The sequence below is a fragment of the Actinomadura rupiterrae genome (genome assembly GCF_024172125.1).
GTDB lineage: Bacteria > Actinomycetota > Actinomycetes > Streptosporangiales > Streptosporangiaceae > Spirillospora > Spirillospora rupiterrae.
Genome location: NZ_JAMZEA010000005.1, coordinates 799,517 through 856,807, shown reverse-complemented (window position 1 = coordinate 856,807; position 57,291 = coordinate 799,517). Strand labels below are relative to the sequence as shown.

Here is a 57,291-nt window from a genome sequence, read left to right as displayed (position 1 = left end):
GGATGATGCTCGCGGGCGGCGTGGGCCTGCTGATCACCGCCGCCGGGAATCCCGTCTGCTTCGTCGCCGGCGCGGCGCTGACCGTCGCGGGCGGCTGGGGATGGACGGGACTCCTGTTCGCGGCCGTGCTGCGCGTGCTGCCCGGCGAGGGCGCCCGAGCGGGCGGTCAGGTGCAGCTCGGCCTGTTCACCGGCGCGGCGGTCGCGCCGTTCGCGTTCGGTGCGGTGTCCGGAACCCTCGGCCTGCGGGCCACGCTGCTGATCGCGGCGCTCGTCGCCGGGCTCGGAGCGGTGGCGATGACGGCCGGGACGAACCTGCTGCGCCGCGCCGAGAACCCTCGTCCGGCGACGGCCCCGGCTCCGCTCCAGGCGGCGGACCAGGTCTGACGGTCAGCGTTCCGGTTGGCAGCGCGGACACCAGAAGGTGACGCGCTCGCCGACGGCCGAGTCCTGGTCGGCGCGGCGGATCCGGGTGCCGCAGCGCAGGCAGGGGCGTCCGGCCCGTCCGTAGACCCAGTTGCGGCGTCCGGGACGCAGGTCGCCGGTGGTGACGTGGCCGTGCCGGAGCTTGTTGGCCTCCAGCAGCCGCTTGGCCAGGACGACCATCCCGTCCAGGTCGGTGACGTCGCCGACCCGCGTCCACGGGTGGACGCCGCGAAGGAAGAGGATCTCCGACTTGTAGACGTTGCCGATCCCCGCGAGCCGCGTCTGGTCGAGCAGCGCTACGCCGATCTCGCGGTCCGGGTCGGCGGCAAGGCGCCGGACGGCCTCCGCCGCGTCCCAGTCGGGACCGAGCAGATCCGGGCCGAGGCCGCCGACGGCCTGGTCCTCGTCGCCGGTGGGCAGCACCTCGACCGTGCCGAGCGAGTACCCGGCGGCCATCCACTCGGCGTTCGCCAGGACGAGCCGGACCCGGTGGTCGCGCGGCGGCGCCCCGGCCGGGCGGATCCGCCACTCGCCCTCCATCTTCAGGTGGGTGTGCACGGTCAGCCCGCCCTCGACCCGGGCCAGCAGGTGCTTGCCGCGCGGCACGACGTCGTCCACGACGCGCCCGCGCAGGTCGAGCGTGGCGTACCGGGGGACGCGGAAGTCCGAGAGCGTGAGCGGCCGCCCGGCGAGCGCGTCGCGCAGTCGCCGGGCGGCCAGGAAGATCGTGTCGCCCTCGGGCATCGGCTCAGATGAGGGAGGGGCTCTCCCAGGCGGCCGGGTCCTCGGTGAGCTTCTGCACCTGCTCGGGCAGCTTGCCCGCGGCGATGTGCGCGAGCGTCACCTGCTCCAGGATGGCGCGCTCGCTGGCGCGCAGCGCGATCCACACCTCCTGGAGGGACGCCGCCGGGCCCTCGTACCCGACGTGCTCGGGACGCTCGCCCCGGACGCCGAGCAGCGGCCCGTCGATGGCGCGGATGAGGTCGGCCAGCGAGATCTGGTCGGCCGGCCGGGCCAGCCAGTAGCCGCCCTCCGGCCCGCGCTGGCTGCGCACCAGCCCCGACCGGCGCAGCTGGCCGAGGATGTTCTCCAGGAACTTGGGAGGGATCTGCTGCGCCTCCGCGAGCTGGACGGCGGTGACCGGGTGACTCCCGGCCACCGACAGCTCCGCGGCGGCGCGCAACGCGTAGTCGACCCGGGCGGACAATCGCATGAACGTATTATCCCTTGCCGATCGGACTGGTTGGGCTTTGGCCCCGCAACAGGCCGTGAAACCCCGGTTCTGCCCCGGGAAACAAGGCCCTGGCTCGGGCGCGAGGCTCTGGCCGGGGGCGAGGTTCTGCCCCGGGGAACGGGAGAGGGCGGACGCCGGTGGCCGGCGTCCGCCCTTGAGGGCTCCGCGGGTCAGTTGGTGAGGCCGAGGACCTCGGCGGCGGCGCGGGCGTTGGCCTGGGCCGCGCCGTAGGTCGCGACGTGCACCGCGCCCTCCGGCCGCCAGACCGGCAGGCCCATGTCGACCAGCACCGCGTCCGGACGCGCCGCCAGGAGCGCCGAGGCCAGCGCGCGCTGCCCGGCGTGCCGGTGCGCGTCCCGCAGCACCACGACCAGACCGCGCCCGGTGGCACGTTCCAGCACGTGGCCCGCCTCGTCCGGGGTCCCCTCCGCCCGGACGGCGTCGGCCGCCCAGGGCGACAGCCCCCACGGCGTCGGGCCGACCGCGATGTTGCCGTTCGCGGCCAGCTCCACCACGAGCGGCGCGCCGGGGAAGGCGGGCAGCGCGCCCGTGATCCGCACGGCGCGGCGCGCGGCGTCCAGGCCGACGGCCCGGTCCACCGGGGCGGGAGCGCTCCCGGCCAGCCAGTCCTTCAGCGCGCCGGTGCGGGCCGCGGCGTCCGCGAGCCGCTCGATCGGCAGCCGCCCGGACGCGACCGCGCCCTCGACCGCGGCGAGCACCGCCAGCAGCGTCTCGTGGTGCTCGCGCGGCCCGAGGCACAGCAGGTCCGCGCCCGCGATCAGCGCCCGGACGGCCGCCTCGGGGATGCCGATCGCGCCGCTCGCGCCCTTCATGTCCAGCGCGTCCGTCACGATCACGCCCTGGTAGCCCAGGTGCTCGCGGAGCAGCCCGGTGATCACGGCGGGGGACAGGGTGGCCGGGACCCCGGCGGTGATGCCGGGCAGGTCGAGGTGCGCGGTCATCACCGCCCGGGTCCCGGCCGCGATCGCCGCCCGGAACGGGACCAGCTCGCGCCGGTCCAGCAGCTCCAGGTCGGCGTCGACGACGGGCACGCCCAGGTGCGAGTCCTCCACGGTGGCCCCGTGACCGGGGAAGTGCTTGGCGCAGGCCGCGACCCCCGCCTCCTGGGTGCCCGCGACGGCGGCCGCCGCGTGCCGCGCCACCAGCTCCGGGTCGGCCCCGAACGAGCGGGTGCCGATCACCGGGTTGTCGGCGGCGGTGTTGACGTCCACCGACGGCGCGAAGTTCAGGTTCACGCCGACCGCGCCCAGCTCCGCGCCGAGCGACCGGTAGACGCGCCGGGTCAGCGCGACGTCGTCGACCGCGCCGAGCGCGGCGTTCCCCGGGTACGGGCTGCCCTCCTTGTGCCCGCCGAGCCGGGTGACGTCGCCGCCCTCCTCGTCGATGGTCACCAGCGGCGCGCCCGCGGAGCGCAGCTCGGCGGTCAGCGCCGCCAGCTCCCGCGTCCCCGGCACGTTGCCGTTCAGCGCGAACAGCGTGACGCCGCCGAGGCCGCGCTCCAGCTCGTCCAGCACCCAGCGCGGCGCGGTGGCGCCGTCGAAGGAGGGCAGCAGGGCCGCTCGCGCGAGCCGTCCGACCTCGTCGTTCGCGATCCGCTCGCTCATCCCTTGACCGCCCCCGCTACCAGGCCGGACACCATCCGGCGTTGCACGATCAGGAAGAAGACCATCACCGGGATGGTGAACAGGGTGGAGGACGCCATGATCGAGCCCCACTCCACCTGCGTCCGGCCGAAGCTGTAGGACAGCGTCAGCGGGAGCATGTACTTGTCCTGGTCCTTCAGGAACGCGAACGCGATCACGAACTCGTTCCACGCGTTCACGAAGGAGAAGATGCTGGTGGCGACCAGGCCCGGCGCGACCAGCGGGAAGGTGATCCGCCAGAAGGTGGTGAACCGGGACGCCCCGTCGATGGACGCGGCCTCCTCCAGGTCCTTCGGGACGGCCGCGACGAACCCGCGCAGCATCAGCGTCGAGAACGCCAGCATCGACCCGACGTACACGACGATCACGCCGGACAGGCTGTTCAGCAGGTGCATCCGCTGCGCGTTCAGCATCAGCGGCAGCATCAGCGCCTCCAGCGGCACCATCTGCACGATCAGCAGCATCAGCAGGAACGCGACGCGCCCGCGGAACCGGGTGCGCGCCACCGCGTACGCGGCCAGCACCGAGATCACGCACGACACGGCGACGGTGGCGAGCGCGACGATCGCGCTGTTCAGGAAGAAGTGGAACAGGCCGTAGTCCAGGCCCTGCCCGTCGATGACCGCCTTGAAGTGCTTCAGCGTCCAGTGGACGGGCACCGGCAGCGGCGTCTCGGAGTTGATGTCCTCGTCGGTCTTGAACGCCGACGACACCATCCAGAAGACGGGGAAGACGGCGAACAGGAAGACCAGGATCCCTGCGGCGTTGAGGGCGACGCGGGTGCCGCGCCGTCCCGTACCGGACGTGCTCACGCGACCTCCCCCTGCCGGACCAGGACCCGCACGTAGAAGCCGGTGAACACCAGCAGGATGGCGGTGAGGACCAGGGCGATCGCGCCGCCCAGCCCGTACTTGGCCGGGAACGCCACGGCCTCGGAGTAGGCGTACATCGCCAGGTTGAACGAGTCCCGGTTGGCGGTGCCGCCGGCCAGGAACCACAGCTGGGTGAACACCTTGAAGTCCCAGATGATCGACAGCACGGTGAGCACCATGAACACCGGCTTCAGCAGCGGGAAGGTGATCTGCCAGAAGGTCGTCCAGGCGGACGCGCCGTCCACCCGCGCGGCCTCGTACAGCTCGCTAGGCACGCTCTTCAGCCCGGCGAGGACGGAGACGGCGATGAACGGGAACGACTGCCAGACCACGCACAGCACCAGCACCACGTAGGTGCTGAGCGGCTCGGAGAACCAGTTGTAGTCCTCCCAGCCGCCGCCGACGAGCCAGTTGGGCAGCAGGTCCAGGAACCACGGGACCAGGCCGCCGCCGGGCGTGAACAGCCACTTGTAGACGATCGCGGACGAGATCGCCGGGGTCGCCCACGCGAGCAGCGCGCCGGACGACACCAGCAGCGACATCTTCTTGCCCAGCCGGTTCAGCAGCAGCCCGACCAGGGTGCCGATGATCAGCGTGAGCACCACCATCGCGGCGGCGGACAGCACGGTGTTGAGGAAGACCTTCCAGAAGAAGTCGTCCTCCAGGACCGTGCTGAAGTTCTTGAACCCGACGTTCTGCGCCGGGTCCAGGCCGCGGACCTCGCGGGTGCCGATCTTGTGGAACGACATCCAGACGAGCTGGCCCATCGGGTAGAGGATGAGCGCCGCGATGATCGCGACGGTCGGCGCGATCAGCAGGTACGGGCCCGGACGGAACCGGACCGGGCGGCGGCGCTGCGGGCGCGGCGCGCCCTCGCGGTCGCCGCGCGCGCCGGGCGGCGCGGCCCGGCCGGGAGCGCGCGGGGCCGCCGTGTTCGCCGTGGAGGCGGTGTTCGCCATGGGGCTGGCCTATCCCTCGTGGACTCTGGAGGCCCCGGCCGGCGACGCGTGTGCGGACGCGGTCGCCGGCCGGGACGCTGGCGGCGGGCCGGGCAGCGGTCCCGGCCCGCCGGGCTGGCGGTGATCGGCGCGAGCCGGGTGATCAGCTCGGCGTGAGCCGGGTGATCAGCTCGGCGTGAGCTGGGTGATCAGCTCGGTGTGAGCCGGGTGATCAGCTCTGGTTGAGCGTGTCGGTCATGGCCTTGTTGGCCTTGGCGACCGCCGAGTCCACCGACGCCCCGTTCATGATCTCCTTGAGCATGGTGGGGATGATCTTCTTGTTCTGGTCCGCCTCGGTCCAGTTCGGGGTCTTCGGCGCGCCCTTGACGTTGGCCATCTGCAGCGACGCCGGGCCCTGGATCGGGTCCTTGGCGTAGGAGTCGTCCTTCAGCAGGTCGGTGAACTGCGGGAAGAACTTCAGCTGGTCGGCGAACGCCTTGGCGTTCTTCTTGCTCGCCACCGAGCTGAGGTAGTCGAACGCGACGCCCTTGCTCTTGCTGTCACGCCAGACCGCCAGGTGCGAGCCGCCCGAGAACGCCGGGCCGACCTGGCCGGACGGCGTCGGGATCGTGAACGCGCCCATCTGCTTGGTGTACTTGGCGCTGATCTTCTCGATCTGCGGCAGCGTCCAGGCGCCGTCGATGTACATGCCGAGCTTGCCGTTGGCGAAGTCCTTCTGCGGGCCCGCCAGCTCGTTCACGCCGATGTAGCGCTTGGGCGCGACGCCGTCCTTGACCAGGCCGGTGTAGAACTCGACGGCCTTCTTGGACTCGGGGGTGTCGAGCTTGCCGACCCACTTGCCGTTCTCCTTGGCGGCGATGTCGCCGCCCGCGCCGAACAGGAAGCTGGCGAAGCCGTTGGTGAAGTCGGACGGGGCGGCGATGCCGTCGACCTTGCCGCCCTCCTTGTCCTGGATGGTCTTGGCGGCGGCCTTCAGCTCGTCCCAGGTCTTGGGGACCTGCACGCCGTCCTTCTGGAACAGGTCCTTGCGGTACCAGACGACCCGGACACCGGCGTACCACGGCACGGCGTAGGTCTTGCCGTCCAGCTGGCCGAGGTCGAGCGAGCCCTTGACCAGGTCCTTGCCCTCGGACCAGCCGTTCACCTTGTCGGTGATGTCGGCGAGGGCGCTCTGCCCGGCCCAGGTGACGGCCTGGTCGTTGCCGATCTCGACGACGTCCGGGCCCTGGCCGGTGTTCAGGGCGTCCTGGAGCTTCTTGGTCGCGTCCGGCCACGGGACGTACACGACCTCGACCTGGGTCTTGGGGTGCTTCTGCTGGAAGTCGGCCTTGGCCTGGGCGAGGACGCCGTCCTCCTCCTTGTTGGCCGCGCCCATGAACCAGGCGGTCAGCTTCGCCGGCTCGGCGCCCGAGTCCTTGTCCTTCTTGTCACCGCCGCCGCCGCAGGCGGTCAGCCCGATCGCCAGGGCGGCGCTCACGGCCGCGATTTTCGCGATCTTCAAGGGGTTCTCCTTCTTCCGGCCGCCCCTCGCGGGCGGGACTTCTCGGCGCGATGCGGGAAACCGGGGCCGGACCGTTTAGGGTCCAGCCATGCCCGGTGCTTCCGCACACCGGCCGCGGGGGGTGCTCGCGAGTCGGGGTGTCACGCTCGCGTCCTGCTCCGTTCAGCTGGGACGGCTGGACGCTTGCGCGTAAACTAACAAGAAACTTTCCTAAACAAAACCGCCCGTTAGCGGATTGAGACTTCGAGGGGACGACAGAGCATGGAGAGCCGCCCCGGGACGCCGCGCCTGCTGCGCGAGCTGAACGACCGGGCCGCCCTGGACCTGCTGGTCGCGCGCGGTCCGCTGACCCGCGCCCAGATCGGCGTCCAGACCGGGTTGTCCAAGGTCACCGCCTCCCAGCTGCTGGCCCGGCTGGAGGAGCGCGGGCTGGTCGAGGTCGTGGGGGAGCAGGCGGGCGGGCGCGGCCCGAACGCCGCCCTCTACTCCGTCGTCCCGGACGCCGCCTACGTCGCGGGCCTGTCGGTGGGGCCGGAGGGGGTCACCGCGGGCGTCGCCGACATCACGGGCAGTGTCGCCGCCCAGGTTACCGTCGATCCGAACAATGGCGGCGATCCCGTCAAATCCGTCCACAACGCCGTGGTGAAGGCCGCCCGCTCGGCCAAGGTCGCGCTGCGGAAGCTAACCGTCCTGGTGATCGGGACGCCCGGTGTGGTCGATCCGGTGACCGGCGACGTCCAGTTCGCCTTCGACCTGCCGCACTGGCACGAGGGCGTGCTGTCGGCGCTGCGGCACGACCTGCGCCGCCCGGTGGTGATCGAGAACGACGTGAACCTCGCCGCCCTGGCCGAGCGCGCCTACGGCGCCGCCCGCGAGCACGAGGACTTCGCGCTCATGTGGCTCGACCGCGGCATCGGCCTGTCGGTCATGCTCGGCGGCCGGCTGATCCGCGGCCGGTTCGGCGGCGCGGGCGAGATCGGCTACCTGCCCGTCCCCGGCGCCCCGCTGCCCCTCGGCACCGCCCGCCGCGCCCCCATGGACGGCGAGGAGGGCGTCACCGAGTCGACGTCCTGGGGCATCCCGGCCCTCGCCGGCGGCTACGGCTCGCTCGTCGGCGCCGACGCCGTCCGCGACCTGGCCCACCGGCACGGCATCCCCGGCGCCACCGCCGTGGAATGCGTCCGCGCGGCCGCCGCCGACGAGTCACGCGGCGGCGACTTCCTGGACGAGCTGGCCGTCCGCATCTCCTACGGCGTGACCTCGGTCAACATCGTCCTGGACCCGGGGCTGGTGGTGCTGTCCGGCGAGCTGGGCCGCGCCGGGGGCCGTCCCCTGGCCGAGCGCATCGAGCGCGCCGTCGGGCGCCTCAGCCCGACCCGCCCGTCCGTCGCCGTGACCGAGATCGACGGCAACCCGGTGCTGCGCGGCGCGCTGCACGCGGCCCTCGAACAGGCCCGGGACGAGGTCTTCTCCACCTGACCGCGGGCCGGGGGCTCGGGGCGGGGGCCTGGGGTCTCGCGGGCAAAATGCAGGCGCCGCCGCGGAGGGGGTGCGACGGCGCCTGCTCTGGAGGATGGTCTTCGTTGCGGAATCGTGGTGGCGGGCGGCGGCCTTCTCGCCGCGTCCGCGGTGCGGCCCGCGGTTACTTGGCCGCGGCCTGCGGTTCGGCCTCTTCGTGGCGGCGCGGGTCGCGCAGCGCCCGGTCGATGATGACCTGGTTGATGACCTGCCGCCTGCGCCGCTGCGCGGCGGCCCACCGAGCCGTCGGTGTCATGCGAACCCCCGTTCCGCGGTGACGTCCTTCATCCCTGTGCCACCGCAACCCCATTACCGCAATGCTTTCACCGGAGCGGCCCATGGCGGATCCACCCACGGTATGAATCTCGGTCAGACCTTCAGCGGAGGACGCCGGGTGGATCATGATGGGATCGGACCCTGCGACGGGACCGCTGGGAGACACGTGACCGACCTCGGGGGGATGCCATGGCGCTGCGCGACCGGTTGAGAAGGCTGGTGCAGAAACCCGGAAGCGCCGACCTCGCGCCGCTGCGCGACCTGGTCGCGGACGCCGCCGGCCGGGAGGAGCGCGTCCGCGCCCTCTCCGACGCCGAGCTGACCGCCGCGGCCGAGGCCATGCGCCTGCCCCGGCCCGCCTCGGCCGCCGCCGAAACGGGAGGCAAGCCGTCCGGGAAGGGCTCGGACAAGGCGTCCGGGAAGGGCTCGGGCGGCGCGTCGGGCGGCGGCGCGGGCAAGTCGGGCGGCGCGTCCGGTGGCGGGACGGGGAAGAAGGGCGCGGCGGACATCGACCTCGCCGAGCTGTGCGCGCTCGGGCGGGAGGCGGCGCGGCGGACGCTGGGGGAGCGGCCGTACGACGTGCAGCTCACCGGGGTCCTCGCGCTGCTGCGCGGGCAGGTCGCCGAGATGGCGACCGGCGAGGGCAAGACGCTGTCCGGGGCGATCGCCGCCGCCGGGTACGCGCTGCGCGGGCGGCGCGTCCACGTGATGTCGGTGAACGACTACCTCGCCCGCCGCGACGCCGAGTGGATGGGCCCGCTGTACGGGCTGCTGGGCGTGACGGTGGCGTGGGTCGGGCAGACGTCCACGCCGGAGGAGCGCCGCGCCGCCTACGCCGCCGACGTCACCTACGCGCCGGTCAGCGAGATCGGCTTCGACCTGCTGCGGGACCGGCTCGCCACGTCCGCGGGCGACCGGGTGCTGCCCGCGCCCGAGGTCGCGCTGATCGACGAGGCCGACTCGGTGCTGGTGGACGAGGCGATGGTCCCGCTCGTCCTCGCCGGGGCGGCCGACTCGGCCGGGGCCGACCCGTCCTACGCCGACCTGGTGCGGCGGCTGCGGCCCGGCCGCGACTACGGCACCGACACCGAGGCCCGCAACGTCCAGCTCACCGCGGCGGGCGCGCGCGAGGTCGAGCGGTCGCTCGGCGGCATCGACCTGTACGCGCAGGACAACCTCGCCGTGCTCACCGCCGTGAACGTCGCGCTGCACGCCGAGGTGCTGCTCCAGCGGGACGTGGACTACATCGTCCGGGACGGCGCGGTGAAGCTGGTCAGCGAGTCGCGCGGCCGGGTCGCGCTGCTCCAGCGCTGGCCGGACGGCCTGCAGGCGGCCGTGGAGGCCAAGGAGGCCCTGGACGCGTCGCCGAGCGGCGAGATCCTCGACTCGGTCACCGTGCAGGAGCTGATCGGCCGGTACCCGGTGCGGTGCGGCATGACCGGCACCGCGCTGGCCGTCGCCGGGCAGCTCCGCGAGTTCTACGACCTGGACATCGCGGTCGTCCCGCCGAACCGGCCGTGCGTCCGCGACGACCGCCCGGACCGGCTGTACGCCACCTCCGCCGACAAGGAGGTCGCGGTCGTCGAGGAGATCGCGGCCGCGCACGAGGCCGGTCGGCCCGTCCTGGTCGGCACCGGCGACGTCGCCGAGTCCGAGCGGCTGGCCCGCCGCCTGACCCGCGCCGGGTTCGCGCCGATCGTGCTGAACGCCAAGAACGACGCCGAGGAGGCGGCGATCATCGCCGGGGCGGGCGCGCCCGGCGCGATCACCGTGTCCACGCAGATCGCCGGGCGCGGCACCGACATCCGCCTCGGCGGCCCCACCCCGGAGCCGGACGGCGCCGCGCCGGGCACCGCTCCGCTGGACGAGCCGTCCGCCGCGTCCCACCAGGCGGTCGTCGACGCGGGCGGGCTGCTGGTGATCGGCACCGGCCGCTACCACAGCAGCCGCCTGGACGACCAGCTCCGCGGCCGCGCCGGACGCCAGGGCGACCCCGGCGCATCGGTGTTCTTCACCAGCCTCCAGGACGACCTGGTCACCCGGTACGCCCCGGACGAGGAGTACAAGGGCCCGGCCCGCGACGACGGCCTCGTCGAGGCGAAGTCGGCGCACTGGATCGTCGGCCACGCCCAGCGCGTCGCCGAGGGCGTCGACCTGGAGCTGCACCGCAACACCTGGCACTACAACCACCTCATCGGCCTGCAGCGCGCCGAACTGCTGGCCGAGCGCGAGCGGGTGCTGAGCGGCGACGCCGCCGACCGCCTGATGGCCGCCGACGCCGCCGCCAAGCGCACCGAGCTGATCGAGCTCACCAGCGCGGACGAGGTCGCCCGCGCCGCCCGCCAGCTGCTCCTGTTCCACCTGGACCGCCGCTGGTCGGACCACCTGGCGTTCCTCACCGACGTCCGCGAGGGCATCCACCTGCGCTCCCTCGGCCGCGGCCTGGACCCGCTCATCGAGTTCAACAGCGAGGCCGTCCCGGCGGGCAAGCGCCTGCTGCCCGACGCGCGCGCCGCCGCCGTCAAGGCCTTCGAGAACCTCAAGGTCGCCGACGACGGCACGCTCGACCTCGCCGGCGCGGGCCTCCAGCGCCCGTCCGCCACCTGGACCTACCTCGTCCACGACAACCCGTTCGGCTCCATGGACGAGCGCGTCCTGAAGGGCCTCATCTCCATGTTCAAGGGCAAGAAGTAGCCCGAAGCCCCCCTGGAGCAGGGTCCCGCGCCCCCGGGGCCTCGGGCCTGGCGCGAAGCCCCGGGCCGAGGTAGGCGCGGAGCCGGAGGCCCGGTTGGTTCGGCTCAGGGGCGGAGCCGGAGGCCCTGGGTGGGGCTGGGCTCAGGAGCGGAGGCGGAGGCCGCGCGGGGTCGGGTGGAAGCCCGCCGCTTCGAGGGCGGCGGCGAGCGGGGAGTCGTTGATGGACTCGCCGTCCGCGCGCTCGACGGTCAGCTTGCCGAGCGCGCCCTCCCGCACGGCGAGGGCCAGCGCGTCCACCGCGGGCTGCAGGACGGCCGGGTCGTCGTCCCAGGTCAGCAGGGTCTTGCCGCCGCGTTCGACGTACAGGACGAGGCGGCCGCCGACCAGCACGACCAGCGCGCCCGCCTTCCGGCCGGGCTTGTGGCCGCTCGCCGCCTCGTCCGGACGGTCCGGCCAGGGCAGCGCCGCGCCGTAGGCGTTCGCCGGGTCGGCCGCCGCCAGCACGAGCGCGCGTTCGCCTGCATCGTTCTTGCGCGTGGCCGCGGCCGGAGCGACCGAGCCGCCTTGCCAAGCGGGTCGTTCGTGACGCGTGCCCGCCGATCCGTTCCCGTGCGCCGGTCGGCTTCCGTGCTCTGATCCGTCGCCGTGGGCCGGTTGGTCCCAGGGGTCTGGCGCTGGGGACTCCCACAGCGAAGGGGACGGCTCGGAGGCGGGAGGCGCGGACGGGCGGAGGGCGCGAAGCCGGTCCACCGCGCCGGGCAGGGCGAACTGGGCCGCGCCGAGGCCCTCCACGAAGTACCCCCGTCGGCAGCGCCCGGACTCCTCGAACGCGCGCAGCACGGGGTAGACCGCAGAGAACCCGCCGGGTGTGCGTTCGGCGGCGACCGCGCCGCGGATGACGATGCCGTAGCGGTCGAGCAGCGCCTCCGCCAGCGCGTGGGAGCGCAGCGTGGGCGCGGACTCGCGCTCAGGCAGCGGCCACCAGCGCCCGGCGACCGTAGGCGGACCCGTACGGGACGGCAGCACCGGACGCCCCCGCCGAGTGCCGCGAGACCGGTGCGCAGGACGGCCGGAACCGAGCGCCGCACGCAGCGGCGCGAGGGTGTCGTTGGTGAGCAGGCCCGCCCAGACCAGGTCCCAGATGGCGGTGACCAGGTCGGCGTCGTCGGTCGTGACCTGCTGGTTCACCCGGTCGGAGAGCATCCGGAAGAACAGCGCGCCGCCGCCGTCCAGCAGGTCGAGCACGGCCTGGTGGACGGGCGTGAGGGTGATCTCGGCGGGCTCGGGCATCAGCAGCGGCGCGGTCTCGGCGAGGTACAGCGAGACCCACCCGTCCCCGCCGGGGAGGCTGCCCTGACCCGCCCAGACCACCTCGCCGGACGAGGTCAGCTCGTCGAGCATCGCGGGCGTGTAGCCGGGCACGCGGGACGGCAGGATCAGCGACTCCAGCGCCGACGCCGGGACGGCCGAGCCCTGGAGCTGCTCGATCGCCTGGACCAGCGCGTCGATGCCGCGCAGCCGCGAGCCGCCGGTGATGCCGTGCCAGGCGGGCAGGAACCGGCCGAGCGCCTCCGGCGGCGACGGCTCGACCTCCGCGCGCAGGCGCGCGAGGGAACGGCGCCGCAGCGTGCGCAGCACACCGCTGTCACACCATTCGGACGTCAGCGGCCCGGTCACCGCCTCGACCGGGAGGAACTCGCCCTCGACCACGCGCCCGTCGGCGGCGAGCCTGCGCAGCGCCTCGGTCGCCACGGCCGCGCCGAGCCCGAAGCGGGCCGCCACGTCGTCGGCGCGGAACGGCCCGTGCGTGCGCGCGTACCGGGAGACCAGGTCGCCGAGCGGGTCGTCCACAGGTTCGAGGAACGCTTCGGGCACGCCGACCGGAAGCGGTACGCCGAGCGCGTCGCGGAGCCGTCCGGCGTCCTCGATCGCGGTCCAGCGCTCCTCTCCGGCGATGCGGACGCGGATGACCCGCCGTTCCTCTTCAAGCCGGGTCGCGTAGGGCGCGGCATCGTGCGGGGCGGTCAGCCGCAGCCCGATCTCGGACGTGGTGAGCGGCCCCAGCGTCCGCAGCAGGTCGGCGACGCCCTCCAGGTCGTGGGCGCGGCGGTCGGCCGCGAGCCGCTGCAGCTCGCGCTCGGTGTCGGCGACGACCTCCGGATCGAGCAGCTCGCGCAGATCGGCCTGGCCGAGCAGCTCCGACAGCAGCGCGGTGTCGAGCGCGAGCGCCTGGGCGCGGCGCTCGGCGAGCGGCGAATCGCCCTCGTACATGAACGCGCCCACGTAGTGGAACAGCAGCGAACGCGCGTACGGGGACGGCTCGTGCGTCTCGACCTCGACCATGCGCACCTTGCGTCCGGACAGGTCGCGCATGAGCTGGACCAGGCCGGGGACGTCGAACACGTCCTGCAGGCACTCGCGCATCGTCTCCAGGACGATCGGGAACGACGGGTACTTCCCGGCCACGGCCAGCAGCTGCGCCGCGCGTTGGCGCTGCTGCCACAGCGGCATGCGCTTGTCGGGACGGCGGCGCGGAAGCAGCAGGGAGCGGGCCGCGCACTCGCGGAACCGCGCGGCGAACAGGGCCGAACCGCCCAGCTCGTCCACCACGATGCGCTCGATCTCGTCGGCGTCGAAGGCGCACAGGTCCATGCTGGGCGGGTCGTCCATGTCCGGGATGCGGATGACGATGCCGTCGTCGGCGTGCATGGCCTGCGCGTCGACGCCGTAGCGCTCGCGCAGGCGGCCCGCCATGGCGAGCGCCCAGGGCGCGTGCACGCGCGCGCCGAGCGGCGAGTGCACGACCATGCGCCAGTCGCCCAGCTCGTCGCGGAACCGCTCGACCACGATCGTCCGGTCGTCCGGGACGTGCCGGGTCGCCTCGCGCTGCTCGCCCAGGTAGGACACCAGGTTCTCGGCGGCCCACTCGTCCAGCCCGGCGTCGTTCACGCGCGTGCGGGCGTTCTCGGCGGGCAGCGCGGCCAGCTCGCGGGTGAACGCGCCGAGGGCCCGGCCCAGCTCGGCCGGGCGGCCCGGCGAGTCGCCGTGCCAGAACGGCAGCTTGCCAGGCTGCCCGGGCGCGGGGGAGACCAGCACCCGGTCGGGCGTGATGTCCTCGATGCGCCAGGAGCTCGCGCCCAGCACGAACACGTCGCCGACGCGCGACTCGTAGACCATCTCCTCGTCCAGCTCGCCCACCCGGGACGACTTCTCGCCCACGAGGAACACGCCGAACAGGCCACGGTCGGGGATCGTGCCGCCGCTGGTGACCGCGAGCCGCTGCGCGCCCGGGCGGTCGCGCAGGACGCCGGTCACCCTGTCCCACACCAGGCGGGGGCGCAGCTCGCCGAACTCGTCGCTCGGGTAGCGCCCGGCGAGCATGTCGAGCGTCGCGTCCAGCGCGGAGCGGGGGAGCGTGGCGTAGGGCGCGGCGCGCCTCACGGCGGCCTCCAGCTCGTCGACCGTCCACTCGTCCATCGCGACCATGGCGACGATCTGCTGCGCGAGCACGTCGAGCGGGTTGCGCGGGTAGCGCAGCTCCTCGATCTCGCCGCCGCGCATCCGCTCGGCGACCACGGCCGTCTGCACCAGGTCGCCCCGGTACTTGGGGAAGATCACGCCCTTGGACACCGCGCCGACCTGGTGCCCCGCGCGGCCGACCCGCTGCAGGCCGCTGGCCACCGACGGCGGCGACTCCACCTGGACGACCAGGTCGACCGCGCCCATGTCGATGCCCAGCTCCAGGCTGGACGTCGCGACCACGGCGGGCAGCCGGCCCTCCTTCAGCGCGTTCTCGATGCCCGCCCGCTCCTCCTTGGACACCGACCCGTGGTGCGCCCGCGCGATCTCCGCCGGGACGCCCTTGGCGGCGCCCGCCTGCGCCATCATCTGCGCCGGCGTGCTCCCGCGCGTGGGCGCGGGCCGGACGCCGAGGTTCAGGGCGCGTTCTATGTCGTCCGGGCTGATGGGGCGCGGCTCGCCGGATTCCTCGGCCTCCTCGCGCGCGAGCGAGGCGCGCTCGAAGGCGAGTTCGTTGAGGCGGCCGCAGAGGCGCTCGGCGAGCCGCCGGGAGTTGGCGAACACCAGCGTGGAGCGGTGCGCCTCGATGAGGTCGAGCAGCCGGTCTTCGACGTGCGGCCAGATGCTGCGCTGGCGCGGGTCGGTCTCGCCCCCGGCGTCGACGAACTGCGCGATCTCGCCGAGATCCTCGACCGGGACGACGACGTCGAGGTCGAAGACCTTCTCGGACGGCGGCTGCACGACGGTCGCGGGCCGCGCGCCGCCCAGGAACGCCGCGACCTCCGCCGCAGGACGGACCGTCGCCGACAGCCCGATGCGCTGGGCGGGCCGGTCGAGCAGCGCGTCGAGTCGTTCGAGCGACAGCGCCAGGTGCGCGCCGCGCTTGGTGCCCGCGACCGCGTGCACCTCGTCGATGATCACCGTCTCGACACCGCGCAGCGCCTCGCGCGCCTGCGAGGTGAGCAGCAGGAACAGCGACTCGGGCGTGGTGATCAGGATGTCCGGCGGCTTGGTGGCGAGGCGGCGGCGCTCGTCGGCCGGGGTGTCGCCGGAGCGGATGCCGACCTTCACGTCCGGCTCGGGCAGGTCGAGGCGGCGCGCCGCCTGCCGGATGCCGGCCAGGGGCGCGCGCAGGTTGCGCTCGACGTCCACGGCCAGGGCCTTCAGCGGCGACACGTAGAGCACCCGGCAGCGGTGCTTCGGATCGTCCGGGAGCGGCTGGGACGCCAGCCGGTCGAGCGACCAGAGGAACGCCGCGAGGGTCTTGCCGGACCCGGTCGGCGCGACCACGAGCGTCGGGTCGCCCGCCGCGATGGACCGCCACGCCCCCGCCTGGGCGGCGGTGGGCGCGGCGAAGGCCCCGGCGAACCACGCGCGGGTCGCCGGGGAGAAGCGTTCCAGCACGTCAGCGGTGCTGTCGTGCGGCAGTCCGGTCATGCGTCCCATCCTGCCTCGCGGGTCCGACAAAACCGCGCCGGGGTGCTCTGGGTCACCTCCGCAGCGCTTGTAAGCAAGTGATTGCTTGCGGGAAGGTGGGGAGAGGCCACGACCCCGGGAGCCCCGATGCCCTACGTCCTGCTCGCGGTAGGCGCGGTGAGCCTGCTGCTGGCCGTGAACGCCCGCCGTCCCCGGCGCGAGCCGGTACTGCTCGTGCCCAGCTTCTTCGCCGGGTGGCTGACCATCGAGATGGCGCCTCACCTGCTCGTCCTGGAGATCGTCGGGCTGGTGTGGACGGCCGTCGCGGGCGGCCTGGACGGGTGGGCGGGCTGGATCGGCCTGGTTCTCGGCCTGGCCGGCGTCGCCCTGACGGCCGGGACGATCGCGGCGTCCCGGCGGACGCTGGTCACGCTCCGGGACAGTGGCGTCCCCCTCGACCTCGACCCGCAGAAGGCGCCGCGCTACCCGCTCAGCCACCTCGTCGTACCGCCGCTGTGCCTGATCCCTAGGCGAGGCGTCCGGGTGGACCGCAACGTCGTCTTCCGCCAGGAAGGACGCCTGCGCCTGAAACTGGACGTGTACCGGCCCAAGGAGGACGGACGGCTACGTCCCGGCCTTATGGAGATCCACGGCGGCGCCTGGGTCATCGGGGACAAGCGCGAGCAGGGGCTTCCGCTGCTGAACCACATGGCCGTCCAGGGATGGGTGGGCTTCAACGTCAACTACCGGCTGAGCCCGCGCGCGACGTGGCCCGAGCACCTTCTCGACCTGAAGCACTTCCTCCGCTGGTACCGCGAGCACGCCGAGGAGTACGGGGCAGACCCCGATTTCCTCTGCGTGACGGGCGGTTCCGCGGGCGGCCACCTGACGGCGATGGTCGCGCTAACGGCGAACGTCCCGGAGTTCCAGCCCGGCTTCGAGGATGTGGACACGTCCGTCCAGGGAGCCGTGCCCTTCTACGGCGTCTATGACTTCCTCGAACCCGGCCCATGGCCGATTCCCTTCGGGAAGACCGCGCTGCTACAGAAGCGGGTAGTGAAACGGTCCTTCGCCGAGGATCGGGAAGCCTTCGCCAAGGCGTCCCCTGTGACGTACCTGCGCCCGGACGCGCCGCCGTTCTTCGTCATCCACGGCAGCCACGACTCGCTGATCCCCGTCCTGGAGGCGCGTCGCTTCGTGGAGAAGCTCCGGGACGCCTCGGACGCACCCGTCCTCTATGCCGAGATGCAAGGCGGGCAGCACGCTTTCGACGTGTTCCCGTCCTACCGGACCGCCCGTGTAGTCGAAGGCGTCGAGCGCTACCTGACCGGCCTGCACAGGCAGTACGTCCAGGGCAAGGGCCCGAGCGTGCCGGACGAGTTGGACGAGTCCGTCGGATAGCGTGTCCGCGTGCGTCTCACAGTTTTCTGGCAGCGGATGAACGAGCAGTTCGGCGAGGGATACGCCGAGAGCGTCGCCAAGGACCACGTCCTGGCCGAGCTCGGCGGGCGCACGATCGACCAGGCCCTGGCCGACGGGGTGCCCGCCAAGACCGTCTGGCAGGCCGTCGTCGCCACCTTCGACGTCCCCTCGCGCCTGCGGTAGACGAGAAACCACGGCCGCGGACGGCGGACGATCGCGGCTGCGGCGGGTGGAACGGCACGGCCCGGTGACGGCACTCGCCGTCACCGGGCCGTTTCCGCGCCGGTCAGTAGACCGCGACGGCCGTCACGAACCCGATCATCAGGTTCGCCACCGCGAGCAGGACCGCGGCGGGTTCGAGCTGGTCCTCCGGGCCGTCCGCGAGCTCCCGGACGTTGATCCCGACGAGCCGGTTGAACGCCATCGTCGCGGCCGTCTGCGCGACGATCCCGACCAGGCCGAACACCAGCGTCCGGGTGAGGCCCTCGGCGAGGTCGCCGCCCGCCGCGAAGATCGACACGGCCACGATCAGGCCGACGCCGACGGTGGACGCGCAGGCCAGCAGCGTGGCGTTGGGGTTGCGGTCCCGGCGGATCACGTGGATCAGCCGGCCGGGCGTCGCCAGGTCGGTCATGTAGAAGCCGACGACGAACAGCACCAGGCCGACCGCCGCGTACGCGAGCAGCGCGCCGGAGCCGTGCAGCAGCACATGGCCGAGGCTTTCGTCGCCGGGGCCGGCGGCGAGCGTGGTCATGGTTCTCCTAGGGGTAACAGCGGGTGTGAAGGGTGGCGGCGAGGGGGCTACAGCGGGATGCGGTGCGGGACGAAGGACGAGGTGTCGTCGGTGATCAGGCCCGCGGTCTCGCGGATGCCGAGGCCCGCGGCCTCGTCCTCCACCATCCACGCGCCGAGGACGGGGTGCTCCCCGTCGAACTCGGGCAGCGGGCAGAACTCCTGGAACACGAACCCCTCGCGCCCGTACTCGCCCTCGGTGACGACCTCCGGCGCGTCCGGGGCCACGATGCGCATGCTCGCGCCCTCGCGCCCCAGCAGCGGCTTCTGCACGTAGGAGGTGAGGTTCCCGGGCGTGTTCAGGTAGGTCGGCAGCAGGTTCGGGTGGCCGGGGAACAGCTCCCAGAGCAGCACCAGCAGCGCCTTGTTCGACAGGATCATCTTCCAGATCGGCTCGATCCACCGCGTCGGCGTGCCCGGGATGTTCCGGCCGAACGGCTCGGCGACGATCCACTCCCACGGGTACAGCTTGCAGAGCGTCTCGATCTCGCGCGCCTCGATGTCGACGAACCGCCGCCGGACGGTGTCCCAGCCGATGTCCTCCATGGCGATCGCCTTGCCGCGCAGGCCCGCCTCGTCGGCGGTCTCCTGCAGGTACGCGATCGTCATGACCTCCTCGCCGGTCTCGTCCTCGCTCGTCCAGGCGAAGTGGGCCGGACCGTCCGGGAGCGTCGCCGCGATCTGCTTCCAGCGGTCCAGCAGCCGCTCGTGGATGGAGTTCCACTGGTCGTCGCCCGGATGCACGTCCCGCAGCCAGTACCACTGGACGATCGAGCTCTCCACCAGGGACGTGGGGGTGTCGGCGTTGTACTCCAGCAGCTTCGCCGGGCCCGTCCCGTCGTAGCGGAGGTCGAACCGCCCGTACAGGTGCGGGTCGCGCCGCCGCCAGGACGCCTCGATCAGCGGCGCCACCCAGTCCGGGATGCCCAGCACGTTGTAGCGGCCGGTGGTGACGACGTGCTCCACCGCCTGGAGGCACATGCGGTGCAGCTCCTCGACGGTCTCCTCCAGCGCCAGCACCTCGTCCATCTCGAAGACGTAGTGCACGGACTCGTCCCAGTAGGGGCGCTTCAGATGCTCCGGATGCGACGTCCGGTGGTAGGCGAGCCCCTGCGCCTCCACGCGCGCGGGCCAGTCCGGCCGCGGGTCTCCGTATTCGCGCCGCATCTCAGCCGCCGCTACGGCCGTGGCCGCCGAAACCGCCGCGGATCAGCGAGTGGCCGGTGCTCGACTTGATCCGGTGGCTGCGCGGAGCGGAGTAGCTGCCGCCTCGTACGTACCCGTACCGGTCGCGCTTGCCGCCGTAGTACCAGAAGTACCGGCCGTAGCCCACCGTGCCGTTCTCGATGTCGCGCCTGTCGCAGTAGGCGTCCGAGACGACCTTGTAGCCGCCCTTGGTCAGGCCCGTGGGCGGCGCCATCCGGTCGACGCACCAGGCCGTCGTGGACTTGGTGCCGCACGCGGAGGTCACGGCGATGGACAGGACGCTCACCACGCCGATCTTCACGGCGCGGGAGCTGAGCCGGCGGCCGGGCTGGCGCGCGGGCTCCTGCGGGGACGGCTGTTCCTGGGGCAGCGGTTCCGGCTGAGGGGGCAACGAGGACACGTCCTTACCAGACGACGTTTCGGGCGTACCGGGGATGAAATTACAGACGTAGCTGAGACGAAACCGTACCGAATACGGTTTCATCCCCGTCAATCCGGAAGTACGCCATGTCAGTCCGGAACCGGGAGGTGAGCGTACAGATCCATGGGATCGACCGTCGCCGGGAGGTCGCTCACCTGGCCGTCGCCGACCTCCACCACCCGCCAGGCGCCGTCCGCGCGGCGCGCCAGGTCGGTCGTGATGAACCGGCAGCCCAGCGCCCGGACGACCGGCGCGACCTCCGCCAGCTCCGGCCGCGGCTCCGTCCCCGGCGTGTCGGGATGCGGGCCCACGAGCGCGGGCTCGCCGTCCACCCACCACACCCGGGCCTCGCCGTCCTCGTCGAGCCGCTCGTACTCGCGCACGACCACGCCGCCCGCCAGGTAGTCCTCCTGGAGGGCGATCATCTTGGTGACGACGGCGCGCAGGCGCGCGAGGTCGTGGACGTCCGGGACGAAGCACGCCTCGTCCCACTCGTGCTTGCAGGACTTGACGTAGTCCTTCACGATGCCCGGCCCGCCGCGCAGCGGCCTCACGAGCTCGGCCAGATCGCCCGGGTCCTGGCCGGGGGAGAGCTCGCGCCACACGCTGTTGGGGGTGAGCCCCGCGAACGTGTCGTGCCAGCCGGGCAGCTCGTGCGCGCGCTGGTAGTCCTCCGGATGGGTCAGCAGGATCGTGCCGCGCTTCTTCAGGGCCGCCGCCAGCGCGGCGTACTCGGCGCTGGAGAGCATCCAGCCGCGGTACCAGGCGGGCCCGAGATCCGGCGGGACGGCGCGGACGGCGGCCTCGGCGTCACCGCGCCGCAGCGCGTCGTGGTCGACCAGGCCGATCTCGCCGTAATGGTCGCGCACCGCCGCGGCCTCACGGGAGAAGTGGGGCTCAACGCGCCGTGGATGGAGCGGGTCGGCGCAGAACAGAACGGTCAGCGTCATGATGGAAGCCTCCGTGTGCCGCGCCGCCAGCGTACGGTGTCGGGGCCGTCCGGCGCACGGATAATCCTGGGCGAATCGGTAGCCGCGTCCATGATCGAACGGATGTTCGGTAAGCTGTGCCCGGCGAGCGACGTTATCCACAGTTCAGGTGAGGGCTCGAAAACTGTCGGAGGCACCTCGTAACGTCGCCCTCGACATCGTGAAGCCGAGAGCCGGCGGAACCCGGCGACCGACCAAGACAAGGGGCAGACATGGCAGCCAACGACCGGGAGAAGGCTCTCGAAACCGCGCTCGCCCAGATCGAGCGGCAGTTCGGCAAGGGCTCGGTCATGCGGATGGGCGAGGAGGCGCGCGTCCCGGTCGAGGTCATCCCGACCGGCGCCATCTCCCTCGACATCGCGCTCGGCATCGGCGGCCTCCCGCGCGGCCGCGTGGTCGAGGTGTACGGCCCCGAAGGCTCCGGCAAGACCTCCATCGCGCTGCACGCGGTGGCCAGCGTCCAGAAGAAGGGCGGCATCGCCGCGTTCGTCGACGCCGAGCACGCGCTCGACCCCGAGTACGCGGCCAAGCTCGGCGTCGACATCGACGCCCTGCTGGTGTCCCAGCCCGACACCGGCGAGCAGGCGCTGGAGATCACCGACATGCTGATCCGCTCCGGCGCGGTCGACATCGTGATCGTCGACTCGGTCGCCGCGCTCGTGCCGCGCGCCGAGATCGAGGGCGAGATGGGCGACAGCCACGTGGGCCTCCAGGCCCGGCTGATGTCGCAGGCGCTGCGCAAGCTCACCGGTGCGATCAACCAGACCAAGACCACCGTCCTGTTCATCAACCAGCTCCGCGAGAAGGTCGGCGTCATGTTCGGCTCGCCGGAGACCACCACCGGTGGCCGCGCGCTGAAGTTCTACGCCTCCGTCCGGCTCGACGTCCGCCGCATCGAGACGCTGAAGGACGGCACCGAGGCGGTCGGCAACCGGGTCCGGGTCAAGGTCGTCAAGAACAAGATGGCCCCGCCCTTCCGGGTCGCCGACTTCGACCTGCTCTACGGCCAGGGCATCTCGCGCGAGGGCGGCCTGATCGACCTCGGCGTCGAGAACGGCTTCGTGCGCAAGTCCGGCGCCTGGTACACCTACGAGGGCGACCAGCTCGGCCAGGGCAAGGAGAACGCCCGCAACTACCTCAAGAGCAACCCCGACACCGCCGACGAGATCGAGAAGAAGATCAAGGAGAAGCTCGGCGTCGGCCCGCGCGTCGACAAGGAGGCCGCCGAGACCGCGGCGGCCAAGCCCGGCGACGCCAAGGCCGCCGACCCCAAGGCCGACGCCAAGCCCGTCGCCGCCGCGGCGGCCCCGGCCCCGCGCAAGTCGGCCAAGGCCAAGGCCGGAGATTCCTGACGACGAATCCGTCGAATCGGGTGACTCCTGACGGAGACTGAGCGATGATCTCGTATGCAGGGCGGCGGCGCCCCCACGTTCACCGGTCCACCGGTGGGCGGACCTTCCCCATCGGCGCCGCCGTCCCCGAGGGCCGCGCATGACCACCCCACCGTGGCCCACCCCGTCCGAGAGCCCTTGGGGCCGTCCAGCGGACGACGAGCCCGTCACCTCCGCCGCCGAAGAGTCGCCACCATCCGACGCGGCCGCCCAGGACACCCCCGAGCCGACGAACCGGCAGCTTCCCGCACCGACGCCGTCCGGCCCGGCAAGCGACGACCAGAACGCGGGCGACAAGGCCGCCCTCCCCTGGAACGTCGCCACGCCACGCCCGGATCCCAGCGACCTGCCCTGGAACCAGCCAAGCACGCCCCCGCCCGTCCCATGGGACCAGGCCAGCAAGCCCGCACCCGCCCCCTGGAACCAGGCGAGCGAACCACCGCCCGCCCCGTGGGGCGCGGCGTCCGGCGTCCAGTGGGACGTCCCGTCCACGCCTCCGGCCAAAGACGAGACGCCCCGCTCTCCCCTGAAGCCGCCCGCCGAGGCGCGGCCCAAAACCACGCGCGCACCCCGCCCAACCGCGTCCAAACCCAGCCCACGCACCACACGCCCGCGCTCTGACGAGTCCGCGCATCCAGGCGAGGCGGCACCGCGTCCCGCCGCCGCCCCTGACGCACCTCCCGACACCGAACCACGCCGCGAGGCAGCCCCGGACCGCCGGACCGATCCACGGGGCGAGGCCGACCTGCGGGGCGAGGCCGACCCACGGGGCGAGGCCGACCCACGGGGCGAGGCAGCCCCGGGCCGCCGGACCGACCCGCGGCGCGAGGCCGACCCACGGGGCGAGGCCGATTCGCGGGGCGAGGGCGAACCGCGCCGCGAGGCAGCCCCGGGCCGCCGGACCGACCCGCGGCGCGAGGCCGATCCACGGGGCGAGGGCGGACCGCGCCGCGAGGCAGCCCCGGGTCGCCGGACCGATTCGCGGCGCGAGGGCGATCCGCGGGGCGAGGACGCATCGCGCCGTGAGGACGGGCCGCGCCGTGAGGACGAGCTGGGCGAACGGAGCGCTGGCACTGGTTCACGCCCGGATGCCGAATCGGGTGCGGAGGGCGCTGCGGCGGAGGCCGGCGGGCGAGGGGCTCGTGATCGGCGGGCTTCGGGGAAGAAGGGCACCAAGAAGGCGTTCGGTGGTTCTGGTGCGTCCTGGGGTGAGAAGGGCGCGTCGGGGGAGCGTCGAGGGAGCAAGGGGACGCGGCGGCGCTCGGAGGGGGAGGACGCGTCCGAGCGCGAGCAGGGCGGCGACCCGGAGGCGCGGGCGAGGGAGATCTGCCTCCGGATGCTGACGGGCTCGCCGCGCACCCGCGCCCAGCTGGAGGAGGCGCTGCGGCGCAAGGAGATTCCGGACGACGTCGCGCAGCGGGTGCTCGGACGGTTCACGGACGTCGGCCTGATCGATGACGAGGCGTTCGCGCAGGCGTGGGTGCAGTCGCGGCACGCCGGCCGGGGCCTGGGGCGGCGGGCGCTCGCGGCCGAGCTGCGGCAGCGCGGCGTGGACAACGAGATCGTGAGCGAGGCCGTCGAGTCGCTGGACTCCGAGCAGGAGGAGCGCCGCGCCCGGGAGCTCGTCATGCGCAAGCTGCGCTCGACCCGCGGCGTCGAGCGCACCAAACGCGTCCGCAGACTGGTCGGCATGCTCGCCCGCAAGGGCTACCCCGCAGGCCTCGCCTACCGAGTAGTGAAAGACGCCCTGGAAACCGAAGGCGAAACCACCGAAGACTTCCCCGAACCCTGGACCCTCGACTAGGGCCCGTTTCGAAGTGGTCTCGGCCATGCGCGCGAACGCGTGACCAACCCGGCGGAGCGAAGCCGAAGGCGAGCGAAGCCGGGTTGATCGCGAAGCGATGCCGCGTTCGCCCAGGCACGGTCACGTAGCGAGCCGCTAGGCGAGCGGAGTGGGCCGGGACTGCGTAAACGCGCCGCTAGGCGAGCGGAGTGGGCCGGGACTGCGTAAACGCGCCGCTAGGCGAGCGCAGTAGACCGGGACTTTGAAACACAGCCTAGCCACCTGCGCCCCGCACGCACAGCCCGCGCGGACGTGCACACGCTGGGCTTCGCCCCCGGACTTGCCCGCTGCGCTGGGCATGCGCGCGCCGCGCGTGATGCCGCGTCGCGCCCACCTAGCCCATGCGTACGCCGCGCCCTAGCCCATGCGTATGCCGCACTTCGCGCACGCGCTTTATCGGCGTCGCGCACGCGTATGCCACGCGTCGCGCACGCGTATGCCACGCGTATGCCATGCGCCGCGCACGCGTATGCCTTGCTCGTGCTTGCCGAGCCTGTGTGCTGGGCTTCGCATGAGCCGGCGCGTGGTGCGCCCGCCCGCGTGGCGTGCTGTGCTCCGCGGGTCGGGCGTGCTCATCCTGCCGGGTGGGGTGTGGCGCGCTTTTTCCCGCATGCGGGTGCCGCGCCGCGCTCTGTGCGCGGCGTCGCGCGAGGCGCTCTGTACCCGCACGCTTGCGTTTGCAGGGTGGGCTTCGTGGGTGATTGTGCTTAGGGCGGTGGGGTTAGGGGGTTTGGGTGGGGTGGATTACTTGCTTGGTTAGGAGGGTGGCGGCGTTCGGGGGGTAGGGGGTGCGAAGGCCCAGGACGATGTGGGTGACGCCGATGTCGATGAGGGCGCGGACGGTGGCTCGGGCGGCGGGGAGGTCGTCGTAGGAGACGAGGATCTGCGTTGAGCGGGTGATCTCGGCGGGGTCGCGGCCGATGGCGGCGCAATGGGCGTCGAGGACGCGGGCGCGCTCGGCGATGTGGGAGACCGGGTTGTGTGGCGGGCCCGGAATGTTCCAGATGTCGGCGTGCGCGGCGACGAGGCCGAGGACGCGGTCGCCCCAGCCGCCGATGAGGAGCGGCGGGCCGGACGGGCGGACCGGACGCGGGTTGTTGCGGGTGCCGCGCAGGGTGGTGTGCGGGCCGTCGAAGTCGAAGACGTCCTCGGTCCACATGCGCTTGAGGATGTCGATGGTCTCGGCGAGGCGGGAGACGCCCTCGCCGGGGGATACCAGGGGGAGGCCGTAGGCGGCGTACTCGGCGAGGGCCGGGTTGGGGCCCGCGACGCCGCCCGCGCCGTCCGGTTGGTGGGTGCCGCCGACGCCGAGGCCCATGATGAGCCGCCCGCCGGAGATGACGTCCACGGTCGTGGCGATCTTGCCGAGGACGGCCGGCCGCCGCATCCGGTTGTTGGTGACCAGCATGCCGAGCCCGACGCGTTCGGTGCGGGCGGCCAGGGCGGACAGCAGCGTCCAGCCCTCGAAGGCCGCGCCGTCGCGCGGGCCGGCGGGGGGGAGCAGGTGGTCCCAGAGCCAGCAGTCGGCGATCTCGGGGATGTCGTCCGCCTCCTCCCAGACGCGCAGGATGTCGTCGTATCCGACGTGGGCCGGGCTGGTCTTGAGGCCGAACCTGATCTCGGTCATGGGCGCGTGCTCCTGGATCGGAAGGGGAGCGTCAGACTAGCTGATCGTCAGTCGATCTGACGATCTGTCGCGAGGTAGATTTTCGGGCATGGCGGAATCGGGATCGCGGGCAACCGGGGACGTGCTCACCCAACGCCTCGGCTACCTGCTGAAACACGTCCAGGCGCGGCTCGCCGAAGAGTCCGCGCGGGCGCTGGAGCCGTTCGGCGTGAGCGGCCGGGAGCTCGCCGTCCTCGCGGTGCTCGGCGAGGACCGGCCGATCTCGCAGCTGGAGGGCGCGGGCAAGCTCGGCGTCGACCGGACGACCATGGTCGCGCTGGTGGACCGGCTCGAACGGGACGGGCTGGTCGAGCGCCGCCGCAGCGAGCTCGACCGGCGCAAGAACGTCGTCGCGCTGACCGAGCGCGGCGAGGACCTGCTGCGCCGCGCCGAGGACGCCCGCCGCCGCATGGAGCGCGAGTTCCTCGCCCCGCTCGGGGGCGCGGAGGCCGAGTGGTTCCTGCGCGCGCTCCGGCTGCTGCTGGCGGACGACTCGCGCTAGTTTGAGGCGATGAGCGATGAAACACCGCAGGACGCCCCGAAAGAGCTGAAGATCTACTCGAAGCGGACGCGCACCGCGGACGGCCGGACGTACTACGACAACGTCGAGGCCGAGTCGCTGGAGGACGCGTACCGCAGGTACGGGAAGAGCGCCTTCGAGAACGCCGAGATCGACATCGTCCTCGCGGACGCGTGGGACATCGACATGGGCGAGCGCGGCCTCAGCCACTGACCTCGGACGCGACACGCCGGGGGAGGTCCGGGCCGGTCCGGTGCCCTCCGTGTCGCGCCAGGTGAGCGGGCGGGCGTCGGTAGGGGACTGGCGACGCGTGTCCGGAATGCCCCGGGTTTCCTTGCTCATTACCTGGATGCCGCTTACCGTTACGGCAGTGAGGAGTTACTCCGCGCACCAGCGGATTGCCATACGACTGAGCACGTTCTAGCAGGCGAGAGGCAGGAGGGGGAGCGACCGGAACCGGTCCGGAACGGGATCGGCCGGCCCGGCGCCGCCACCGGCGGCGGCTGGGCGTTGTCGTGTACCCGACGGTCCGCCCGGGTGCGGGTAGGTCCTCGCGAGGCAGGGCTCCAGAACCCCGTCAGGGGCCCGCGGGCGAGGAAGGATTCGGCCTCGTGACTCCACCCGCGAGTGGCCATGCGGACCGTCCGTCCGCCCGCCCGCGCGGATGGACGCCGCCTCGCCTGCCCGCCGGCCGGTCGCCTGAACGGCCGTCCGGACGGACCCTCTCCCGCGGCCGGACGGGTCGCCGTCCTGCCGCTTTCCCCCTTGCGCACCCCGACGCCACCCGTGCCGCGGCCCTGCCCGGCACCGGACGGCGGCGGGGTGTCGGTGCTTCCCGACCAGATAGCGGTGATCATTATGCGTGCCGTGGGTTTGTCGATAGTCGTGGACCGGCGACGCGTCCCCGGGCGGAGCAGCCCGGCGGACGCGGCCGTGTGCAGCCCGGCGGACGAGACCGGAAGCAGCCCGGTGGACGCGGCCGGGTGCAGCTCGGTGGACGTGGCCGGCGTGCGGACAGACGCGGAACGCGGAGGCCGGCGATGAGGGGCGGGCGGGGCGTTGCGGCCAACCGTCCGGTCTCGTCCGCGAGGAGGCGCTGATGGGTACGGCGCTGACCGGCGCGGCGCTGCTGGTGGCCCTGGTCGCGCTGGTGATCGTGGTGTTGCGGCGGCCGGGCGGCGGCGGTCCGGCCCCCGGGCGGCCCGACCCGGAGGAGACCGAGCGGGCCCGGGACGGCGCGGAGGAGATCCGCCGCACCGCGCGGGACGAGGCGGACGAGATCCGCCGGACGGCCCGGGACGACGCGCGCGACATCCTCGCCAAGGCCGAGAAGCAGGCGGAGAAGCACGCCGGCGCGGCCCGCGCCGAGCTGGAGGAGGAGGCCAGGGAGCTGCGCGAGGACCTCCGGACGCTCCGCGAGGACCTGGAGCGCCGCGAGTCCCGCCTGGCCGAGCGCGAGCAGCGCCTGGACGGCGAGGTGCGCCGCCTGGAGGAGTGGTCCGGCCGCCTGAACGAGACCAAGAAGGCCCTGGAGGCCCGCAAGCAGGAGCTGGCGAAGCTGGACGACGAGCGCCGCGCCGTCCTGGAGCAGGCGGCCGGGCTGACCGCCGAGCAGGCCAAGGCGGAGCTGGTCGCGGCGATCGAGAACCAGGCCAAGCGGGAGGCCGTCCCGATCACCCGGGAGATCGAGAACTCCGCCCGGGCGGAGGGCGACAAGCGCGCCCGCAAGATCGTCACGCTGGCCATCCAGCGGGTCGCGAGCGAGCAGACGGCCGAGTCGGTGGTCAGCGTCCTGCACCTGCCCGGGGACGAGATGAAGGGCCGGATCATCGGCCGCGAGGGCCGCAACATCCGCGCCTTCGAGTCCACCACCGGGGTCAACCTGATCATCGACGACACGCCCGAGGCGGTGCTGCTGAGCTGCTTCGACCCGGTGCGCCGGGAGGTGGCGCGGCTGACGCTGGAGAAGCTGGTGCTGGACGGCCGGATCCACCCGTCCCGCATCGAGGAGGTGTACGAGCGCAGCAAGGCCGACGTGGAGCAGCTGTGCGTGCGGTCCGGCGAGGACGCGCTCGTCGAGCTGGGCGTGACCGAGATGCACCCGGAGCTGATCGCGCTGCTCGGGCAGTTGCGGTACCGCACGTCCTACGGGCAGAACGTGCTGAAGCACCTGGTGGAGTCGGCGCACATCGCCGGGATCATGGCGCACGAGCTGCGGCTCCCGGCGGACCTGGTGAAGCGCGGCACGCTGCTGCACGACATCGGCAAGGCGCTGACGCACGAGGTGGAGGGCAGCCACGCGCTGATCGGCGCGGAGATCGCCCGCCGCTACGGCGAGCACGAGGACGTCGTGCACGCGATCGAGGCGCACCACAACGAGGTCGAGGTGCGGACGGTCGAGGCGGTCATCACGCAGGCGGCGGACGCGATCAGCGGCAGCCGCCCGGGCGCCCGCCGCGAGTCGCTGGAGGCGTACGTCAAGCGGCTGGAGCGGCTGGAGCAGATCGCCCGGGAGAAGCACGAGGGCGTGGAGAAGGTGTTCGCCATGCAGGCGGGCCGCGAGATCCGGGTGATGGTGCGGCCGGACACGGTGGACGACATCCAGGCCCAGGTGATCGCGCGCGACATCGCCAAGCAGGTGGAGGACGAACTGACCTATCCCGGCCAGATCCGGGTGACGGTCGTCCGCGAGTCCCGCGCTACTGAGTTCGCCCGCTGACTCAGTCCGCTCAGGGGTCCGGTCCGGGGCGTCCGGACCCCTGAGCGGCAGCGGGAGCCGTGCTCGCAGCGGGTTTCGGACGTTCCGTCCGCGCCGGGGAGGGCGTCCGTTGAGGGAGCGCCCCAAATGACGGCATACAGCGGGTCTATCCCGGGTCCTCCCGTCCGGACGATCATGATCCACCGGCCAAGTTTCGGACCAGAGTGATCATTCGCGTTGTGGCGTGACGGAAGAGTCGGTATTTTCGGGCGAATGCGAAAGGGTCGGATGCGGGTTACCTATGCGGTCGTTGCGGTCACGGGCGTCACAGCGGTCACCGCGGGCGGGGTGCTGATCAGCCAGGGGCACGCGAAGTCGCACACGGTGGCGGACACGTCCGCCAGCCTCCAGATCAGCTCGGTGGACGCCCAGGACGCCGAGAAGTACTGGACGCCGCAGCGGCTCGCATCGGCTACCCCGGTGGGCGGCCCGAAGGCGGCCGCGCCGACGGCGCCCTCGGCGGTGGGGCCGCAGATGGGCGAGCGGAGCGTGACGGCGCAGAGCGTGCCGAAGTCCAGCACGTTCGGCGGCATCCCCACGCTCGGCGCGGTGTTCTTCAACAACGGGAACGGCAACCACTACTGCACGGCCAGCGTCATCCACAGCTACTCGCAGAGCCTGCTGCTCACCGCGGCGCACTGCATCCACGGCGGACGCGGCGGCGGCTACGCCAAGAACGTCGCGTTCGTGCCGAAGTTCGACAGCGGCAAGCGCCCCTACGGCATCTGGACGGCGAAGACGCTGGTGGTCGACCGGCGCTGGGCGTCCAACAGCGACCCGGACCTCGACTACGGGTTCATCGGCGTGTGGCCGCGCGGCGGCCGCAAGATCGAGCAGGTCGTCGGCTACAACAAGCTCGCCATCAACCAGGGCATGAGCAACTGGGTGAACGTCGCGGGCTACCCCAGCCGCAGCAACCGCCCGATCTACTGCAAGACCCACACCGCCCGGCAGTGGAAGTACCAGGTCCGCATGGACTGCACCGGCTTCTACGGCGGCACCAGCGGCAGCCCGTGGCTGCTCTGGTACAACAGCCGGTCCCACACCGGATACGTCAACGGCGTCATCGGCGGCTACCAGGAAGGCGGCAGCGTCTCCTGGCGGTCCTACTCGCCGTACTTCGACGGCGACGTCTACAACCTCCGCAAGGCGGCCGACGCCCGCGCCTGAGCGAAAACCACAGAAAACTGCGGCGCGCCCTCGGGCGCGCCGCAGTTTCGTATTTCGGAAAACGTCTAGGGCCTGTTTCGAAGTGGCCTCGGCCACGCGCGCGAACGCGTGACCAGCGCGGTGCCGCGACGCCGGAGGCGAGCGGCACCGCGCTGATCGCGAAGCGATGCCGCGTTCGCCCAGGCACGGTCACGGAGCGAGCCGCTAGGCGAGCGCAGTGGGCCGGGACTTTGAAACACAGCCTAGTCGAGCTCAATGGGCGGGACGCCGTGCGGCTCGAAACCGAGGGTCGCCCCATAGAAGGCCAGCTCGGACTCCAGGCACTTGATGACCGTCTCGGCGCGCCGGAAGCCGTGCGACTCGCCCTCGAACGTCAGGTAGGCGTGCGGCACCTTCCGCTCGGCCAGCGCCTCGGCGAACCGGGCGGACTGGTCGGCGGGGACGATCGGGTCGTCCAGGCCCTGGAGCAGCAGCACCGGGCAGGACGCCTTGTCGGCGTGCCCGAGCGGCGACCGCTCCTCGTACGCGCGCTCGAATCCGGGCAGGGGCCCGATCAGCCCGAACAGGTAGTGCGACTCGAAGTCGTGCGTGGCGGCGGCGAACGACGCCAGGTCGCTGATGCCGAAGTAGGACGTCCCGGCGGCGAACAGGTCGGTGGTGGTGACCGAGGCGAGGGTCGTCCAGCCGCCCGCGCTGCCGCCGCGGATCGCCATCCGCTTCGGGGCGGCGATGCCGCGGTCGATGAGGGCCTGCGCGGCGGCGACGGCGTCCTCGACGTCCACGACACCCCACTGGCGGCGCAGCCGCTCCCGGTAGGCGCGCCCGTAACCGGCCGAACCGCCGTAGTTGACCTCGATGACGCCGATGCCGCGGCTGGTGAAGTACGCCCGCTCCAGGTCCAGCGTGCTGGACGCGCGTCCGGTCGGTCCGCCGTGCACGAACACCACGAACGGCGGCTTCTCGCCGGCCGGGCCCTCGGCCTCGGGGTTGGACGGCGGGAACACCAGCGCGTGCACCACCCGCCCGAACTTGCCGTCCAGGCGCTCGGCGCGCGGCAGCGACAGGTAGGCGGCGTTCGGCGGCTCGGCCAGCTCGCGGCGGAGGCTCTCGGCCCTGCCCGTCGCGATGTCCACCTTCACGACCGAGGTCGGCACCTCGGGCGCGCCCGCGATGCCGAGCACCGTGGACCCGGACACCGACAGCGCCGGACGCCAGTCGGTGTAGGGGAGATCGAGATCGGTGAGCTCCAGCGTCTCCGGGTCGTAGATGCCGAGCCGCTGGTCGCCCTCGCCATGCAGGACGGCCAGCCGCCCGTCCTCCAGGAGCGCGTAAGGCTTCCCGCCGAGCGTCCATAGCGGCGCAGCGAACTCTTCCTCGGCCGGGTAAAGCGCCTGGGGCGACTCGCCGTGCAGGCCGACCTGGTAGATGTTCCACCAGCCGGGCCAGTCGGAGATGACGTAAAGGGTCTCGTCGTTCGCCCACAGCGGCGCGAGCGCCGATTCGGTCAGGCCGCCCTTGACGGTGCGCGGTGCGACGACCTCGCCGTCCTCAAGGGCGGCTACGCGCAGCTCCGTACCGTCCCACGGCATACGCGGGTGGCTCCACTGCACCCACGCCAGATGCCCGCCCCCGGGGGACGGTGTAGGCGAGGCGTAGAAATCGGCCCCGGTGACCAGCTCGTGGATAGCGGAAGCGTCTTCAGCGGCCGTCCCGTCCAGCGGGACTCCGACGATCGCGCGCCGGATGCCGTCCGGGGTGTGGCCCTCGCAGACGCACCAGATCTGGGTCCCGTCGGGGGAGAGCACGTAGTCGGCGTAGCGCAGCCCGCCCGGCTCGGCCGGCTCCGGCGTCAGCGGGCGCGGCTTCGGCTCCTCCACGTCGGCCGGGTCGAACAGGTAGAGCCGCTGGTCCTCGTAGTTGGAGAACACGATCGCGTGACCGCCGCCGGACGGCACCGGCAGGTACGACCGCCCGCCGTACTCGTGCACGCGCGTTCGGGCGTCGAAGGGGGCCTGGAGCAGCTCGGCGCGGTGGCCCCCGGCGAGGTGGACGACCGTCGTCCGGCCACCCTCCTCGGGCCGGGTCTCCTGCCACCACACGTCGTCGCCCGCCACGGTGGGGAACCCGATCCGCAGGCGCGCGCGGGCGACGTCGGCGGCGGAGATCGGAGAGGGCCAGGAGCCGTAGGGGAGGGTCGCACGAGCGGTCATATGCGAATCGTCCCGCATCGGGGGATCGGTTGGGGCCATGACGGGGCAGTTGCCGCCGGAAAGATACGAGCCGCTCAGCGGGGAGATCTCAGGCGGCCGGGAAGATCTCCGTCCTCCCGGAGCGACCGGGAGTTTCCGGACGTTCTTCGCCCCGGTTTGCGCCAGTCCGTCCGCCTCCGACCGGGTCCCGCAGGGCTCGGCGGACGGCTCGGGCGGCGGACCGCCCTGCCCGGTTCGCGCCGATCGTGCTTGCGGACGGCCCGTATCCCAGAAGGTGGACGCGCGGATCGTCCGCGACCTGGGTGCCGTCCATGACGATGCCGCCGCCCGGCCCGCGCAGCCCCAGCGGGGCCAGATGCGCCAGCGACGCCCGGAACCCCGTCGCCCACAGGATGACATCGGCGTCGAAGGCCGTCCCGTCCGCCCAGACCACCCCGGACGGCGTGACGCGCTCGAACATCGGCAGCCGATGCAGCACCCCGGAGGCCCGCGCCGCCTTCACCTCGTCCGTCAGCATGAGCCCGGTGACCGAAACGACGCTCCCGGGCGGCAGCCCGCGCCGGACCCGCTCGTCGACCCTCGCGACGGCCGCACGTCCCAGCTCCTCGCCGAACGGCCCCTCGACCCACTCCGGGGCACGCCGGGTCACCCAGCGCGTCTCAGCGGCCACCTCAGCGATCTCCAGGAGCGCCTGCACCCCGGACGCCCCGCCGCCGACGACCACGACCCGCTTCCGGGCGAACCCGTCCGGCCCCCGGTAGTCGTGCGTGTGCAGGTGGCGGCCCCGGAACGTCTCCATCCCGGCATATCGCGGCCAGAACGGCTTCTCCCACGTCCCGGACGCGTTGATCAGGTACCGGACCGCGTACTCGCCCTCGGACGTCGCTACCTGCAACCGTCCGTCCGGCAGGTTCCGCACAGAAGACACGTCCACCGGCCTACGCACGTCCAACCCGAACTCGCGCTCGTACTTGTCGAAGTACTCCGACACGACGTCAGACGCCGGACGCGCCGGATCTGGCGTCCCCAACGGCATACCAGGCAGATCGGCGATCCGGTGCGCCTTCCCTAGGGTCAACGTCGGCCACCGGTACTGCCACGCCCCGCCCGGCCGTGGCGAGTGGTCGAACATCACGAAGTCCAACCCGTCCCGCCGCAGCTGGTACCCGGCCGACAACCCCGCCTGCCCGGCCCCGACGACCGCCACGTCCACCTCGCGCATGCCCCCGAAAACCCCGAAGGGCGCCCCCGGATTCCCGGGAACGCCCTTCGGTGGCGACATCGCGCCGGTGTGCGACCCGGCGTTCGCCGGATCAGTTGGCGGCGGGCCCCTGGTCCATTCCCATCCCAGGAGTGGACGGTGCGTCCGGGGCGAGGCGTGCGCCGGCCGACTTCTTGCTTCGGCGCGAGCGGCCCTCCAGGTAGGTCGCCAGCCGACCCAGGGCGAGATTCATCAGGATGTAGATCACCGCGATGACGATGGCGGCAGGGATGAGGTTGCCGTACTTGCCCGGGAGGGCGCGCAGGCCCTCGTTGAGCAGTTCGTCGTAGGCGATGATGTAGCCGAGGGCCGAGTCCTTCAGCAGGACCACGAGCTGGCTGATGATCGCGGGCAGCATCACCGTCACGGCCTGCGGGACGAGGATCAGCCGCATGACGCCGCTCTTGCGCAGGCCGAGCGCGTAGGCGGCCTCGGACTGGCCGCGTGGCAGCGACTGGATGCCCGACCGGAAGATCTCCGCCAGCACGGAGCCGTTGTAGAGCATCAGGCCGCCGACGACCGCTGTGAACTCCGAGATGTGCGGCGCCTCACGACCGAGCCCGTTGGCGATGGTGGCAGGGCCCTGGAAGATGAAGAAGATCAGCAGGAGCAGCGGGATGGCGCGGAAGAACTCGACGACCGCGGCGCAGGGGACCCGCACCCAGACGTGGTCCGACATGCGTCCGAGCCCGAAGAAGACGCCGAAGAGCAGCGCCAGCACGGCCGCGAGGGCGGCGGCCTTCAGCGTGCCGCCGAGGCCGGGGATGATGTAGTCGGTCCAGGTCTCGACCTTGACGAAGGGCTTCCAGAGCTTCCCTTCGAACTGGCCCTTGTCGTCGAAGCGCCGCAGCACCACGTACAGCAGCGCCAGAAAGACCAGGACGGCGATGCCGGTGACGATGTTGTTGCGGAATCTCGCCCTCGGCCCCGGTGCGTCGAACAGGACCGAGGCATCGGCCTTCCGGCGGGTCCGGCGGGACACGCGGGCAGTGGACTCGGGAGCGGTCGTCGTCACCGGGCCACCGCCAGCCGCTTGCTCAGCCAGGAGACCAGAAGTCCCGAGGGCAGTGTCAGCACCATGAATCCCACCGCGAAGCCCAGGAAGATGGGCAGCGTCGCCCCGTCCTCTTCGAACATCTGCTTCATCTGCGCCGCCATCTCCACATATCCCGCCACCAGCGCGACCGTGGTGTTCTTCATCATCGCGATGAGCACGCTGCCGAGCGGCGCCACCGACGAGCGGAACGCCTGCGGCAGGATGATCATTCGCAGGGACTGGGTGAAGGTGAGCCCGATCGCCCGCGCCGCCTCGGCCTGCCCGAGCGGAACGGTGTTGATCCCGGAGCGCAGCGCCTCGCAGACGAATGCGGCGGTGTAGGCGGACATGCCGAACACGGCCAGCCAGTAGGTGTTGAGCACCTTGTTCAGCCCGAGGGTGTCACCGACTCCGAAGCTCGCGAAGAGCAGGATCAGGGTCAGCGGCGTGTTCCGGAAGGTGTTCACATAGAACGTCCCGAACGCACGCAGCACCGGCGTGGGGGAGACCCGCATGGAAACGAGCAGCGTCCCCAGCGCCAGTGACAGGATCCCCGTCATGAGCGACAGCTTGATCGTCGCCCAGAACGACTGGAGAACCGCGTCCCAGTTTTTGGAGAACGGGCTGAAGTCGAGAAGTACGTCCCAGTTCATCGCGCGTCATCTCCTGACCGGGGCCGTCTCTCAGGAGAGAGACGGCCCCGGTCGGTCGGAGGGTCGTAGGCCAGCCGCAACCGGTCAGCTGCAACCCTGGGCGGCCGGCACGGTGGCGTCGAACGGCAGGCCGCTCTTGCCGAACCACTTGTCCCAGTACTGCTTCATGGAGCCGTCCTTGTACGCGTCGGAGATCGCGTTGTTGACGGCCTCGCAGCCCTTCTTGTCGCCCTTCTTGAGGCCGACGCCGTACTTCTCGTCGGTGAACGGCGCGTTCACGACCTTGAAGGAGCCCGCGTCACGCCCGGCGTACCCGGCGAGGATGGTCGCATCCGTGGAGACCGCGTCGACCGAGCCGCTCTTCAGCTTGGTGACGCACTCCTCGTAGCCCTGCACCGGGACGGTCTTGGCGTCGACCTTGAGGTTCTGCTTGTTGGTGCCGTCGGTGATGTTCTTCCAGGAGTTGGACCCCTGGACGGCGCAGAGCTTCTTGCCCTTCAGGTCGCCCAGGCTCTTGATCGAGGTGTCGTTGGCCCGGACCATGATGTCCTGGTGGGTGACGATGTAGGGGCCGCCGAAGGTCACCTTGGGCAGCCGGGCGGCGGTGATCGAGTAGGTCGCGACGACCATGTCGACGGTGCCGTTCTGGAGGAAGGTCTCGCGGTTGGCGGAGCGCGCCTCCTTGAACTCGACCTTCTTCGCGCCGAGCTTCTTGGCGATGTAGTTCGCCACGTCCACGTCGAAGCCCTCGAAGCCGCTGCCGGAACGCAGGCCGAGGCCCGGCTGGTCGGACTTCACGCCGACGACGAGGGTCTTCTTCCCGTCGACCGTCGACTCTTTCTTGGCGCTACATCCGGACATGGCCATCGACGCCGCGGCCACGACCGCCAGCGCCACCCCGTACTTGCGTACGCGCATTTCTGTCCCCTTTTGGTTGCGGTTGCCTGACGGCCCGAGCGGGTGATTCCCCCGCTCCAAAGGCCTGAATCAGTGGGTGAGGATCTTGGACAGGAAGTCCTTGGCGCGGTCGGTGCGCGCGTTGGTGAAGAACTCGTCCGGAGTGCTCTCCTCGACGATCTGGCCGTCCGCCATGAACACGACCTTCTGCGCCGCGCGGCGGGCGAAGCCCATCTCGTGGGTGACCACGATCATGGTCATGCCCTCCTGGGCCAGGTCGGTCATGACGTCCAGGACCTCCTTGACCATCTCGGGGTCCAGCGCGGAGGTCGGCTCGTCGAACAGCATCACCTTCGGCCGCATCGCCAGCGCGCGGGCGATCGCCGCGCGCTGCTGCTGGCCGCCGGACAGCTGGGCCGGGTACTTGCCGGCCTGGGTGCCGATGCCGACCCGCTCCAGCAGCTCCATCGCGTGCTTCTCGGCCTCGGCCTTGCCCACCTTGCGGACCTTCATCGGCCCGAGCGTGACGTTCTCCAGGATCGTCTTGTGGGCGAACAGGTTGAAGGACTGGAAGACCATGCCGACGTCGGCGCGGAGCCGGGCCAGGTCGCGGCCCTCCTCCGGGAGCTTCTTGCCGTCGATGCGGATCGTCCCGCCGTCGATCGGCTCCAGGCGGTTGATCGACCGGCACAGGGTCGACTTGCCGCCGCCGGACGGGCCGATGATGACCACGACCTCGCCCCGGTTCACGGAGAGGTCGATGTCCTTCAGAACGTGCAGTTCGCCGAAGTGCTTGTTGACGCTTTCGAGCACGACGAGGGGCAGGTCGTCAGAGCTCCCCGCGTCACCAGCTCCCTTGCCGATGTCCACCATGAGCCCGGACTTTACGTGACTCTTATCGACGGGGAAGCCCGGTGGCGGTACCGATCCGGTCACGAATGCCCACGTAACCGCGTGGATGACGGGTTCCCGCGATGATCGTCGTTGCTGGTGGGGCCCGGTGTGTCGGCCGTAACGCGACCGGCCGGTGACCGGACCGTGATCATCCCCGCCGGCGCCGCGCGCCCCGCCCGGCCGACTACCCTGGAACGGTCATGAGTGCGCCTACAGAGACCGGTCCCCGCACGTACGAGATCCGTACCTACGGGTGCCAGATGAACGTCCACGACTCCGAGCGGCTGTCCGGGCTGCTGGAGGACGCCGGCTACGTGCGCGCGGACGGCGGGGAGCCCGACGTCGTGGTGTTCAACACCTGCGCCGTCCGGGAGAACGCCGACAACCGCCTGTACGGCAACCTGGGCCACCTGCGCCCGGTGAAGGACGGCCATCCCGGCATGCAGATCGCCGTCGGCGGCTGCCTCGCGCAGAAGGACCGCGACACCATCGTCAAGCGCGCCCCCTGGGTGGACGTGGTGTTCGGCACGCACAACCTCGGCGCGCTGCCGGTGCTGCTGGAGCGGTCCCGCATCCGGGACGAGGCGCAGGTCGAGATCGAAGAGTCCCTGGTGACCTTCCCGTCGACGCTGCCCACCCGCCGCGAGTCCCCGTACGCGGCGTGGGTGTCGATCTCGGTGGGCTGCAACAACACCTGCACGTTCTGCATCGTCCCGTCCCTGCGCGGCAAGGAGAAGGACCGCCGTCCCGGCGAGATCCTCGCCGAAGTGGAGGCGCTGGTCGCCGACGGCGTCATCGAGGTCACCCTGCTGGGGCAGAACGTGAACGCCTATGGCTCGGGCTTCGGTTCGCTCGCGTCCGCCCCGGACGAGGTGAAGGCGATGACCGAGGGCGGGCAGAGCGCCTTCGCGGGTCTCCTGCGCGCGTGCGGGGGAGTAGAGGGGCTGGAGCGCGTCCGGTTCACCTCTCCTCACCCGAAGGACTTCACCGACGATGTGATCGCGGCCATGGCCGAGACGCCGAACGTCGTGCCGTCCCTGCACATGCCGCTGCAGTCGGGCTCGGACTCCGTCCTGAAGGCGATGCGCCGGTCCTACCGGCAGGAGCGGTACCTCGGGATCATCGAGAAGGTCCGCGCCGCCATGCCGGACGCGGCGATCACCACCGACATCATCGTGGGCTTCCCCGGCGAGACCGAGGAGGACTTCGAGCAGACCCTGCACGTCGTCCGCGAGGCCCGGTTCGCCTCGGCGTTCACCTTCCAGTACTCCAAGCGGCCCGGGACCCCGGCCGCGACGATGGACGGCCAGATCCCCAAGGAGGTCGTCCAGGAGCGGTACGAGCGGCTGGTCGCGCTCCAGGAGGAGATCTCCTGGGCGGAGAACAAGAAGCAGCTCGGCCGCACGCTGGAGGTCCTGGTGGCCGAGGGCGAGGGCCGCAAGGACGATGCGACCCGGCGGCTGTCCGGGCGCGCCGCCGACAACCGGCTCGTCCACTTCGCCGCGCCGGACGAGCCCGTCCGGCCGGGCGACATGGTGACCGTCGAGGTCACCTACGCCGCGCCGCACCACCTCGTGGCCGACAAGTCCTCGTCCGTCCGCCGCACGCGCGCGGGGGACGCCTGGGAGGCCCGCCAGGGCGCGCCCGAGGGCGCCAAGGGCGTCTCCCTGGGCATGCCGTCGATCGGCCGTCCCGCGGCTGCGGCCCAGGAACCGTCCGCCTGCTCCACCTGCCCGTAACGGGCCCACGGCCTGCCGCCGCGCGGGCCCCAAGGGCGCGGGGTAGGGGCCGCGACTCCTAGGACATGCGTCTAGGGCGTCCCAGACCGTGCTGGGACGCCCTGGTGACGCTTGTGGCGGCTTGGCCGCCGGTCAGGGCGGTTCTTTCGGCGACAGGCCGGATCAGGCCCCGGACGCGCCGTCCTGGCGGTTCTGCTGCTCGCCCTGCCCGGGCTGCTGCGAGGCGTCCTGGCCCTGGCCGGAGGCCTGCCGGCCCTCCTGGCCCTGGCCCTCGGGCTTGTCGATGTACTGCTTGGCCCGGTCCTGGGCCTTGTCGACCTTGTCGGCGTACTTGCCGCCCGTCTTCTCGTCGATCTTGTCCCCGGCCTTGTCCACCGCGCTCTTGGCGCTGTCGGCGTGCTGGCCGAGCATTTCCTTCACCTTGTCGAGGATCGACATCGAGAACCTCCCCCAGCTCGTCCGGCGACGTCCGCACGGCACGGCGGACCGCGCGCGCGAACGCCCGTACAGTCCGACCCATACCCACTGCGTTGCCAGAATTAAGCCCGTGACCTCTCCTGACGTGATCGCCGTGGTCGGCCCGACCGCCGCCGGCAAGTCCGATCTCGCCGTCGACCTGGCCCTCCGGCTGCCCGGCGAGGCGGTGAACGCCGACTCGATGCAGTTCTACCGGGGCATGGACGTCGGCACCGCCAAGCTGACGGCGGAGGAGATGCGCGGCGTGCCGCACCACCTGCTCGACATCTGGGACGTCACGGTCACCGCGAGCGTCGCCGAGTTCCAGCGGCTCAGCGCCGAGGCGTTCGCGCGCGTGCACGAGCACGGCCGGGTTCCGATCCTCGTCGGCGGTTCCGGCCTGTACGTGCGGGCGGCTCTGGACGAGATGGAGTTCCCGGGTACCGACCCGTCCGTCCGGGCCCGGTTGGAGGACGAGCTGGCAGAGGCCGGTTCGGGGGCGCTCCACACGCGCCTGCGCGAGCTCGACCCCAAGGCCGCGGACGCGATCCTGCCCAGCAACGGGCGGCGGATCGTCCGCGCCCTGGAGGTCATCGAGATCACCGGACGGCCCTTCACCGCGACCCTGCCCGAGCACCGCTACCGGTACGGCTCGGTCGTCCAGATCGGCCTGGAGGTGCCACGACCCGAGCTGGACGAGCGGATCGCGCTGCGCGTCGAGCGGATGTGGGACGCCGGGCTCGTCGACGAGGTGCGCGCGCTGGAGAAGCGGGGGCTGCGGGACGGCCTGACCGCCGGACGCGCCCTCGGTTACGCGCAGGTCCTGCGGTTCCTGGCGGGCGAGTGGTCCGAGGCCGAGGCGAAGGACGAGACGATCCGCGCGACCCGCCGGTTCGCGCGGCGGCAGGAGTCCTGGTTCCGGCGCGACCCGCGGGTGGTCTGGCTGCCCTACGACGCCCCCGATCTCGTGGAACGCGCCCTGGGCCTCCTGTGAGCGCCCAATAGGATCGAACCCATGCGTTTCATCAAGGGCCACGGCACCGAGAACGACTTCGTCATCCTTCCCGACCCGGACGGGGCCCTCGACCTGACGGCCGAGGCCGTCGCGCGGCTGTGCGACCGGCACGCGGGGATCGGCGCGGACGGGGTGCTCCGGGTCGTCCGGACGAAGCTCGCCGGTGAGCCCGCCGTGGAGGCGCTGCCCGCCGAGTGGTTCATGGACTACCGGAACGCCGACGGCAGCATCGCCGAAATGTGCGGGAACGGCGTCCGGGTCTTCGCGCGGTACCTGGTGGACGCCGGTCTCGCCGAGCCGGGCGAATGGGACATCGCGACCCGGGCGGGACTGCGCCGGGTCACGCTGGGGGCGTCCGGGGACGTCCGGGTCGAGATGAGCGCCCCGGTCTACCTGGGCGAGGGTGAGGCGACCGTGGCGGGGGAGGCGTTCGGCGGCGTCCGCGTCTCGATGGGGAACCCGCACCTGGCCTGCCGGGTGGACATCCCGCTCGCCGACCTCGACCTGTGCCACGCGCCCGGCTTCGACCCGGCGGTGTTCCCCGAGGGCGTCAACGTCGAATTCTTCCGTCCGTTGGGCGAGCGCCACGTGGAGATGCGAGTCTACGAACGCGGTTCGGGTGAGACCCGCTCGTGCGGCACCGGGACGGTGGCCGTCGCGGTGGCCGCGGCGCTCGGCGGAGCGGTCCCCGGGAGCCCGTCGGACCTGCCGTCCGGGGAGTGGACGGTGGACGTCCCGGGCGGCCGGGTTACGGTGTCTCTGGAGGCCGGGACCAGCTACTTGACGGGCCCGGCGGTGCTGGTGGCCGAGGGCGAGACCCGCCCCGGCTGGCTCTAGTCATATCTGACTATTTTTTGTCCCGGGTGAGTCGGGACTCCCGTCCCTGACGGAAGGGCCTCCCGGTCGCCTACTTTCTGGTTGCACACCTCGGGTGGCGAGCACACCTCAAGGTGCAGGCCGCGCGGGCCGGGATGGGAGCCTCGGAACCGCAGCGGTGTACGAGGGCCGGTGGCGACCTTCTTGGCGGGGGGCGGTCACCGGCCCTCAACTTATTTCCCTGACCTGCGCGAACGCGGTCGGATGCGGGCCTGTGAACGGCTCGGGGAGCCTAACCGGGAGCCCAGGGTCCGGGCGTTGCCCCTCACTCCGCTGGGGCCATCGCGGGGCCGTTCAGATCATCAAGTGGGCGCGGCTCAGCGGCGTTCGGCGTCCGCGTGTGTCCGTGGCGGGCTCTCCTGCGCGATCTCGGCGGGTTCCGAAGGAGCGGGCGCGAGGCTCGGCGGAGCGCCGGAGAGGGGCAATCGGGCCCGCACGAGCGTCCCGCCCTCGGCACGGCGGCGGACGGTGCACGTCCCGCCCAGCTCCGCGGCCCGCTCGCGCATCGACGACAAACCCACCCCGGCCCGGACGTCCCGGGGCAGTCCGACCCCATCGTCCCGGACGGTGACGTCGAGATCGCCGCTCAGGTCCAGCCGGACGAGCGCGTGCGACGCCTTCGCATGCCGGTAGACGTTGGTCAGCGCCTCCTGGACGATCCGGTACGCCGCGACCTCGGCCGCCGCCGGGAGCGCCGCGAGCTCGCCCTCGACCTCCACCTCCACGTGCGGGCCGTGCCCGCCGCTGCCGACCACGCCGCCGAGCGCCCGGATCGCCCCGGCGAGGCCGAGGTCGTCCAGCGCGGGCGGGCGCAGCCCGTAGACCAGGTCGCGCAGCTCGCCGATCGTGCGGCCCATGGTGCTGCGCAGCCGCTCCAGCATCACGTCCGCGGCCTCCGGGTCGGACCGCATCGTGATCCGCGCCGCGTCCACGGTCATCGCGAGGCTGGCCAGCGTCGGGCCGAGGCCGTCGTGCAGGTCGCGGCGCAGCCGGCGGCGCTCCTCCTCGCGGGTGCGCAGGATCCGCTCGCGGGACCGCTGCACGTCCATCGCGAGCCGCGCGGCGTTGGCGAGCTCGGCGAGGTTGCGGGCGAGGATGCCGGCGAGCCGCGCGTCCGGGGCGCGCTCCCCGCCGAAGATCAGCCGGCCGACCGGCTCGCCGTGCCAGATCAGCGGGACGCGCTGCGGGCGGTCCGGCGGGGTGCCGTCCTCGACCAGCGCGGCGAGCTTGCCGTCCCGGTCCAGCACCTCGATCGCGACGCCGGACGCGCGCAGCGCCTCCCGGACGACCGAGGCGGCCGTGGCCAGCGCCGCGGACGGGTCGGACGCGGTCTGCAACCGCCGCTGCAGCCGGTCGGCGAGGCGGTAGGGATCGCGCTCGCGGTGCAGCATCCGGTCGACGCCGCGCTGCAGCCGGCGCCGGGTGGGCTCGAAGACCACGCCCGCCGCGACCGCGCCCGCCAGGCCCGCGAGCCCGCCGTTGCCGGACGCGAACAGGCTGACCGCGCCGACCAGGGTGAAGTACACGCCGGTGATCACGCCGACCAGGCCGGCGTACACCAGGGTCTTGTTGATCACCACGTCGATGTCGTAGAGCCGGTAGCGGGTGATCGCGATGGCGACGCAGACCGGGATGGTCACGATCGCGGTGTTGCGGACCGGGTCGCCGATCCGGGTGCTCTCCCCGATGTAGACGATCGCCTCGGCGGCCAGGCCCGGGTAGACGACCCAGGCGATCTGCCGCCGCACGTCCGGCGCGGCCCGCCGGAACCGCACCGCCAGCGACACCAGGACGAGCGCCAGCGCCGCCACGATCAGCACCGCGATCGGCAGCGGGATCGACTGCAGCGGGTACACCGAGACGCCGTTGTGGAAGCGGCGCGCGCCCGGGTCGACGGTCAGGTGCACGGCCACCACGACCGGGACGAGGCAGGCCAGCCCGAGGACGGGCCGGAACCACGCCGAAACGAGCCGTCCGTCCGGGAACAGCAGCGGCAGGATCAGCGTGAGCGTGTAGGTGTCGACCGCCCACAGCCAGTGGCTCAGCCAGCGCGGCAGCCAGGCGCCGGGCCAGTGGTGGATCTCGGCGAACGGCGCGAGGTTCAGCGACAGCACGTAGACCGCCGCGCCGACCCCGGCGCCGAGCATCAGCAGCCCGACCCGCCGTCCGGCGCGGTGCGCGGTGAGCAGCGCGCCGATCGGTGTCCACGACAGCGCGACGAACACCTCGGGGTGCCACCACACCATCCGCCGGTCGCCCGGCACCCCGTGGCCGAGCAGCAGCGAGGCGGCGACCAGCAGCACGGCGGCCACCGCGGCCGCCGGCGCCGCGCCCCGCGTGCCCGGCCCGATCCTCACCCTGCCCACTGCCTCTCCCGCGTCCCAGGTAATGAGATGTTAAAACGCCGAGGTGATGGCCACGCCATAGTGACCCGTCCGGGGACGGACGGGTCGGGCGTGTGAGGAGTTTCTAGCGCTTTTGCGGCGTCCGGGCGAGAGGGGTGGTCAGCTCCGGGCCGCCGGGACGGCCGCGGGGAAGAGGCTCCGGACGCCGCGCGCGAAGATCTCGGGCGTCGCGTCCCCGAGGAGGACGTACTGCAGGATGAACCCCGGGAACAGGCCGAACAATACCCGGCCCGCCGCCTCGGCATCGACGTCGCCGGAAAGCCGCCCGGCCGCCGCGAGCCGCCGCGCGTAGACCGTCCAGAGGTCGCGGATGCCGACCATGGTCTCGCGCACGTGCGCGCCCACGGGGGCGTCGTGCGCGGCGAGCGCCCAGGCCTGGAGGGCCATGCGGACGGGGCCGTTCCCCTCGGCGAGGTCGCGGATGTGCGTGCACATCGCCAGGCACACCTCGTCCGGTTCGAGCAGCGGCTCGGCCTCCACCAGCTCCGACAGGACGCTCAGCAGGTCGCCCCGGGTGGTCGAGACGATCTCGTCGACGATCTCGTTCTTGCTTTTGAAGTAGCGGTAGACGGCCCCGGCGGACAGGCCGGACTCGGCGAAGATGTCCTGCATCGAGGTCTCGTGCAGGCCCTTGCGGATGAAGCAGGCGCGGGCCGCGTCGATGATCTGGCGGCGGCGCCGCTCCAGGTGCTCTTCGCTCACTCGGGGCATGGCCCCAAACTAAAACGAACGTTCGTTCTTGACAAGTCGGCGGCCGGGTGCGACCGTTGCGGTAGTTAAAGAGAACGAACGTCCGCTTTTATTGGAGGCGGCCATGACCGCTACCCCCCGGCCCCGTCGCGGCGCCCTCGCCCGGCGCGCCCTCGCCGTCGCGCTCGGCGCGGCGCTGCTGCAGGCGCTGATGATCACGGCCTTCGCCTGGCCGTCCGCCCGGATCGCGCCGCGCGAGGTGCCGATCGTCGTCGCCGGACCCGGCGCGGACGCGGTCGCCTCGCGGCTGGACCACGAGCGCCCCGGCATGTTCGACGTCAAGGTCCGCACGGACGAGGCGTCCGCCCGCAAGGCCCTCACCGACCGCGAGGCGTACGGCGCGATCGTGACCGCGCCGGCCGGGCCGCACGTGCTCGTCGCGTCCGCCGCGTCGCCGGTGCTCGCGCAGCAGCTCGGCCAGCTCGCCGCCGCGCTCCCCAAGCCCGGCGGGGCCGCGGACGCGCCGGGCCACGCCGCGCCGCCCGCCGCCGTCCAGGACGTGGTGCCCGCCGCGCACGACGACCCGCGCGGGACCGGCTTCGGCGCGATGGTGCTGCCGCTGGTCATGTCCGCGATCGTCGGCGCGGTGCTGCTGACCATGATCGTCCAGTCCGTGCTGTGGCGGTTCGTCGGAGTCGTCGTGTTCGCGGTCTTCGGCGGCCTCGCCGTGGGATGGCTCGCCCGGTACGGCCTGTCGCTGCTGCCCGGTTCGTACCTGGAGATCGCGGGGGTGGCGGGCCTGGGCGTCCTCGCCTGCACGGCGGCGGTCGCGGGCCTGGCGGCCGTGCTCGGACGGCCCGGGCTCGGCCTCGGCGGCCTGACCATGATGCTCATCGGCAACCCGCTGTCGGCCGCGACCTCCGCGCCGGAGCTGCTGCCGCGCCCGTGGGGCGAGATCGGCCAGTACCTCCCGCCGGGTGCGGCCGCCACGCTGCTGCGGAACACGGCCTTCTTCGACGGCGCGCAGATGACCAGGCCGCTCGCCGTGCTGCTCGCCTGGGGCCTGGGCGGACTGGTGCTGCTCGCCCTCGGCTCGCTGCGCGGCCGCCGCAGCCCGGCCCCCGCGACCGTCACCGACCGCGAACCCGCCCTCGCCTGAGCGAAGGTGTCGCCAGAGCCTCCTGTCCGCTCTCCACGGACAGGAGGCTTCTTGCTGTTCGTTGGGGAGGCGATGGGCGCCGGCTAGGGGAGGGGGATCTCCACGCCCTTGCGGTCGCTGGTGAAGCGGGCGTCCCACACGTACAGCCGCAGATCGTGCGGCGGGGTGTCGGCGCTTACGGGAAGGTCCGAGGCGACCCGGACGATGTAGGAGCCGCCGGCGGGCAGGACGGTGTCGCCGTCCTGCTGGTAGGGCGCCTTGGCGTCGCCAATGCGGGCGGTGACCTCGCTGTGGTTCGGCAGCGTGCACATGCTGTCGGGGATGCCGGGCTGGGGCATGCACCGTTCGCGCGCGGACGAGGGGACCGAGTCGAGCGGCATGAACAGGTCGGCCGGGAAGTCGAGCGGTACGGGACGCCGCTGGTTGTTGGTGAGGACGTACTCGGCGTAGGCGTACGTCTCGCCGTCCCCAGGGGGCTTGCTATTCGACAGGGGCTGCTTGTCGGTGCCCGAGCGGATGGCGGCCAGCGTGTAGCCGTACCCCTCGGGCGTGGTGAAGCTCAGTTGGTGCCCGGTCTTGGGCGCGGGGGCCGAAGTGGGGCCGCCGGAAGGCAGGCCGCTGGTCGCCGGGGCGCTTTGCGAGGACTCGCCGCCCGTCCCGGTCATCGAGGGCGTGCCCTGGTGGTCGGGGCGCAGCGCCACGATCGCGACCGCGACCGCGCCGATTCCGAGCGCGCCGGTGAGCGCGCCCGCGAGCCCGAGCTTGCCGGTGCCGGTCTTCCTCTTGCGGCGCCGGTGGGATCGGTAGCTGTTGGACATCTGCCAGCCTCGGGGGATCCGTCCTGCGTTCAGGGGCGAGTCACGATACCGGACGCCGGATCGTGAATGACTGGTCGGTCACGCCTCTGACATGGAGTGATGTGGGTGGTGGGTGCTGACAAGCAAGCGTTTGGCGCGGGGTGGGCGAGGGTGCGGGTCAGCGGGCGAGGAGCGTCGCGGCGGGGTGCCCGCGCAGCGACGCGTCCAGGACTTGCGCGGTGTGCGCGACCGGTAGGGGCGCGCCCTGCCGCTCCAGCGCCTGCGCGATCTGGAGCGAGCAGCCGGGGTTCGCGGCCACCAGGAGGTCCGCCCTGGTCGCGGCGACGTTCGCGGCCTTGCGGTCGCCGAGTTCGGCCGCCGCTACCGGCTGGAGCAGGTTATAGGTCCCCGCCGAGCCGCAGCAGACCTCCGGATCGGCGATCTCCTTCACGGTCAGCTCGGGGATGCCCGCCAGCAGCGCGCGCGGCTGCGACCGCACCCCCTGCGCGTGCGCGAGGTGGCAGGCGTCGTGGTAGGCGACCGTCACCGGAAGCGGATGCCGCTCGGCCCGCGGCCCCAGCTCCACCAGGAACTCGGCCAGGTCGCGGGTCTTCTCCGCGAGCGCACGAGCCCGGGCCGCCCAGGCGGGGTCGTCCGCCAGGAGGGTCTCGTACTCCTTCATCGCCGAGCCGCAGCCCGCCGAGTTGACCACGATGACGTCCACGCCCTCGAAGGTCTCGACCGTCCGGCGGGCGAACGCGCGGGCCTCGCCGGCCCGTCCGGAGTGCAGCGACAGCGCCCCGCAGCATCCTTGCCGCTTGGGGATCAGCACGTCGCAGCCCTCCATCGCCAGCACGCGCGCGGTCGCCGCGTTCACGCCGGGGAAGAACTCGCGCTGGACGCATCCGGTGAGCATCCCGACCGTGGCGCGGCGGCCGCCGCGCGCCGCGACCCGCTCCGGCAGGCTAGGTGCCTTCTGAGACGGCGGTGCGAGCCGTTCCATCGCGGCGAGGGTCGGGGAGAGGCGCTCCAGGATGCCGCTGCGCCTGACCAGGGCGGGCACTCCCGAGCGCTGATAGGCGCGTAGCGGGCCGCGCAGGGCGCGCAGGCGCCTCGGGTAGGGGAACAGGCTGAAAATCGCCCCACGGACCGCTCGTTCCGTCCACGTCCGGGGGTGCTCGGCCTCGACCTCGGCGCGGGTGACCTCGATGAGCTTGTCGTACTGGACGCCGGACGGGCAGGCCGTCACGCACGCCATGCACCCCAGGCAGGCGTCGAAATGCCGCACCATCGCGTCGCCGAGCGGCGCGCCCTCCCGGTGCTGCTGCATGAGGTGGATGCGCCCGCGCGGCGAGTCCATCTCCTCGCCCCACAGCACGTAGGTCGGGCAGGTCGGCAGGCAGAACCCGCAGTGGACGCAGTCGCTCAGCAGGTCGTCCATGGAGACGGCGGACGGAACCTCGGGGACGGTCTCGGTGCCGGGTTCGGGTGGTTCGGGCAGTTCGTCCGGCCGGGTCACGGTCACACTCCTTCGGCGAACCGGCCGGGCGAGAGCCGGTGGTCGGGGTCGAACTGGTCCTTCACGCGCCGCATGATCGGGAGGGTGGGGAGCGGGCCCCAGACGTCCACGCTCTTGCGGACGGCCAAGGGCGCGCGCACGAGGACGACCCTCGCGCCGATCGGTTTCAGTGCCTCGCGCAGCTCTTCCACGCCGTCGGGCGTGGTGTAGTCGGGCGTGGTGTAGAGGCGTCCGGCCCCGGCCGAGCCGCGCAGAGGCAGGTCTTTGACGGCTTTGATGATTTCCGGGAGGCGTGCCGGAAGGCTTCGGATCTCGGCCAGGACTTCGCCCTCCGGAAGCCGATTCCACCAATCCGGCTCGGGAGCCGGGGTGCCGCCGAGGAGCTCGTGCAGGCGCGCGGACGTCTCGTCCGGGGTTTCGGTCTCCGCCTCTACGGCGACGGTCGTCTCGTCCGAACCGGCCGGACGGTCGATCTCGATCGCCCGCGGGACGACCTGGGAGTGCAGAACCGCCTGGACGGCCCGTCCGGGATCGTCGGTGACGACCGCCACGCGCACGGCGCGGGCCGCCGGGTGCATGCGGAAGGTCGCGTCCACGATGAGGCCGAGCGTGCCCAGGGAACCCGTGTAGAGCTTGCCGAGGTCGTATCCGGCGACGTTCTTGACGACCTTGCCTCCTGCGCGCGCGATCGTGCCGTCCGCGCGGACGGTGGTGATCCCGATCAGCAGATCGCGCGCGGAACCGTGGAGGAGACGGCCCGGACCGGCGACATCGGTAGCGATCGCACCGCCGATCGTCCCGTTTTCGGGTGGACGCAAGGCGAGATGCTGACCCCAGCCGTCCGCCTCGGTTTCACGTAGCGCCTCGAATGTCAGCCCTGCTTCGACGTGCAGCGTGAGGTCGCCGGGCGAGTGCTTGATGATCCCGTCGAGGTTGCGCGTGGTGACGAGCACGTCGCAGCGTTCGACGGGCCGCCCATAGCCGAGCTTGCTCCCGGTTCCGGACGGGACGACGGCCAGACCATGCTCGGCGGCCGTCCGCATCACCGCCGACGCCTCGTCCAGGGTGGCAGGCGCGGCGACGACCGGCGGGGTCAGGCCGTCCACCTGATCGGCGTCCTCACCAGGGCGGACGTCGGCGCAGACCTTGGCGAACGCGTCCAGGGGCAGCATCAGAACAGGTCCGCCTTTCCTTCGGCGACCAGCGGGTGCGGCCCTTTCCGGACGCCCGGAACCTCCCCGCACAGCCGCGGCGTCGGGAACACCTTGCCCGGGTTGCACAGCCCCGCCGGATCGAAGCCGCACCGGACCATCTGCATGGTGTCGAGGTCGTCGTCGCTGAACATGCGCGGCATGTAGCGGGCCTTGTCCGCACCCACGCCGTGCTCCCCCGTGATGGAACCGCCATGCTCGACGCACAGATCGAGGATCGCGCCAGAGACGGTCTCCGCCCGCTCCTGCGCGCCCGGTACGGAATCGTCGAAAAGCACGAGCGGATGCAGATTCCCATCCCCGGCATGGAAGACGTTCGCGACGCGCACACCGGACTCGCGGCTCAGCGCGTCGATGCGTCCGAGCACCTCGCCTAGCGAAGTGCGCGGGATCACGCCGTCCTGGACGATGTAGGCCGGGCTGATCCGGCCCATCGCGGCGAACGCGGACTTGCGCCCCTTCCAGATCAGCGCCCGCTCGGTGTCGTCGGCCGCCACCCGGATCTCGAACGCGCCCGCCTCCCGGCAGAGCCGCTCGACCTGCGCGAACTGGTGCTCGACGGTCGCGTCCGGGCCGTCCAGCTCGACCACCAGGACCGCGCCCGCGCCCTCCGGATAGCCGCAGGCCACGGCCGCCTCCGCGGCCTCGATCGACAGCGCGTCCATCATCTCGATCGCGGCCGGCACCACCCCCGCCGCGATGATCGCCGACACCGCGTCGCCGCCCTTCCCGATCGTGTCGAACGCCGCCAGCAGCGTCCGCACGGTCTCCGGCAGCCGGGTCAGCCGCACGGTGATCTTCGTCGTGATGCCGAGCGTGCCCTCCGAGCCGACGAACACCCCGAGCAGGTCGAAACCGGGATCGTCCCGGGACAGCTCCGCGATCTCGCCGTCGGGCGTGACGATCTCGCAGGCCAGGATGTGGTGCGCGGTGAACCCGTACTTCAGGCAGTGCGCGCCGCCCGAGTTCTCCGCGACGTTCCCGCCGACCGAGCAGATCTGCTGGCTGGACGGGTCGGGCGCGAAGTAGTAGCCGTGCGGGCGCGCGGCCCGCGTCACGTCCAGGTTGATGACGCCCGGCTCCACGGTCGCCCGCTGGTTCGGGATGTCGATGTCGAGGATCCGGCGCATCCTCGCCGTCACGATGAGCACGCCGTCCGTCCGGGGGAGCGCCCCACCGGACAGGCCCGTCCCGGACCCGCGGGCCACGTACGGGACGCCCGCCTCTCCGCACGCGCGCACGATGGCCGCGATCTGCTCGGCGGTCTCCGGCAGGACGACCAGCCCGGGAGAGGCGCGGTGGGACGTCAGCCCGTCGCACTCGTACGTGCGCAACCGGACCGGATCGGAGATGACCGACTCGGGGCCGAGCAGGCGCGTGCAGCGCTCGGCCAGGTCCCGGAGAGTGTCTGCCATGCCGTCTCCCTAGGGCGAGGGGCGCGCGGCCCCGGGCGCGGAGGTCCAGGGCGCGAGGTCCTGGGGGCGGAGGTTCTGGGCGCGGCGGCCCCGGAGAGGCCGCCGCGCCCGTGAAACCACCTGTCAGCCCATGAAACCGCTTGCTACAGGAGGCCGTCCCTTACGGGAAGCGGATGTACGCCGGGGTCGTCAGGAACTCGGAGTACTCGTCCGCCAGGGTGACCTCCTTGAAGAGGGCCACGGCCTCGTTGTAGCGGGGCTCGTTGTAGGCGTCGCCCAGCTCCGCGCGGATGTTGGCCAGCTCCTCGTCCAGCAGGCGCTCGACCAACTCGCGCGTGACGGTCTCGCCCTCCTTGAGCTTCACGCCGTTGCGGATCCACTGCCAGACCTGCGAGCGGGAGATCTCGGCGGTCGCCGCGTCCTCCATCAGGTTGTGGATGGCGACCGCGCCGGCGCCGTCGAGCCAGGTGGCGAGGTAGCGCAGCGCGACGTCGATGTTGTTGCGCAGGCCGGCCTCGGTGATGTCGCCCGGCGTCGCCTTGATGTTGAGCAGGTCGGCGGCCGAGACCTTGACGTCCTCGCGGAGCCGGTCGCGCTGGTTCGGCTTGTCGCCCAGCACGCCGTCGAAGACCTCGCGGCAGACCGGGACAAGGTCGGGGTGCGCGACCCAGGAGCCGTCGAAGCCGTCGCCGGACTCGCGGGTCTTGTCGGCCCGGACCTTCTCCAGCGCGACCTTGTTGACCTCGGCGTCCTTGCGGGACGGGATGAACGCGGCCATGCCGCCGATGGCGTGCGCGCCGCGCTTGTGGCAGGTGCGGACCAGCAGCTCGGTGTACGCGCGCATGAACGGCGCGGTCATCGTGATCGCGTTCCGCTCCGGCAGGACGAAGTCGGCGCCGCGGTCGCGGAACTTCTTGATCACGCTGAACAGGTAGTCCCAGCGGCCGGCGTTCAGGCCCGCGGAGTGGTCGCGTAGCTCGTAGAGGATCTCCTCCATCTCGAACGCGGCCGGGATGGTCTCGATCAGCACGGTCGCGCGGATCGTGCCGCGCGGGATCTCCAGGGTGTCCTGGGCCAGGTTGAAGGCGTCGTTCCAGAGGCGGGCCTCCAGGTGCGACTCCATCTTCGGCAGGTAGAAGTAGGGGCCCTTGCCCTTGGCCAGCTGCCGGCGCGCCGAGTGGAAGAAGTACAGGCCGAAGTCGAACAGCGAGCCCGACATCGGCTCGCCGTCGACCAGGAGGTGCTTCTCCTCCATGTGCCAGCCGCGCGGGCGCACGACGATGGTGGCGAGCTCCTCGTCGTCCTTCAGCGCGTAGGTCTTGCCGGACTTGGGGTCGGTGAAGTCGATCGTGCGGTCGAGGGCGTCGCGCAGGTTCAGCTGGCCCTCGATCATGTTCGTCCACAGCGGGGTGTTGGCGTCCTCGAAGTCGGCCAGCCACACCTTGGCGCCGGAGTTCAGCGCGTTGATCGTCATCTTCCGGTCGGTCGGGCCGGTGATCTCGACCCGGCGGTCCCGCAGCCCCGGCGCCGGGTCGGCCACGCGCCAGGAGTCGTCGGTGCGGATCTCGGCCGTCTCGGGGAGGAAGTCCAGCGTGCCGCCGCTGGACAGCTTCTCCTGCCGCTCCTGGCGGGCCTTCAGCAGCTCCTTGCGGCGCGCGCCGAACTCGCGCTGCAGGGTGGCGAGCAGACCCAGAGCCTCGGGGGTGAGGATCTCGTCGTAGCGCTCGCCCAGAGGTCCCCGGACCTCGACACCGTCGGTCATGGTGCCCGCCCTTCCTTCGTCCATGGATTTCGTATGGTGAAATTCCGGTTCTGTTGTGTGGAGAACGCTACTCGCCGGTACAGATCCGGGTCAAAGCGGGGGCCGTCTCGTGACACCTCCCCGCGCGCGCCCGGGATAGTCACGGGACACCTCCCCGCGCGCGCCCGAGATAACTCCCCGCGCGCGCCTCGGATAACTCCCCGTGCTGGGCCGGGATGACTCTCCGCGTCCGGGAAATCGGGGTGACCTGCCCGCCCGCCCATGGGACGATCGCGGACGTGGGGAATCGACCGGGGCCCCACGGCGTTTGACAGAGGGCCTATGACTGAACGTTTCGAAGAAGACCGCAACCACGATGTCCTGACCGGCTTCGACGGCCTCGACGCCGAGGACGAGCCCATGACCGGGGAACTCGACCTCGAAGAGCGCCGGGCGCTGCGCCGTGTGGCGGGACTGTCCACCGAACTCGACGACGTCACCGAGGTCGAATACCGGCGGCTCCGGCTGGAGCGGGTCGTCCTCGTGGGGGTCTGGACCGAGGGCACCGCCGAGGACGCCGAGAACTCGCTGCGCGAGCTGGCGCTGCTCGCCGAGACCGCCGGCTCCCAGGTCCTCGAAGGCCTCACCCAGCGCCGCACCCGCCCGGACGCGGCGACCTACATCGGCTCCGGCAAGGCCGAGGAGCTGAGCGACGTGGTGATCGCCACCGGCGCCGACACCGTCATCTGCGACGGCGAGCTCGCGCCGAGCCAGCTCCGCCACCTGGAGGAGATCGTCAAGGTCAAGGTCATCGACCGGACGGCCCTCATCCTCGACATCTTCGCCCAGCACGCCAAGAGCCGCGAGGGCAAGGCCCAGGTCGAGCTGGCCCAGCTCAACTACCTGCTGCCGCGACTGCGCGGCTGGGGTGGCAACCTGTCCCGCCAGGTCGGCGGCCGCGCCGCGGGCGGCGTCGGCATCGGCGGCCGCGGCCCCGGTGAGACCAAGATCGAGCTGGACCGGCGCCGGATCCGCACCCGGATGGCCAAGCTGCGCCGCCAGATCGCCGAGATGGCCAAGGCCCGCGACACCAAGCGCGGCGAGCGCCGCCGCAACATGGTGCCCGCCGTCGCCATCGCCGGCTACACCAACGCGGGCAAGTCGTCCCTGCTGAACCGCCTCACGGGCGCGGGCGTGCTGGTGGAGGACGCGCTGTTCGCCACCCTCGACCCGACCGTCCGGCGCGCCACCACCCCGTCCGGACGGGCCTACACGCTCGCCGACACCGTCGGGTTCGTCCGGCACCTGCCGCACCAGCTCGTCGAGGCGTTCCGGTCCACCCTGGAGGAGGTCACCGACGCGCACCTGGTCGTGCACGTCGTGGACGGCTCCGACCCCGACCCGGAACGGCAGATCGACTCCGTCCGCGAGGTGCTCCGCGAGATCGGCGCCGACTCGCTGCCCGAGCTGATCGTGATCAACAAGGCGGACGCCGCCGACCCGCTCGCCATCGCCCGCCTCCAGCGGCGCGAACCGCACAGCGTCGTCGTTTCCGCCCACACCGGGCAGGGCCTGGACGAGCTGCGCGCCGCGATCGAGCGCGACCTCCCCACGCTCGCGCGCGAGGTCCGCGTCCTGCTCCCGTACGAGCGCGGCGACCTGGTGGCCGCCGTCCACGACCGGGGCGAGGTCCTCAAGCAGGAGCACGAGGCGGCGGGCACGGTCCTGCTGGCCCGCGTGCCGGAGGACTTGGCGGGGGAGCTGTCCCCCTACGAGGACCCGATTCCCGCGTAGCAGCGCCTAGCCGCCACGCACACCGGCCCGATGCCGCCACCCCTCCGGGGGCGCGGCGTCGGGCCGAACGCGTTACTGGGGGGTTGTGAGACGAGGCGACGGTCACGGAGGCCACCCATAGCGACAGCCTCGGAGTGGGGGCCGCTCCAGGCGCGTCGCGTGGCAGGGCCGCTCCGGGCGCGTCGCGTAGCGGTCAGCTGGGGAGCGGGCGTCGCGGTCGGTTGGGGGAGCGGGCGGCAGCGCAGTTGGTTGGGGGTGCGGGCGACGCCGGTCGGTTGGGGGAGCGGGCGACGCCGGTCGGTTGGGGGAGCGGGGGGCGTGGTCGGCGAGGTGTCCTGACAGGGCCAGTTGGGTTGGGAGTAGCTGAAGGTTTCCTGGGATGTCTGAACGTTTCCTGGACGCGGCGGACACCGGACGGTACGTCCCGCAGATGAGGGCGCGACGCGCGGGCGGACGTAATTGCGGCCTGGTGGGAGTTCGGGCGAAGCTTTCGGAAGCGGCTTTCGAGCAGCGCGGACCCGGATCGGAACGGGCGGCGCCATGAGCGCGACCGCGCCCGTTCTCTGATCGTTTCCGGAGTCGCGGTGGTCGCCGTAAGGTGACAGCTTCTCCATTCCGCTTGACGGGCCTGCCGGAATCCGTACCGTCTTAGGACTAAGGGTGGGGTGATGGCGTCGATGGGGTGCGTCCCGGTATTCGGATGGTTAATGGATGTTGGGCGGGTTTTGCCTGCTTGTCGGGTGTCCATGAGCCGCGCCGGGACCGGTGTCCGCCCTGTCCACCGGGGAACTTTCCGGCGGCGCGCGGCGTTGGCCGGGCGAAGGTTGTCCGCCGGGCCTTCTGTGCACTACCGTGACGAAACCGATATCTCCGGTCTCGTTGCTCAAGGTGATCAGTCGGTCACCCCTTCCCCCAGTGGTGAACCGCCGGCACCCAGTCGGCGTCCCGTATCGAGAGCAGGTGGCCCAGTCCATGGCGTCAGGTCCCACGCCGCGCGGCGTTCCCACCCCCACCGGGCGGTGACCCCGTGACGGTCAGGCTGCTCACCAACATCGGACGTCTCTGGACGGGCACCGACGTCTGCAGCAACGCCGCCGTCCTCATCCACGACGACCGCATCGTGTGGGCGGGGCCGGCCTCCGACCTCCCGCAGAGCGTGCCCGGCATCATCGACGACATCGTCGACGTCGACCACGTGGAGAACCTCGGCGGCGGCCTGGTCACACCCGGCCTCATCGACGCGCACGCGCACCCGGTCTACGCGGGCAACCGCTGGGCCGAGCTGGCGATGCGCACCAGCGGCTCGTCCCACTCGGCCATCGCGGCGGCCGGCGGCGGCGTGAACTCCACCGTCACCGTGACCCGCGGAACCGACCCCTGGACGCTGTGCAACGGCGTCCGCGAGCGGCTCCGGCAGTGGATCCTCGCGGGCACCACCACGGTCGAGGCCAAGACCGGCTACCACCTCACCCGCGACGGCGAGCTCGCCGACATCCGGATGCTGCGGTCGCTGGAGTCCGAGCCGTCCATGCCGCGCATCCACGCGACCTTCCTCGCCGCGCACATCCTGCCGCCCGAGTACTTCGGCCGCCGCCGCGACTACATCGAGGCCGTCCGGCAGTGGGCCGGCGACGCGGCCGTCGCCGGCGCCGACTCCATCGACGTCTACTGCGACGAGGGCCACTTCACCGCCGAAGAGGCGCGTATCCTGCTGCTGACCGGCAAGCGCAGCGGCCTCAAGGCGCGCATGCACGCCTGCGCCAACGAGCGCGTCGGCGCGGCCCAGGTCGCCGCCGAGGTCGGCTGCGCGTCCGCCGACCTGCTCACCCAGGCCAACGACGACGACGTGAAGGCCCTCGCGCACGCGGGCGTTACGGCGACCGTCTGCCCCGGCAGCGCGCTGAACTCCTCGCGTCCGGCCGCGCCCGTGCGCTCGATGCTCGACCGCGGCGTCACCGTCGCCCTCGGCACCGACCACAACCCCGGCCAGTGCGGCATCACGTCCATGCCGCTGGTCATCGGCCTCGCCGTCGCCATGTACGGCCTGTCGGTCACCGAGGCCCTCCGCGCCGCCACCCTCGGCGGAGCCGCCGCGCTGCGCGTCGGCGACCGCGGCTCCCTCGCGCCCGGCATGCTCGCCGACATCGTCCTCTGGGACGCCGACCACGAGGGCGCGTTCGCCTGGGCCTTCGGCCTCCGCGCACTGCGCGTCTGGCGCGGCGGCGTTCCCGTCCAGCCCTGACACTCTTCACTCCCGCTCGCCTGGCCCCGCTCTCGTGCGCGCACGCGGGGCTTCGGCACGGGGACATTACGGTCTGAGACAATTCGGTCACCAACGTTCGGCCTCGTCGGAGTAGCCTCAGCCTCATGGGCAGCGCGGTAGCGGTCGTCACGGACTCCACGTCCTACCTTCCCCGGGACCTCGCAGACCGGCACGGCATCACGGTCGTCCCACTGCAACTCATCGTCGGCGGCGACGTCCGCGACGAGGACGCCATCACGACCGCCGAAACCGCACGCGCGCTACGCGAATGGCATCCGGTCACGACGTCCCGTCCGTCGCCGGAACGCTTTTCGGCCGTCTACGCCTCGGCCGCGGAGTCGGGCGCGTCCGCAGTGGTCTCGGTGCACCTTTCGGGCTCGATGTCCGGGACGGTGGAGGCGGCGCGCTTCGCCGCCGAGGACTCGCCCGTCCCCGTCCACGTCGTCGACTCGGGCACGATCGGCATGGGCCTGGGCTTCGCCGCCCTCTCCGCCGCCGCGGCCGCCCTGCAAGGCACAGCGCCTGCCGAGGCCGTTGCCGCAGCCGAACGCCGAGCCGAGCTGTCGCGATCGCTCTTCTACGTCGACAACCTCGAACACCTGCGCCGCGGCGGACGCATCGGAGCCGCTGCCAACCTGCTCGGCACCGCGCTCATGGTGAAGCCTTTGCTGGGCATCTCGTCCGGACGCGTCAAACCCCTGGAGAAGGTGCGCACCACGTCACGCGCTCTGGCCCGTCTGGCCGACCTCGCCGTGGCCGAGGCTGCTGACCGTCCTGTCGACCTGGGCATCCAGCACCTCGCGGCGTCCTCGCGGGCCGAAGCCTTGGCCGCAGAGCTCCGCGCGCGCATCCCGAACGTGGTGGACGTCTACATAGGCGAAGTGGGACCCGTCATAGGCGCACACGTCGGCCCGGGCATGCTCGGCGTGGTGGTGGCGCCGCAGCTCTCCTAGCGCCGCTGCCGCAGGCACCGCTCGATCCAACCCGCTTCGTACGCGTTCCCG

Annotated in this window: 46 protein-coding genes (2 of these 46 only partly in view); 18 read left to right on the top strand and 28 right to left on the bottom strand. The window is 72.2% G+C overall.

Translation table 11 applies throughout. The annotated features are described in order from the left end of the window. Window positions 1-386: the 3' end of an MFS transporter gene (locus tag FHU30_RS20710; RefSeq protein WP_253877987.1), read on the top strand. 832 nt of this gene lie to the left of the window's left edge; the window shows 386 of its 1,218 coding nt (coding positions 833-1,218); its start codon lies off the left edge, out of view; the stop codon is at window positions 384-386. Between the two features lie 3 nt (window positions 387-389). On the opposite strand, the gene FHU30_RS20705 is transcribed toward FHU30_RS20710, so the two are convergent. The 6 genes from FHU30_RS20705 to FHU30_RS20680 all read right to left on the bottom strand — a co-directional run bounded on the left by FHU30_RS20705 (window position 390) and on the right by FHU30_RS20680 (window position 6,655). Further along, window positions 390-1,169, bottom strand: a complete 780-nt coding sequence (locus tag FHU30_RS20705; protein WP_253877986.1) for an Fpg/Nei family DNA glycosylase — start codon at window positions 1,167-1,169, stop codon at window positions 390-392. A 4-nt stretch (window positions 1,170-1,173) separates the two neighbouring features. Then, complete coding sequence (locus FHU30_RS20700) at window positions 1,174-1,638, bottom strand: RrF2 family transcriptional regulator (RefSeq protein WP_253877984.1); 465 nt, start codon at window positions 1,636-1,638, stop codon at window positions 1,174-1,176. Between the two features lie 191 nt (window positions 1,639-1,829). Continuing rightward, window positions 1,830-3,284 (bottom strand): glycoside hydrolase family 3 protein, encoded by a 1,455-nt coding sequence (locus FHU30_RS20695; protein ID WP_253877982.1) that lies wholly within the window; start codon window positions 3,282-3,284, stop codon window positions 1,830-1,832. Then, window positions 3,281-4,135 (bottom strand): carbohydrate ABC transporter permease, encoded by an 855-nt coding sequence (locus tag FHU30_RS20690; RefSeq protein ID WP_253877980.1) that lies wholly within the window; start codon window positions 4,133-4,135, stop codon window positions 3,281-3,283. The genes FHU30_RS20695 and FHU30_RS20690 overlap by 4 nt, the downstream gene beginning before the upstream one ends. Further along, the gene (locus tag FHU30_RS20685; RefSeq protein ID WP_253877978.1) at window positions 4,132-5,154 is read right to left on the bottom strand and encodes a carbohydrate ABC transporter permease; all 1,023 of its coding nucleotides are present in this window, start codon (window positions 5,152-5,154) and stop codon (window positions 4,132-4,134) included. The genes FHU30_RS20690 and FHU30_RS20685 overlap by 4 nt, the downstream gene beginning before the upstream one ends. 211 nt (window positions 5,155-5,365) lie before the next feature. Then, entirely contained in the window at window positions 5,366-6,655 is a 1,290-nt protein-coding gene (locus FHU30_RS20680; RefSeq protein WP_253877976.1) for an extracellular solute-binding protein, read from the bottom strand. Window positions 6,656-6,916: 261 nt separating this feature from the next. Between FHU30_RS20680 and FHU30_RS20675 the strand changes: the two genes are divergently transcribed. Then, window positions 6,917-8,134: an ROK family transcriptional regulator gene (locus FHU30_RS20675; RefSeq protein ID WP_253877974.1), complete on the top strand. Its 1,218-nt coding sequence runs from the start codon at window positions 6,917-6,919 to the stop codon at window positions 8,132-8,134. A gap of 163 nt (window positions 8,135-8,297) precedes the next feature. Here the strand turns inward: FHU30_RS20675 and FHU30_RS46180 are convergent, their stop codons facing one another. After that, window positions 8,298-8,429 (bottom strand): hypothetical protein, encoded by a 132-nt coding sequence (locus tag FHU30_RS46180; RefSeq protein ID WP_301323303.1) that lies wholly within the window; start codon window positions 8,427-8,429, stop codon window positions 8,298-8,300. A gap of 209 nt (window positions 8,430-8,638) precedes the next feature. Here FHU30_RS46180 and secA2 point away from each other — a divergent pair, with 209 nt between their 5' ends. Next, entirely contained in the window at window positions 8,639-11,143 is a 2,505-nt protein-coding gene (gene secA2 / locus FHU30_RS20670) for an accessory Sec system translocase SecA2 (RefSeq protein ID WP_253877971.1), read from the top strand. A 141-nt stretch (window positions 11,144-11,284) separates the two neighbouring features. Here the strand turns inward: secA2 and FHU30_RS20665 are convergent, their stop codons facing one another. After that, complete coding sequence (locus FHU30_RS20665; RefSeq protein ID WP_253877969.1) at window positions 11,285-16,099, bottom strand: ATP-dependent helicase; 4,815 nt, start codon at window positions 16,097-16,099, stop codon at window positions 11,285-11,287. Window positions 16,100-16,225: 126 nt separating this feature from the next. On the opposite strand from FHU30_RS20665, the gene FHU30_RS20660 reads away from it, so the two are divergent. Further along, on the top strand, window positions 16,226-17,479 hold the full coding sequence (locus tag FHU30_RS20660) for an alpha/beta hydrolase (RefSeq protein WP_253877967.1): 1,254 nt from the start codon (window positions 16,226-16,228) through the stop codon (window positions 17,477-17,479). A 9-nt stretch (window positions 17,480-17,488) separates the two neighbouring features. Beyond that, window positions 17,489-17,683, top strand: coding sequence for a DUF3046 domain-containing protein (locus FHU30_RS20655; RefSeq protein ID WP_253877965.1), 195 nt, complete (start codon window positions 17,489-17,491; stop codon window positions 17,681-17,683). A gap of 103 nt (window positions 17,684-17,786) precedes the next feature. Here the strand turns inward: FHU30_RS20655 and FHU30_RS20650 are convergent, their stop codons facing one another. The 4 genes from FHU30_RS20650 to FHU30_RS20635 all read right to left on the bottom strand — a co-directional run bounded on the left by FHU30_RS20650 (window position 17,787) and on the right by FHU30_RS20635 (window position 20,869). After that, window positions 17,787-18,254 (bottom strand): DUF350 domain-containing protein, encoded by a 468-nt coding sequence (locus FHU30_RS20650; protein WP_253877963.1) that lies wholly within the window; start codon window positions 18,252-18,254, stop codon window positions 17,787-17,789. A gap of 47 nt (window positions 18,255-18,301) precedes the next feature. Continuing rightward, window positions 18,302-19,459, bottom strand: coding sequence for a glutathionylspermidine synthase family protein (locus tag FHU30_RS20645; RefSeq protein WP_253877961.1), 1,158 nt, complete (start codon window positions 19,457-19,459; stop codon window positions 18,302-18,304). A 1-nt stretch (window position 19,460) separates the two neighbouring features. Continuing rightward, window positions 19,461-19,889, bottom strand: a complete 429-nt coding sequence (locus FHU30_RS20640) for a hypothetical protein (RefSeq protein WP_253877959.1) — start codon at window positions 19,887-19,889, stop codon at window positions 19,461-19,463. Window positions 19,890-20,008: 119 nt separating this feature from the next. Continuing rightward, the gene (locus tag FHU30_RS20635) at window positions 20,009-20,869 is read right to left on the bottom strand and encodes an ATP-grasp domain-containing protein (RefSeq protein ID WP_253877957.1); all 861 of its coding nucleotides are present in this window, start codon (window positions 20,867-20,869) and stop codon (window positions 20,009-20,011) included. Between the two features lie 251 nt (window positions 20,870-21,120). Between FHU30_RS20635 and recA the strand changes: the two genes are divergently transcribed. After that, on the top strand, window positions 21,121-22,260 hold the full coding sequence (gene recA, locus FHU30_RS20630) for a recombinase RecA (protein ID WP_253877954.1): 1,140 nt from the start codon (window positions 21,121-21,123) through the stop codon (window positions 22,258-22,260). 139 nt (window positions 22,261-22,399) lie between these two features. Continuing rightward, window positions 22,400-24,103 (top strand): recombination regulator RecX, encoded by a 1,704-nt coding sequence (gene recX, locus FHU30_RS20625; RefSeq protein ID WP_253877952.1) that lies wholly within the window; start codon window positions 22,400-22,402, stop codon window positions 24,101-24,103. A gap of 760 nt (window positions 24,104-24,863) precedes the next feature. Here the strand turns inward: recX and FHU30_RS20620 are convergent. Next, complete coding sequence (locus FHU30_RS20620) at window positions 24,864-25,769, bottom strand: LLM class flavin-dependent oxidoreductase (RefSeq protein ID WP_253877950.1); 906 nt, start codon at window positions 25,767-25,769, stop codon at window positions 24,864-24,866. Window positions 25,770-25,857: 88 nt separating this feature from the next. Here FHU30_RS20620 and FHU30_RS20615 point away from each other — a divergent pair, with 88 nt between their 5' ends. From FHU30_RS20615 to FHU30_RS20600, 4 genes are all read left to right on the top strand, one after another. Continuing rightward, window positions 25,858-26,310, top strand: a complete 453-nt coding sequence (locus FHU30_RS20615) for a MarR family winged helix-turn-helix transcriptional regulator (RefSeq protein ID WP_253877948.1) — start codon at window positions 25,858-25,860, stop codon at window positions 26,308-26,310. A 9-nt stretch (window positions 26,311-26,319) separates the two neighbouring features. After that, the gene (locus tag FHU30_RS20610; RefSeq protein WP_253877946.1) at window positions 26,320-26,541 is read left to right on the top strand and encodes a hypothetical protein; all 222 of its coding nucleotides are present in this window, start codon (window positions 26,320-26,322) and stop codon (window positions 26,539-26,541) included. Between the two features lie 886 nt (window positions 26,542-27,427). After that, the gene (gene rny, locus FHU30_RS20605) at window positions 27,428-29,047 is read left to right on the top strand and encodes a ribonuclease Y (RefSeq protein WP_253877945.1); all 1,620 of its coding nucleotides are present in this window, start codon (window positions 27,428-27,430) and stop codon (window positions 29,045-29,047) included. 252 nt (window positions 29,048-29,299) lie between these two features. Further along, a complete protein-coding gene (locus FHU30_RS20600) occupies window positions 29,300-30,256 on the top strand; it encodes a trypsin-like serine peptidase (RefSeq protein WP_253877943.1) in 957 nt (318 codons plus the stop codon). Window positions 30,257-30,498: 242 nt separating this feature from the next. Here FHU30_RS20600 and FHU30_RS20595 read toward each other — a convergent pair whose 3' ends face one another. The 6 genes from FHU30_RS20595 to FHU30_RS20570 all read right to left on the bottom strand — a co-directional run bounded on the left by FHU30_RS20595 (window position 30,499) and on the right by FHU30_RS20570 (window position 37,186). Then, entirely contained in the window at window positions 30,499-32,466 is a 1,968-nt protein-coding gene (locus FHU30_RS20595) for a S9 family peptidase (RefSeq protein WP_253877941.1), read from the bottom strand. Window positions 32,467-32,554: 88 nt separating this feature from the next. Beyond that, window positions 32,555-33,688 carry an NAD(P)-binding domain-containing protein gene (locus tag FHU30_RS20590; RefSeq protein ID WP_253877939.1) on the bottom strand — a complete coding sequence of 378 codons (1,134 nt, stop codon included), beginning with the start codon at window positions 33,686-33,688 and terminating at the stop codon, window positions 32,555-32,557. Between the two features lie 91 nt (window positions 33,689-33,779). Continuing rightward, window positions 33,780-34,742 carry an amino acid ABC transporter permease gene (locus FHU30_RS20585; RefSeq protein WP_253877937.1) on the bottom strand — a complete coding sequence of 321 codons (963 nt, stop codon included), beginning with the start codon at window positions 34,740-34,742 and terminating at the stop codon, window positions 33,780-33,782. Beyond that, on the bottom strand, window positions 34,739-35,416 hold the full coding sequence (locus tag FHU30_RS20580) for an amino acid ABC transporter permease (protein WP_253877935.1): 678 nt from the start codon (window positions 35,414-35,416) through the stop codon (window positions 34,739-34,741). The genes FHU30_RS20585 and FHU30_RS20580 overlap by 4 nt, the downstream gene beginning before the upstream one ends. An 84-nt stretch (window positions 35,417-35,500) precedes the next feature. Continuing rightward, complete coding sequence (locus tag FHU30_RS20575) at window positions 35,501-36,334, bottom strand: glutamate ABC transporter substrate-binding protein (RefSeq protein WP_253877933.1); 834 nt, start codon at window positions 36,332-36,334, stop codon at window positions 35,501-35,503. A gap of 69 nt (window positions 36,335-36,403) precedes the next feature. Then, window positions 36,404-37,186, bottom strand: coding sequence for an amino acid ABC transporter ATP-binding protein (locus tag FHU30_RS20570; RefSeq protein ID WP_253877931.1), 783 nt, complete (start codon window positions 37,184-37,186; stop codon window positions 36,404-36,406). A gap of 221 nt (window positions 37,187-37,407) precedes the next feature. On the opposite strand from FHU30_RS20570, the gene miaB reads away from it, so the two are divergent. Then, entirely contained in the window at window positions 37,408-38,946 is a 1,539-nt protein-coding gene (gene miaB, locus FHU30_RS20565) for a tRNA (N6-isopentenyl adenosine(37)-C2)-methylthiotransferase MiaB (protein ID WP_253877929.1), read from the top strand. Between the two features lie 162 nt (window positions 38,947-39,108). Here miaB and FHU30_RS20560 read toward each other — a convergent pair whose 3' ends face one another. Next, a complete protein-coding gene (locus FHU30_RS20560) occupies window positions 39,109-39,384 on the bottom strand; it encodes an antitoxin (protein ID WP_253877926.1) in 276 nt (91 codons plus the stop codon). 124 nt (window positions 39,385-39,508) lie between these two features. Between FHU30_RS20560 and miaA the strand changes: the two genes are divergently transcribed. Both miaA and dapF read left to right on the top strand, forming a co-directional pair. Further along, window positions 39,509-40,396: a tRNA (adenosine(37)-N6)-dimethylallyltransferase MiaA gene (miaA, locus tag FHU30_RS20555; RefSeq protein ID WP_253878073.1), complete on the top strand. Its 888-nt coding sequence runs from the start codon at window positions 39,509-39,511 to the stop codon at window positions 40,394-40,396. A 21-nt stretch (window positions 40,397-40,417) separates the two neighbouring features. Then, complete coding sequence (dapF, locus tag FHU30_RS20550) at window positions 40,418-41,254, top strand: diaminopimelate epimerase (protein ID WP_253877924.1); 837 nt, start codon at window positions 40,418-40,420, stop codon at window positions 41,252-41,254. Between the two features lie 356 nt (window positions 41,255-41,610). Here the strand turns inward: dapF and FHU30_RS47145 are convergent, their stop codons facing one another. Both FHU30_RS47145 and FHU30_RS20540 read right to left on the bottom strand, forming a co-directional pair. Next, entirely contained in the window at window positions 41,611-43,659 is a 2,049-nt protein-coding gene (locus FHU30_RS47145; RefSeq protein WP_253877922.1) for a sensor histidine kinase, read from the bottom strand. A 138-nt stretch (window positions 43,660-43,797) separates the two neighbouring features. Continuing rightward, on the bottom strand, window positions 43,798-44,409 hold the full coding sequence (locus tag FHU30_RS20540; RefSeq protein WP_253877920.1) for a TetR/AcrR family transcriptional regulator: 612 nt from the start codon (window positions 44,407-44,409) through the stop codon (window positions 43,798-43,800). Between the two features lie 103 nt (window positions 44,410-44,512). Here FHU30_RS20540 and FHU30_RS20535 point away from each other — a divergent pair, with 103 nt between their 5' ends. Further along, window positions 44,513-45,547, top strand: a complete 1,035-nt coding sequence (locus FHU30_RS20535) for a hypothetical protein (RefSeq protein ID WP_253877917.1) — start codon at window positions 44,513-44,515, stop codon at window positions 45,545-45,547. A gap of 83 nt (window positions 45,548-45,630) precedes the next feature. Here the strand turns inward: FHU30_RS20535 and FHU30_RS20530 are convergent, their stop codons facing one another. From FHU30_RS20530 to aceB, 5 genes are all read right to left on the bottom strand, one after another. Continuing rightward, the gene (locus FHU30_RS20530) at window positions 45,631-46,365 is read right to left on the bottom strand and encodes a hypothetical protein (protein WP_253877915.1); all 735 of its coding nucleotides are present in this window, start codon (window positions 46,363-46,365) and stop codon (window positions 45,631-45,633) included. Window positions 46,366-46,522: 157 nt separating this feature from the next. Further along, window positions 46,523-47,785 carry a (Fe-S)-binding protein gene (locus tag FHU30_RS20525; RefSeq protein ID WP_253878072.1) on the bottom strand — a complete coding sequence of 421 codons (1,263 nt, stop codon included), beginning with the start codon at window positions 47,783-47,785 and terminating at the stop codon, window positions 46,523-46,525. Window positions 47,786-47,865: 80 nt separating this feature from the next. Further along, the gene (locus FHU30_RS20520; protein ID WP_253877913.1) at window positions 47,866-49,035 is read right to left on the bottom strand and encodes an FAD-binding oxidoreductase; all 1,170 of its coding nucleotides are present in this window, start codon (window positions 49,033-49,035) and stop codon (window positions 47,866-47,868) included. Then, entirely contained in the window at window positions 49,035-50,489 is a 1,455-nt protein-coding gene (locus FHU30_RS20515) for an FAD-linked oxidase C-terminal domain-containing protein (protein WP_253877912.1), read from the bottom strand. The genes FHU30_RS20520 and FHU30_RS20515 overlap by 1 nt, the downstream gene beginning before the upstream one ends. Window positions 50,490-50,649: 160 nt before the next feature. Next, window positions 50,650-52,275 (bottom strand): malate synthase A, encoded by a 1,626-nt coding sequence (aceB, locus tag FHU30_RS20510; RefSeq protein WP_253877911.1) that lies wholly within the window; start codon window positions 52,273-52,275, stop codon window positions 50,650-50,652. 297 nt (window positions 52,276-52,572) lie between these two features. On the opposite strand from aceB, the gene hflX reads away from it, so the two are divergent. The 3 genes from hflX to FHU30_RS20495 all read left to right on the top strand — a co-directional run bounded on the left by hflX (window position 52,573) and on the right by FHU30_RS20495 (window position 57,240). After that, complete coding sequence (gene hflX, locus FHU30_RS20505) at window positions 52,573-54,024, top strand: GTPase HflX (protein WP_372503924.1); 1,452 nt, start codon at window positions 52,573-52,575, stop codon at window positions 54,022-54,024. A 1,027-nt stretch (window positions 54,025-55,051) separates the two neighbouring features. Next, on the top strand, window positions 55,052-56,266 hold the full coding sequence (gene hutI / locus FHU30_RS20500; protein WP_253877910.1) for an imidazolonepropionase: 1,215 nt from the start codon (window positions 55,052-55,054) through the stop codon (window positions 56,264-56,266). Window positions 56,267-56,391: 125 nt separating this feature from the next. Then, window positions 56,392-57,240 (top strand): DegV family protein, encoded by an 849-nt coding sequence (locus FHU30_RS20495; RefSeq protein ID WP_253877909.1) that lies wholly within the window; start codon window positions 56,392-56,394, stop codon window positions 57,238-57,240. Here FHU30_RS20495 and FHU30_RS20490 read toward each other — a convergent pair. After that, on the bottom strand, window positions 57,237-57,291 hold the 3' portion of the coding sequence (locus FHU30_RS20490) for a hypothetical protein (RefSeq protein ID WP_253877908.1). Its footprint extends 308 nt past the window's final position; the window shows 55 of its 363 coding nt (coding positions 309-363); the start codon falls outside the window, past its right edge; it ends in the stop codon at window positions 57,237-57,239. The two genes, FHU30_RS20495 and FHU30_RS20490, sit on opposite strands and share 4 nt — an antisense overlap.

Excerpts from the sequence above, each read along its gene's own strand:
- FHU30_RS20705 (WP_253877986.1), bottom strand. The coding sequence starts at position 1,169 with ATGCCCGAGGGCGACACGATCTTCCTGGCCGCCCGGCGACTGCGCGAC.
- FHU30_RS20700 (WP_253877984.1), bottom strand. The coding sequence starts at position 1,638 with ATGCGATTGTCCGCCCGGGTCGACTACGCGTTGCGCGCCGCCGCGGAG.
- FHU30_RS20695 (WP_253877982.1), bottom strand. The coding sequence starts at position 3,284 with ATGAGCGAGCGGATCGCGAACGACGAGGTCGGACGGCTCGCGCGAGCG.
- FHU30_RS20685 (WP_253877978.1), bottom strand. The coding sequence starts at position 5,154 with ATGGCGAACACCGCCTCCACGGCGAACACGGCGGCCCCGCGCGCTCCC.
- FHU30_RS20675 (WP_253877974.1), top strand. The coding sequence starts at position 6,917 with ATGGAGAGCCGCCCCGGGACGCCGCGCCTGCTGCGCGAGCTGAACGAC.
- FHU30_RS46180 (WP_301323303.1), bottom strand. The coding sequence starts at position 8,429 with ATGACACCGACGGCTCGGTGGGCCGCCGCGCAGCGGCGCAGGCGGCAG.
- secA2 (WP_253877971.1), top strand. The coding sequence starts at position 8,639 with ATGGCGCTGCGCGACCGGTTGAGAAGGCTGGTGCAGAAACCCGGAAGC.
- FHU30_RS20665 (WP_253877969.1), bottom strand. The coding sequence starts at position 16,099 with ATGACCGGACTGCCGCACGACAGCACCGCTGACGTGCTGGAACGCTTC.
- FHU30_RS20660 (WP_253877967.1), top strand. The coding sequence starts at position 16,226 with ATGCCCTACGTCCTGCTCGCGGTAGGCGCGGTGAGCCTGCTGCTGGCC.
- FHU30_RS20650 (WP_253877963.1), bottom strand. The coding sequence starts at position 18,254 with ATGACCACGCTCGCCGCCGGCCCCGGCGACGAAAGCCTCGGCCATGTG.
- FHU30_RS20645 (WP_253877961.1), bottom strand. The coding sequence starts at position 19,459 with ATGCGGCGCGAATACGGAGACCCGCGGCCGGACTGGCCCGCGCGCGTG.
- FHU30_RS20635 (WP_253877957.1), bottom strand. The coding sequence starts at position 20,869 with ATGACGCTGACCGTTCTGTTCTGCGCCGACCCGCTCCATCCACGGCGC.
- recA (WP_253877954.1), top strand. The coding sequence starts at position 21,121 with ATGGCAGCCAACGACCGGGAGAAGGCTCTCGAAACCGCGCTCGCCCAG.
- recX (WP_253877952.1), top strand. The coding sequence starts at position 22,400 with ATGACCACCCCACCGTGGCCCACCCCGTCCGAGAGCCCTTGGGGCCGT.
- FHU30_RS20620 (WP_253877950.1), bottom strand. The coding sequence starts at position 25,769 with ATGACCGAGATCAGGTTCGGCCTCAAGACCAGCCCGGCCCACGTCGGA.
- FHU30_RS20615 (WP_253877948.1), top strand. The coding sequence starts at position 25,858 with ATGGCGGAATCGGGATCGCGGGCAACCGGGGACGTGCTCACCCAACGC.
- FHU30_RS20610 (WP_253877946.1), top strand. The coding sequence starts at position 26,320 with ATGAGCGATGAAACACCGCAGGACGCCCCGAAAGAGCTGAAGATCTAC.
- rny (WP_253877945.1), top strand. The coding sequence starts at position 27,428 with ATGGGTACGGCGCTGACCGGCGCGGCGCTGCTGGTGGCCCTGGTCGCG.
- FHU30_RS20600 (WP_253877943.1), top strand. The coding sequence starts at position 29,300 with ATGCGAAAGGGTCGGATGCGGGTTACCTATGCGGTCGTTGCGGTCACG.
- FHU30_RS20595 (WP_253877941.1), bottom strand. The coding sequence starts at position 32,466 with ATGACCGCTCGTGCGACCCTCCCCTACGGCTCCTGGCCCTCTCCGATC.
- FHU30_RS20590 (WP_253877939.1), bottom strand. The coding sequence starts at position 33,688 with ATGCGCGAGGTGGACGTGGCGGTCGTCGGGGCCGGGCAGGCGGGGTTG.
- FHU30_RS20580 (WP_253877935.1), bottom strand. The coding sequence starts at position 35,416 with ATGAACTGGGACGTACTTCTCGACTTCAGCCCGTTCTCCAAAAACTGG.
- FHU30_RS20575 (WP_253877933.1), bottom strand. The coding sequence starts at position 36,334 with ATGCGCGTACGCAAGTACGGGGTGGCGCTGGCGGTCGTGGCCGCGGCG.
- FHU30_RS20570 (WP_253877931.1), bottom strand. The coding sequence starts at position 37,186 with ATGGTGGACATCGGCAAGGGAGCTGGTGACGCGGGGAGCTCTGACGAC.
- miaB (WP_253877929.1), top strand. The coding sequence starts at position 37,408 with ATGAGTGCGCCTACAGAGACCGGTCCCCGCACGTACGAGATCCGTACC.
- FHU30_RS20560 (WP_253877926.1), bottom strand. The coding sequence starts at position 39,384 with ATGTCGATCCTCGACAAGGTGAAGGAAATGCTCGGCCAGCACGCCGAC.
- dapF (WP_253877924.1), top strand. The coding sequence starts at position 40,418 with ATGCGTTTCATCAAGGGCCACGGCACCGAGAACGACTTCGTCATCCTT.
- FHU30_RS20540 (WP_253877920.1), bottom strand. The coding sequence starts at position 44,409 with ATGCCCCGAGTGAGCGAAGAGCACCTGGAGCGGCGCCGCCGCCAGATC.
- FHU30_RS20535 (WP_253877917.1), top strand. The coding sequence starts at position 44,513 with ATGACCGCTACCCCCCGGCCCCGTCGCGGCGCCCTCGCCCGGCGCGCC.
- FHU30_RS20530 (WP_253877915.1), bottom strand. The coding sequence starts at position 46,365 with ATGTCCAACAGCTACCGATCCCACCGGCGCCGCAAGAGGAAGACCGGC.
- FHU30_RS20525 (WP_253878072.1), bottom strand. The coding sequence starts at position 47,785 with ATGGACGACCTGCTGAGCGACTGCGTCCACTGCGGGTTCTGCCTGCCG.
- FHU30_RS20520 (WP_253877913.1), bottom strand. The coding sequence starts at position 49,035 with ATGCTGCCCCTGGACGCGTTCGCCAAGGTCTGCGCCGACGTCCGCCCT.
- FHU30_RS20515 (WP_253877912.1), bottom strand. The coding sequence starts at position 50,489 with ATGGCAGACACTCTCCGGGACCTGGCCGAGCGCTGCACGCGCCTGCTC.
- aceB (WP_253877911.1), bottom strand. The coding sequence starts at position 52,275 with ATGGACGAAGGAAGGGCGGGCACCATGACCGACGGTGTCGAGGTCCGG.
- hflX (WP_372503924.1), top strand. The coding sequence starts at position 52,573 with ATGACTGAACGTTTCGAAGAAGACCGCAACCACGATGTCCTGACCGGC.
- FHU30_RS20495 (WP_253877909.1), top strand. The coding sequence starts at position 56,392 with ATGGGCAGCGCGGTAGCGGTCGTCACGGACTCCACGTCCTACCTTCCC.